This window comes from Catalinimonas alkaloidigena, from assembly GCF_900100765.1.
Classification (GTDB): domain Bacteria; phylum Bacteroidota; class Bacteroidia; order Cytophagales; family Flexibacteraceae; genus Mooreia; species Mooreia alkaloidigena.
Genome location: NZ_FNFO01000017.1, coordinates 1 through 56,688, shown reverse-complemented (window position 1 = coordinate 56,688; position 56,688 = coordinate 1). Strand labels below are relative to the sequence as shown.

General features: G+C 57.5%; 54 protein-coding genes (1 of these 54 only partly in view). 28 read left to right on the top strand and 26 right to left on the bottom strand.

Annotated features, from left to right (window positions below; genetic code table 11):
• Both purB and BLR44_RS27150 read right to left on the bottom strand, forming a co-directional pair.
• Window positions 1–917, bottom strand: partial view of an adenylosuccinate lyase gene (gene purB, locus BLR44_RS27155; protein ID WP_089688427.1) — the 5' portion only. The gene continues 442 nt to the left of window position 1, outside the view; 917 of the gene's 1,359 nt are visible here — the first part of the coding sequence; it begins with the start codon at window positions 915–917; the stop codon falls past the left edge of the window.
• 65 nt (window positions 918–982) lie between these two features.
• Window positions 983–1,462 carry a DinB family protein gene (locus tag BLR44_RS27150; RefSeq protein ID WP_176956238.1) on the bottom strand — a complete coding sequence of 160 codons (480 nt, stop codon included), beginning with the start codon at window positions 1,460–1,462 and terminating at the stop codon, window positions 983–985.
• A gap of 170 nt (window positions 1,463–1,632) precedes the next feature.
• Here BLR44_RS27150 and xylA point away from each other — a divergent pair, with 170 nt between their 5' ends.
• Complete coding sequence (xylA, locus tag BLR44_RS27145) at window positions 1,633–2,961, top strand: xylose isomerase (RefSeq protein ID WP_089688423.1); 1,329 nt, start codon at window positions 1,633–1,635, stop codon at window positions 2,959–2,961.
• A gap of 51 nt (window positions 2,962–3,012) precedes the next feature.
• Here xylA and BLR44_RS27140 read toward each other — a convergent pair whose 3' ends face one another.
• On the bottom strand, window positions 3,013–3,393 hold the full coding sequence (locus BLR44_RS27140; protein WP_089688421.1) for a DUF779 domain-containing protein: 381 nt from the start codon (window positions 3,391–3,393) through the stop codon (window positions 3,013–3,015).
• Window positions 3,394–3,411: 18 nt separating this feature from the next.
• Between BLR44_RS27140 and BLR44_RS27135 the strand changes: the two genes are divergently transcribed.
• Window positions 3,412–3,594 (top strand): hypothetical protein, encoded by a 183-nt coding sequence (locus BLR44_RS27135; RefSeq protein WP_089688419.1) that lies wholly within the window; start codon window positions 3,412–3,414, stop codon window positions 3,592–3,594.
• Between the two features lie 66 nt (window positions 3,595–3,660).
• Here BLR44_RS27135 and BLR44_RS27130 read toward each other — a convergent pair whose 3' ends face one another.
• Complete coding sequence (locus BLR44_RS27130) at window positions 3,661–5,196, bottom strand: aldehyde dehydrogenase family protein (RefSeq protein WP_245706188.1); 1,536 nt, start codon at window positions 5,194–5,196, stop codon at window positions 3,661–3,663.
• A 135-nt stretch (window positions 5,197–5,331) separates the two neighbouring features.
• On the opposite strand from BLR44_RS27130, the gene BLR44_RS27125 reads away from it, so the two are divergent.
• Entirely contained in the window at window positions 5,332–6,240 is a 909-nt protein-coding gene (locus BLR44_RS27125) for an AraC family transcriptional regulator (protein ID WP_176956237.1), read from the top strand.
• A 552-nt stretch (window positions 6,241–6,792) separates the two neighbouring features.
• Here BLR44_RS27125 and pafA read toward each other — a convergent pair.
• Entirely contained in the window at window positions 6,793–8,439 is a 1,647-nt protein-coding gene (gene pafA / locus BLR44_RS27115) for an alkaline phosphatase PafA (protein WP_176956236.1), read from the bottom strand.
• Between the two features lie 126 nt (window positions 8,440–8,565).
• Here pafA and kdsA point away from each other — a divergent pair, with 126 nt between their 5' ends.
• Window positions 8,566–9,390 carry a 3-deoxy-8-phosphooctulonate synthase gene (kdsA, locus tag BLR44_RS27110; protein ID WP_089688412.1) on the top strand — a complete coding sequence of 275 codons (825 nt, stop codon included), beginning with the start codon at window positions 8,566–8,568 and terminating at the stop codon, window positions 9,388–9,390.
• Between the two features lie 66 nt (window positions 9,391–9,456).
• Here the strand turns inward: kdsA and BLR44_RS27105 are convergent, their stop codons facing one another.
• The 11 genes from BLR44_RS27105 to BLR44_RS27055 all read right to left on the bottom strand — a co-directional run bounded on the left by BLR44_RS27105 (window position 9,457) and on the right by BLR44_RS27055 (window position 19,012).
• Complete coding sequence (locus BLR44_RS27105) at window positions 9,457–9,975, bottom strand: HNH endonuclease (RefSeq protein ID WP_089688410.1); 519 nt, start codon at window positions 9,973–9,975, stop codon at window positions 9,457–9,459.
• A gap of 65 nt (window positions 9,976–10,040) precedes the next feature.
• Window positions 10,041–10,829, bottom strand: a complete 789-nt coding sequence (locus tag BLR44_RS27100) for a C40 family peptidase (RefSeq protein ID WP_089688408.1) — start codon at window positions 10,827–10,829, stop codon at window positions 10,041–10,043.
• A 137-nt stretch (window positions 10,830–10,966) separates the two neighbouring features.
• Window positions 10,967–11,428 (bottom strand): SsrA-binding protein SmpB, encoded by a 462-nt coding sequence (gene smpB / locus BLR44_RS27095; RefSeq protein ID WP_089688406.1) that lies wholly within the window; start codon window positions 11,426–11,428, stop codon window positions 10,967–10,969.
• 116 nt (window positions 11,429–11,544) lie between these two features.
• Complete coding sequence (locus BLR44_RS27090) at window positions 11,545–12,501, bottom strand: ComEA family DNA-binding protein (protein WP_089688404.1); 957 nt, start codon at window positions 12,499–12,501, stop codon at window positions 11,545–11,547.
• A gap of 59 nt (window positions 12,502–12,560) precedes the next feature.
• Window positions 12,561–13,478: an SDR family oxidoreductase gene (locus BLR44_RS27085; protein WP_089688402.1), complete on the bottom strand. Its 918-nt coding sequence runs from the start codon at window positions 13,476–13,478 to the stop codon at window positions 12,561–12,563.
• A 149-nt stretch (window positions 13,479–13,627) separates the two neighbouring features.
• Window positions 13,628–14,263, bottom strand: coding sequence for a peptidylprolyl isomerase (locus tag BLR44_RS27080; protein WP_089688400.1), 636 nt, complete (start codon window positions 14,261–14,263; stop codon window positions 13,628–13,630).
• A 47-nt stretch (window positions 14,264–14,310) separates the two neighbouring features.
• A complete protein-coding gene (gene hemC / locus BLR44_RS27075; RefSeq protein ID WP_089688399.1) occupies window positions 14,311–15,243 on the bottom strand; it encodes a hydroxymethylbilane synthase in 933 nt (310 codons plus the stop codon).
• 8 nt (window positions 15,244–15,251) lie between these two features.
• On the bottom strand, window positions 15,252–15,728 hold the full coding sequence (locus BLR44_RS27070; RefSeq protein WP_089688397.1) for an ATP-dependent zinc protease family protein: 477 nt from the start codon (window positions 15,726–15,728) through the stop codon (window positions 15,252–15,254).
• A 178-nt stretch (window positions 15,729–15,906) separates the two neighbouring features.
• Window positions 15,907–18,015, bottom strand: coding sequence for a ComEC/Rec2 family competence protein (locus BLR44_RS27065; protein ID WP_089688395.1), 2,109 nt, complete (start codon window positions 18,013–18,015; stop codon window positions 15,907–15,909).
• A gap of 80 nt (window positions 18,016–18,095) precedes the next feature.
• Entirely contained in the window at window positions 18,096–18,608 is a 513-nt protein-coding gene (locus BLR44_RS27060) for a phosphoribosyltransferase family protein (protein ID WP_089688393.1), read from the bottom strand.
• On the bottom strand, window positions 18,608–19,012 hold the full coding sequence (locus BLR44_RS27055; RefSeq protein ID WP_089688391.1) for a hypothetical protein: 405 nt from the start codon (window positions 19,010–19,012) through the stop codon (window positions 18,608–18,610). Before BLR44_RS27055 ends, BLR44_RS27060 begins: the two co-directional genes overlap by 1 nt.
• 229 nt (window positions 19,013–19,241) lie before the next feature.
• On the opposite strand from BLR44_RS27055, the gene BLR44_RS27050 reads away from it, so the two are divergent.
• From BLR44_RS27050 to BLR44_RS27020, 7 genes are all read left to right on the top strand, one after another.
• Window positions 19,242–19,487, top strand: a complete 246-nt coding sequence (locus tag BLR44_RS27050; RefSeq protein ID WP_089688389.1) for a type B 50S ribosomal protein L31 — start codon at window positions 19,242–19,244, stop codon at window positions 19,485–19,487.
• Window positions 19,488–19,553: 66 nt separating this feature from the next.
• Window positions 19,554–20,771 (top strand): GlmU family protein, encoded by a 1,218-nt coding sequence (locus BLR44_RS27045; protein WP_089688387.1) that lies wholly within the window; start codon window positions 19,554–19,556, stop codon window positions 20,769–20,771.
• A gap of 134 nt (window positions 20,772–20,905) precedes the next feature.
• The gene (locus BLR44_RS27040) at window positions 20,906–22,540 is read left to right on the top strand and encodes a hypothetical protein (protein WP_143017505.1); all 1,635 of its coding nucleotides are present in this window, start codon (window positions 20,906–20,908) and stop codon (window positions 22,538–22,540) included.
• Between the two features lie 122 nt (window positions 22,541–22,662).
• Window positions 22,663–23,076, top strand: coding sequence for a hypothetical protein (locus BLR44_RS27035; protein ID WP_089688383.1), 414 nt, complete (start codon window positions 22,663–22,665; stop codon window positions 23,074–23,076).
• A 23-nt stretch (window positions 23,077–23,099) separates the two neighbouring features.
• Complete coding sequence (locus tag BLR44_RS27030) at window positions 23,100–23,876, top strand: hypothetical protein (RefSeq protein WP_143017504.1); 777 nt, start codon at window positions 23,100–23,102, stop codon at window positions 23,874–23,876.
• Between the two features lie 301 nt (window positions 23,877–24,177).
• Entirely contained in the window at window positions 24,178–24,663 is a 486-nt protein-coding gene (locus BLR44_RS27025; protein WP_089688379.1) for an Imm42 family immunity protein, read from the top strand.
• Window positions 24,664–24,734: 71 nt separating this feature from the next.
• Complete coding sequence (locus BLR44_RS27020) at window positions 24,735–26,285, top strand: AAA family ATPase (RefSeq protein ID WP_089688377.1); 1,551 nt, start codon at window positions 24,735–24,737, stop codon at window positions 26,283–26,285.
• 150 nt (window positions 26,286–26,435) lie between these two features.
• On the opposite strand, the gene BLR44_RS27015 is transcribed toward BLR44_RS27020, so the two are convergent.
• Both BLR44_RS27015 and BLR44_RS27010 read right to left on the bottom strand, forming a co-directional pair.
• Window positions 26,436–26,948 carry an anti-sigma factor family protein gene (locus tag BLR44_RS27015; RefSeq protein WP_089688375.1) on the bottom strand — a complete coding sequence of 171 codons (513 nt, stop codon included), beginning with the start codon at window positions 26,946–26,948 and terminating at the stop codon, window positions 26,436–26,438.
• Window positions 26,945–27,511: an RNA polymerase sigma factor gene (locus BLR44_RS27010; protein ID WP_089688372.1), complete on the bottom strand. Its 567-nt coding sequence runs from the start codon at window positions 27,509–27,511 to the stop codon at window positions 26,945–26,947. Before BLR44_RS27010 ends, BLR44_RS27015 begins: the two co-directional genes overlap by 4 nt.
• A gap of 129 nt (window positions 27,512–27,640) precedes the next feature.
• Between BLR44_RS27010 and BLR44_RS27005 the strand changes: the two genes are divergently transcribed.
• On the top strand, window positions 27,641–28,006 hold the full coding sequence (locus tag BLR44_RS27005) for a DUF6249 domain-containing protein (protein ID WP_089688370.1): 366 nt from the start codon (window positions 27,641–27,643) through the stop codon (window positions 28,004–28,006).
• Window positions 28,007–28,080: 74 nt separating this feature from the next.
• Here the strand turns inward: BLR44_RS27005 and BLR44_RS27000 are convergent, their stop codons facing one another.
• From BLR44_RS27000 to BLR44_RS26990, 3 genes are all read right to left on the bottom strand, one after another.
• Window positions 28,081–29,796, bottom strand: a complete 1,716-nt coding sequence (locus BLR44_RS27000) for a tetratricopeptide repeat protein (RefSeq protein ID WP_089688369.1) — start codon at window positions 29,794–29,796, stop codon at window positions 28,081–28,083.
• 260 nt (window positions 29,797–30,056) lie between these two features.
• On the bottom strand, window positions 30,057–30,986 hold the full coding sequence (locus BLR44_RS26995; RefSeq protein ID WP_089688366.1) for a nucleoside hydrolase: 930 nt from the start codon (window positions 30,984–30,986) through the stop codon (window positions 30,057–30,059).
• Between the two features lie 33 nt (window positions 30,987–31,019).
• Window positions 31,020–32,237, bottom strand: a complete 1,218-nt coding sequence (locus BLR44_RS26990; protein ID WP_176956235.1) for an MFS transporter — start codon at window positions 32,235–32,237, stop codon at window positions 31,020–31,022.
• A 251-nt stretch (window positions 32,238–32,488) separates the two neighbouring features.
• On the opposite strand from BLR44_RS26990, the gene BLR44_RS29005 reads away from it, so the two are divergent.
• On the top strand, window positions 32,489–32,638 hold the full coding sequence (locus BLR44_RS29005; protein ID WP_176956234.1) for a hypothetical protein: 150 nt from the start codon (window positions 32,489–32,491) through the stop codon (window positions 32,636–32,638).
• 17 nt (window positions 32,639–32,655) lie between these two features.
• Here BLR44_RS29005 and BLR44_RS26985 read toward each other — a convergent pair whose 3' ends face one another.
• Together BLR44_RS26985 and BLR44_RS26980 are read right to left on the bottom strand one after the other, a co-directional pair.
• Complete coding sequence (locus BLR44_RS26985) at window positions 32,656–33,750, bottom strand: AI-2E family transporter (protein WP_089688362.1); 1,095 nt, start codon at window positions 33,748–33,750, stop codon at window positions 32,656–32,658.
• 89 nt (window positions 33,751–33,839) lie between these two features.
• Window positions 33,840–34,604, bottom strand: coding sequence for a hypothetical protein (locus BLR44_RS26980; RefSeq protein WP_089688360.1), 765 nt, complete (start codon window positions 34,602–34,604; stop codon window positions 33,840–33,842).
• A 242-nt stretch (window positions 34,605–34,846) separates the two neighbouring features.
• On the opposite strand from BLR44_RS26980, the gene uvrA reads away from it, so the two are divergent.
• On the top strand, window positions 34,847–37,750 hold the full coding sequence (gene uvrA, locus BLR44_RS26975) for an excinuclease ABC subunit UvrA (protein ID WP_089688358.1): 2,904 nt from the start codon (window positions 34,847–34,849) through the stop codon (window positions 37,748–37,750).
• A gap of 99 nt (window positions 37,751–37,849) precedes the next feature.
• On the opposite strand, the gene BLR44_RS26970 is transcribed toward uvrA, so the two are convergent.
• Window positions 37,850–38,914, bottom strand: coding sequence for a fatty acid desaturase family protein (locus BLR44_RS26970; RefSeq protein ID WP_089688357.1), 1,065 nt, complete (start codon window positions 38,912–38,914; stop codon window positions 37,850–37,852).
• A 388-nt stretch (window positions 38,915–39,302) separates the two neighbouring features.
• On the opposite strand from BLR44_RS26970, the gene BLR44_RS26965 reads away from it, so the two are divergent.
• A complete protein-coding gene (locus BLR44_RS26965) occupies window positions 39,303–40,028 on the top strand; it encodes a hypothetical protein (protein WP_089688355.1) in 726 nt (241 codons plus the stop codon).
• A 48-nt stretch (window positions 40,029–40,076) separates the two neighbouring features.
• A complete protein-coding gene (locus BLR44_RS26960) occupies window positions 40,077–41,087 on the top strand; it encodes a GNAT family N-acetyltransferase (RefSeq protein ID WP_089688354.1) in 1,011 nt (336 codons plus the stop codon).
• Here the strand turns inward: BLR44_RS26960 and BLR44_RS26955 are convergent.
• Entirely contained in the window at window positions 41,079–41,750 is a 672-nt protein-coding gene (locus tag BLR44_RS26955) for a YiiX/YebB-like N1pC/P60 family cysteine hydrolase (RefSeq protein ID WP_089688352.1), read from the bottom strand. The two genes, BLR44_RS26960 and BLR44_RS26955, sit on opposite strands and share 9 nt — an antisense overlap.
• A gap of 109 nt (window positions 41,751–41,859) precedes the next feature.
• Between BLR44_RS26955 and BLR44_RS26950 the strand changes: the two genes are divergently transcribed.
• The 7 genes from BLR44_RS26950 (at window position 41,860) to BLR44_RS26920 (ending at window position 48,635) form a co-directional block, all read left to right on the top strand.
• Window positions 41,860–42,135 (top strand): hypothetical protein, encoded by a 276-nt coding sequence (locus BLR44_RS26950; RefSeq protein WP_089688350.1) that lies wholly within the window; start codon window positions 41,860–41,862, stop codon window positions 42,133–42,135.
• A 35-nt stretch (window positions 42,136–42,170) separates the two neighbouring features.
• Window positions 42,171–43,487: a DUF92 domain-containing protein gene (locus BLR44_RS26945; RefSeq protein WP_089688348.1), complete on the top strand. Its 1,317-nt coding sequence runs from the start codon at window positions 42,171–42,173 to the stop codon at window positions 43,485–43,487.
• Between the two features lie 164 nt (window positions 43,488–43,651).
• A complete protein-coding gene (gene otsB / locus BLR44_RS26940) occupies window positions 43,652–44,458 on the top strand; it encodes a trehalose-phosphatase (RefSeq protein WP_089688345.1) in 807 nt (268 codons plus the stop codon).
• A gap of 184 nt (window positions 44,459–44,642) precedes the next feature.
• On the top strand, window positions 44,643–45,968 hold the full coding sequence (locus BLR44_RS26935) for an LVIVD repeat-containing protein (RefSeq protein ID WP_089688343.1): 1,326 nt from the start codon (window positions 44,643–44,645) through the stop codon (window positions 45,966–45,968).
• An 11-nt stretch (window positions 45,969–45,979) separates the two neighbouring features.
• A complete protein-coding gene (locus tag BLR44_RS26930; protein ID WP_089688341.1) occupies window positions 45,980–46,420 on the top strand; it encodes a hypothetical protein in 441 nt (146 codons plus the stop codon).
• Between the two features lie 71 nt (window positions 46,421–46,491).
• A complete protein-coding gene (locus BLR44_RS26925) occupies window positions 46,492–47,238 on the top strand; it encodes a hypothetical protein (protein WP_143017501.1) in 747 nt (248 codons plus the stop codon).
• Between the two features lie 89 nt (window positions 47,239–47,327).
• The gene (locus tag BLR44_RS26920; protein ID WP_143017500.1) at window positions 47,328–48,635 is read left to right on the top strand and encodes an LVIVD repeat-containing protein; all 1,308 of its coding nucleotides are present in this window, start codon (window positions 47,328–47,330) and stop codon (window positions 48,633–48,635) included.
• 147 nt (window positions 48,636–48,782) lie between these two features.
• On the opposite strand, the gene treF is transcribed toward BLR44_RS26920, so the two are convergent.
• Window positions 48,783–50,378, bottom strand: coding sequence for an alpha,alpha-trehalase TreF (gene treF, locus BLR44_RS26915; protein WP_089688335.1), 1,596 nt, complete (start codon window positions 50,376–50,378; stop codon window positions 48,783–48,785).
• 195 nt (window positions 50,379–50,573) lie between these two features.
• On the opposite strand from treF, the gene BLR44_RS26910 reads away from it, so the two are divergent.
• From BLR44_RS26910 to BLR44_RS26890, 5 genes are all read left to right on the top strand, one after another.
• Complete coding sequence (locus BLR44_RS26910) at window positions 50,574–51,071, top strand: DinB family protein (RefSeq protein WP_089688334.1); 498 nt, start codon at window positions 50,574–50,576, stop codon at window positions 51,069–51,071.
• 222 nt (window positions 51,072–51,293) lie between these two features.
• Entirely contained in the window at window positions 51,294–53,609 is a 2,316-nt protein-coding gene (locus BLR44_RS26905) for a TonB-dependent receptor (protein WP_089688445.1), read from the top strand.
• On the top strand, window positions 53,594–54,070 hold the full coding sequence (locus tag BLR44_RS26900) for a thioredoxin family protein (RefSeq protein ID WP_089688332.1): 477 nt from the start codon (window positions 53,594–53,596) through the stop codon (window positions 54,068–54,070). The genes BLR44_RS26905 and BLR44_RS26900 overlap by 16 nt, the downstream gene beginning before the upstream one ends.
• Before the next feature lie 112 nt (window positions 54,071–54,182).
• Entirely contained in the window at window positions 54,183–55,136 is a 954-nt protein-coding gene (locus BLR44_RS26895; protein ID WP_089688330.1) for an RraA family protein, read from the top strand.
• An 81-nt stretch (window positions 55,137–55,217) separates the two neighbouring features.
• On the top strand, window positions 55,218–56,507 hold the full coding sequence (locus tag BLR44_RS26890; RefSeq protein ID WP_089688328.1) for a mandelate racemase/muconate lactonizing enzyme family protein: 1,290 nt from the start codon (window positions 55,218–55,220) through the stop codon (window positions 56,505–56,507).
• The last annotated feature ends 181 nt before the right edge of the window (window positions 56,508–56,688 follow it).

Here is a 56,688-nt window from a genome sequence, read left to right as displayed (position 1 = left end):
AAATCGATGGGGTTCACTTTGTGGGGCATGGCCGACGAACCTACCTCACCGGCTCTCAGCTTCTGTTTGAAATACCCGAGTGAAATGTACTGCCAGACGTCCCGATCCAGGTCGATCAGAATGGTATCGATCCGCCGCCAGGCATCGCAATACGCCGCCAGGTGGTCGTAATGCTCGATTTGTGTGGTAGGGAAACTGCGCTGTAGGCCCAATGCTCCCACAAATTGGTTGGCAAACGCGGGCCAGTTGACCTGCGGATAAGCCACCGCGTGGGCGTTGAAGTTGCCGGTGGCACCGCCGAACTTAGCCGCGAAGGGCACGGCCTCCAGCGTAGCAAGTTGGTGTCGCAGTCGCGCAGTGAAGACGCGGAGCTCTTTCCCCAGCCGGGTGGGCGAAGCAGGTTGGCCGTGTGTACGGGCCAGCATGGGCACATCGCGCCACTGATCGGCCAGTGCCTCCAGCAGATCGATCGTCGCTTGTAGGGCAGGTTGCAACACTTCCGCGTGCGCATCGCGCAACGACAGCGGAATCGCCGTGTTGTTGATGTCCTGCGACGTCAGGCCGAAGTGAATAAATTCCTGGTAGGCGCTTAACCCCAGGGCTTCCCACCGCTCACGCAAAAAATACTCTACGGCTTTTACGTCGTGGTTCGTGGTGCGCTCCAGTTCCTTGATGCGCCGGGCGTCGTCCGTTGAAAATGCCGTATAAATTTCTTGTAGAGCGTCGTACTTCTCGGTCGGAAAATCCTGGAGTTGCGGCAACGGCAGGCGGCACAGGGCCAGGAAGTACTCTACTTCGACCCGAACCCGGTAATGGATCAGGCCAAACTCTGAAAAATAAGCGGCCAGGGACTCGGTTTGCGACCGGTATCGGCCATCCACCGGCGCGATAGCGGTGAGCGCATCAAGTTGTTTCATGGGGGCACAAAAATAGTAAACCCATCGGAGAGGTGAGCACCGAATTGCGGGAATGATGCCCGGCATCAGCCATCCCCTTCATGTACTGCGGCTTTGCGCAACAGCGCCACTTGGCCCGCGTGGTAGAGGGCGTGCTGAAGGGCACCGTGCAGCAGCACGTAGTTCGCGTAGGGCTTGCCGGGCGTAGTGGCCTCAAGGTGCCCAGACGGAAGTTGCAACACGGCCCGATGGAGCCTCCGGTAACTTTGCAGAAGGTGTTCTTTCGTCTGCTGCCAAGCCGTCTCCTGCGGCTCCGGGACCGGCGGCCAGTCTTCTTGCGGTGTCGGATCGCAGGCTTCGCCTTGCAGGCGGCGAACAATCACATCATTCCAGGTAATCAGGTGCAGGACAATCTCCCAGATGCTGTGGGTCTGCGGCAGAGGATGCGTGGTGGCTTGTGTAGCGTGCACCTCGTGCAACAGGGCGAAGACCGAAGGGCCGTGCCAGGCGTCGCCTTCGTAGGCCCGGTACAGCTGGTCGGCAATGCGTTGGGGTTCTTCCATCATATATGAAAAAGAAAACAGTTTTAGAGAAAGTGCGATTTCAACCGATACAGGAGCCTTTTTTAGGAAAAACTCTATATTTGATGCACCAAAGAAAGAAGGGTTGTACCTTGCTTTCCACTTTTCGAGCATACTATCTCTCACATCCCTGTACAAAATAGCAAACACCACGTATGAAGCCAATCATTGGAGACAAAGAGTACTTCCCGGGCATTGGAACCATCGGTTACGAAGGACCTGACTCGGACAATCCGCTAGCCTACAAATTTTACGACGCCGACAAGCAAATCGCCGGCAAAACCATGCGCGACCATTTCCGTTTCGCCGTGGCCTACTGGCACAGCTTCTGCAATACAGGGGGCGACCCCTTCGGTCCGGGCACCAAGCATTTCCCGTGGCTGCAGGCCACCGATGCCGTGCAACAGGCCAAAGACAAAATGGACGCCGCGTTTGAATTCTTCACCAAGCTGGGCGCGCCTTTCTACTGTTTTCACGACTACGACCTGGTCGACGAAGCCGATACCCTGGCCGAGTCGGAAAAGCGCTTCCGCAAGATTGTCGACTACGCCAAGGAAAAGCAGCAGGCTTCGGGCGTGAAATTGTTGTGGGGAACGGCCAACTTGTTCTCGCATCCGCGCTACATGAACGGTGCGGCGACTAACCCCGATTTCGGTGTGGTGGCGCACGCCGCGACGCAAGTCAAGCAGGCCATCGACGCGACCATCGAGCTGGGCGGCGCTGGCTATACGTTCTGGGGCGGCCGCGAAGGGTACATGTCACTGCTCAACACGAACATGAAACGTGAGGTCGATCACCTGGGACGTTTCCTGAGCCTGGCGCGCGATTACGCCCGCAAACAGGGCTTCCAGGGGACATTCTACATCGAGCCGAAACCGATGGAGCCGACCAAGCACCAGTACGACTTCGATTCGGCCACGGTGATCGGTTTCCTGCGTCAGTACGGCCTGGAGAAAGACTTTAAAATCAACGTCGAAGCGAACCACGCCACGCTGGCCAGTCACACGTTCCAGCACGAACTGCAGGTCGCGGCCGATGCGGGCATGCTCGGTAGCATCGACGCCAACCGGGGCGATTACCAGAACGGCTGGGATACCGACCAGTTTCCGGTCGATCTGTTTGAACTGACCGAGGTGATGCTGGTGATTTTGGGTGCAGGTGGTTTCCAGACCGGCGGTGTGAACTTCGACGCCAAACTGCGCCGCAATTCGACCGACCTGGAAGATCTGTTCATCGCGCACATCGGCGGCATGGATGCCTTCGCCCGGGGCCTGTTGATTGCCGATAAGCTCATGACCAAAACCAACTTCATGAAGATGCGCCAGGAACGCTATGCTTCGTTCGACGGCGGCGACGGCGCGAAATTCGAGAAGGGTGAACTGACGTTCGAAGCGCTGGGTGAGCTGGGCCGCCAGAACGGCGAGCCGAAGCAGATCAGCGGCAAGCAGGAGCTCTACGAAAATTTGATCCTACAGTGTATTTAAGATCGTCTTCCGATCGTTTAAAGGCTGTCAATAAACATTGACAGCCTTTTTTTAGTTATGTTCACCCTGGTGAACCGGCGTGAGGTGCTTTGTTTCCTCGTCCGTAAACAACCGGGAGCGGATCAAGAAACGTACTCCCAACGGAATTTCCAGGGAAAAACTGGCTCCCCGCCCCGGCGTAACGTCGATTGTCAGGTGGGTGTGTTTCCAGTATTCGAACTGGTCTTCCGACATGTAAAAATCGCATCCATGCACCGCACCGAGCCAAACGTCGCTTTCGCCGATGCGAAAATCGCCCTTCTCGAAGCACATGGGTGAAGAGCCGTCGCAACAGCCACCACTCTGGTGGAACATCAGCGCTCCGTGTTTTTCACGAAGTTGATCTACTACCTGGGTTGCTTTGGGCGTGATGTCGATCCGTGCTGCTTCCATTACCGTATTTCGTTTTATATGGTCAAAAATAAACTAGGAATTGCCTGTCTGCTGGTCGCACTCTATGCCTTTGCGGGCATGTGGGTCAACTCAGAAGGCAACCTGCCTTTCCCGCCACACCGGCTCAAAGAATGGCTCATCTGGGGAGTCATTCTGGTCACGACGGTCCTGGGACTCGCGTTGCTTCTCCTGCGCCGTTGAGCCGATGCAACAAAAAAACCGTCAGGAAACCCATAGCCTCCTGACGGTCGTTGTTCAGACATACCACTAGAATAAACCAGCCTGATTCTTATTGTAAGAAATCAGCATGTTCTTGTTTTGCCGGTAATGATCCAGCATCATCAGGTGGGTTTCCCGCCCGAAACCTGATTTTTTGTACCCACCGAACGGCGCATGGGCCGGATAGAGGTGGTAGCAGTTGACCCAGACGCGCCCGGCCTGAATGGCACGCGGCACGGTATAGCCTTCGTGCATGTCGCGGGTCCAGACGCCAGCGCCGAGGCCGTAGAGTGTGTCATTGGCCAGGGCAAGCGCCTCTTCCGTGTTTTTAAACGTGGTGACCGAGGCCACCGGTCCAAAAATCTCTTCCTGGAAAACGCGCATTTTGTTGTGGCCCTTCAGCAGCGTAGGTTCGACGTAATACCCGTTTTCCAGTCCGCTGTTGATGCGTTTGGCCTGCCCGCCAGTCAGCACTTCGGCCCCTTCTTTCCGGCCAATGTCGAAATACGAAAGAATTTTTTCGAACTGATCGTTCGAGGCCTGCGCGCCCATCGTGGTTTCCATGTCGAGCGGGTTGCCGATCTTCACTTTGGTTTTCACGCGGTCGATGACCCGTTCCATAAACTTGTCGTAAATCTTTTCGTGCACCAGAATCCGCGACGGACAGGTGCAGACCTCGCCCTGATTAAAGGCGAACATGGTGGCACCTTCCAGCGTTTTCTCGAAGAACTCGTCGTCGGCGTCCATCACGCTGGGGAAAAAGAGGTTCGGCGACTTGCCGCCCAACTCCATCGTGATCGGAATCAGGTTCTCCGACGCGTACTGCATGATCAGTCGCCCGGTGGTCGTCTCTCCGGTAAAAGCCACTTTCGCGATCCGTTTCGACGAGGCCAGGGGTTTACCCGCTTCGGGGCCAAAGCCGGTGACAACGTTCATGACCCCATCGGGCAGAATGCCCTGAATCAACTCCATCAGCACCAGAATGCTCACCGGCGTTTGCTCGGCGGGCTTCAGCACTACGCAGTTGCCGGCGGCCAGGGCGGGGGCCATTTTCCAGGAAGCCATCAGCAGCGGGAAGTTCCACGGGATGATCTGCCCGACCACGCCCAGCGGTTCCTTCACGTTGATGGAAATGGTGTTCATGTCCAGTTCGCTGATGGAACCCTCTTCGGCACGGATCACACCCGCGTAATAACGAAAGTGGTCGATGCAGAGCGGAATGTCCGCCCCCGAGGTTTCGCGGATGGGCTTACCGTTGTCGACCGTTTCGATGCGGGCCAGCAGATCCAGGTTCTGCTCCATGACGTCGGCGATCTTCAGCAGCATGTTCGACCGCTCCGTGGCCGAGGTGCGGCTCCACTGCGGAAACGCCTTGTGGGCGGCATCCAGCGCCAGTTCAATGTCTTCCTTCTGCGAGCGGGCGATTTTGGTAAAGGCTTTCCCGTCGATGGGAGAGGGGTTGTCGAAATATTCGCCGTTGACCGGGGCTACAAATTTTCCACCGATGTAGTTATCGTACTTTTCTTTGAAACTAGGGCGTTCCTTGAGCGTTTTGCTGGGCGCCTCCATGGTGTCGTGTGCCATTGGTAGTAGGTGTTTTTGGTGAAACAATGCATGCATTATCGAGATTATTTCGTTAGATTGGTTGACACATCCTATCCTCCTTTGGCAGGATTCTATCATTCTGTTTGGAGCCACCTACCTAACTCTCTCCAGCACATGAGCAGCCTTAAAACCCTTACCGATCTGCGGCATCCTGCCCTCGATACGCTCGTGGAAAATCGCCGTTGTTTCGCCACCAGCCAGGCCGAGCTTAACATCTACGATACGCAGCAGTATGCCGAGTGGGTCTCGCTTCGGTTCGATGCTCCGGTGCTGACCAGCATGGTCACGGGCAAAAAAGTGATGCATCTGGAGGGCGAACCCGCCTTTGAATTTTTTCCGGGGCAGTCGCTCGTGATGCCGGCGGGCGGTCCCATGTACATCGACTTTCCGGAGGCCACGGCCGAAAATCCGACGCGTTGCCTGGCCTTGGCGCTGTCGGGCGATCTGATCCGCGAGACGCTGGTGCTGCTCAACGAATTTTACCCCCGCGCCGAGACGGGCGAGACCTGGGAGATGGATCACCCCAATTTCCACTTTTCGAACGACGAAGGCTTGTACCAGACGCTGCTGCGGTTGGTGTCGCTGTTTCGGGAAGAGCACCCCGCCCGCGAGCTGTTTACACGGCAGATGCTGCGCGAGCTGATCGTGCGTCTGCTCCAGACGCAGGCACGGGAAATGCTGGTAGAACGGGCTGCGCAAAAAGCCACCTCGCACCGGCTGGCCTGGGCGGTCGAGTACGTCCGGAGCCACCTGCACGAAACCCTGTCGGTAGAGCAGATCAGCGAACAGGCCTGCATGAGCGCCCCGCACTTCTACCGCAGCTTCAAAAACGAACTGGGCCTGACGCCCATGGAATTTGTCACGCAGGAGCGACTTCGCAAAGCCAAGCAGCTGCTCTGCGACCCCGACCGTTCCGTCAGCGAAATCGGGATGGAAGTGGGTTATAGCAACGTGAGCTACTTCAGCCGGGTCTTTAAACAACAAGAAGGCGTCTCACCCACCGAATTTCGGAGTAAGAAGTAGAGGATGTGAGGGGGGGAAGTCACAGGCACGGACCTGTCATGCGTTGTTGCACGAAATTTACCGTCGGTTTTACTTCTTTCTGCGAGATACCGCTTGGTCATAGTGAGGCTACTTTTCATCGCATTTTACCTCTCTAAATAATCTTTTACAGCTTTATCAAATAGCTCTTCGTTCGTGTGAACTTTAGTCGATTCCTTGACTGAATTTTTCAGGAACAATGCAATGAGCTGAAGTGCTGTCAACACATACGCCCGTTGCTGGCTAGCGAATTTCTGGTTCCACCACGCCTTGCATGAAGCGGTTGTGTTCAGGCGGCCTCCACCTTCTTTCACCAATCCGAGCACAATCAATTTTTCAGCCCTTGTTCAACTTCATAGAAAGTCATGATAGCATGATTTACATAATCGACGTATGCTATCAAGTCAATCAATTTTAACCCTTGGCCTTTGCTCTCCGTGTGAAAGCTTGCTTGAAGCAACCAAGCATCTGAAGGTTCAATAGTCATTTTACACGAAGCCTTATTGCCACCAAACGCGGTGATTGGCTCCCGACTTACTTTCTAAACAACTCTTCCAGCGGTAGGCCGATGGCGGCCGACGGCGGCTTGGTGCCCAGGCGTAGCGAAAGTGTCGGGGCAATGTCGTAGATGGTGCAATGCCGCACGGTGGCGCCCGACGGTACACCGGCCCCGTACCAGAGCAGCGGCACGTGGGTATCGTAGGTGTAGCCGGAGCCGTGGGTCGTTGCAATGTTGAGCTTGCCGAGCCAGCCGGGTTGGAGCAGCACCAGCAGATCGCCCGAGCGCTTGTAGAAGTAGCCGTTCTGTAGCATGGCGGGCTGGCCTTCGGTATATTCCTGATACAACATTTGCGGCCCGGTGAAAACGGCACGAACGCCCTCCCAACCGGAGAGGTAGTCGACCAGAGCGGCTTGCACTTCGGCCAGCGACGTTTCCTGTTGGTTCCAGAAAGCACGGTCCAGGTAAATCTGGTCGTTGCTGATCGAAAGTAAGGCTTCGGCCGCGTCGAAACGGGCACGGAGGAAGTTCTGGAGGCTGTCGGTCATGGCGTCGTAGTCGACAAAGCCACTGGGGAAGTGGCGCTCCTGCAAGTAGCGCGGATTGTCGATGGCGGCATGGTCGGCGGTCAGGAACAACGTGTAGTGATCTTCGCCTACGGTTTCGTCCAGGTAGTGCAGTAAGTCGGCCAGGTCGCGGTCGAGGCGCGCGTAGGTATCTTCCAGTTCCAGCGACTGCGGTCCGTAGTAATGCCCCACGTAGTCGGTCGACGAGAAGCTCACCGCCAGGAAATCGGGCACGTCGTCTTGCCCCAACTGTTCTCCGGCTACGGCGGCTTTCGCCATTTCTGCCACAATCGTGTTGCCGAACGGAGTGACGTACAGGCCCGCCAGGTTGCCGTTGTCTTTGCGGAGCTTTTTGAGGTTATAGGGCATCACGGACTTTTTTGCGCCTTTGTACAGCATCTCGTACGGGGCGTCGTCGTCGTTGCCGGCCAGGTAGTGTTCCTGGGCGGCCAGCAAGCCCCACGTTTGGTTCATGTACTGGTCGGCCAGTTTCCGTTGGTTGAAGGCGTCGACCCAGGCGGGTAATTTTGGGGTGTAGTACGTGCTGGTGATGAAGTTGCCGGTCGTGCCGTCGTACCAGTACGCACCGTTGGGAGCGTGACCGGCCGGCAGCACCGCACCCCGGTTTTTCAGGGAAACGCCCACGACTTTTCCCCGGTAATTAGTGGCGAGGCGCAGCTCGTCGGTGATGGTGGTGGCCAGCAGATTGGCCGGTGAGACCTGACCTTCGCTCGGATCTCCTCCCACGGCCGTCACCGTGGTGTCTTCTACGCAGTTGAGCGTACGCCCGATTTCGCGCTGGTACCAGTCGTTGGCGACGATGCCGTGCTGGGCGGGCGGTGCGCCGGCATAGACGGACGCGTGGCCCGGGCCGGTGTAGGTCGGAATGTGGTTGTAGTGCGTATTGCGAAATTCGTAGCCGTCGCGCATCAGCCGCTTGAATCCGTCTTCTCCAAACAGGGGGGCAAACCGGCGGAGGTAATCGGCGCGCATCTGATCGACTACGACGCCTACCACGAGCCGAGGCGGTTGTGCGGGTTGAGCCGAGGCCACAGCGGTTACCAGAAGAAAAAACAGCAGAAGAAGGGGGCGGGGGGCCTTGCTGAAAAAGTTCATAAGACTGTGAAATGGTAAAATGGGGCTAAAAGTACCCATTTGTGCACGAATAAAGAACGTTCTCCGAGGCTTTCCGGGCCCACGGGTTCGCTTACCTTTGCCGCGGTTGAATCAAACTTCTCCCTTATGCTACACCTCTCTAACCTGAAACATACCGATTCGGGCAATTTTTTCCTGATGGCGGGCCCCTGTGTGGTCGAAAGTCGTGACCTGGTGTTTGAAGTGGCCGAACGGCTCAAAACCATCACCGACCGGCTGGCAATTCCGTGGATTCTGAAGGCGTCGTACCGCAAGGCCAACCGGACGCGCCTCGACTCGTTTACAGGCATTGGCGACGAGACGGCACTGGAAATTCTGCGCGAGGCGGGGCAGTATTTTGAGGTGCCGGTGGTGACCGACATCCACGAAGCGAGCGAAGCTGCCCTGGCCGCTCCCTATGTCGACGTGTTGCAAATTCCGGCGTTTTTGTGTCGGCAGACCGAACTTCTGCTGGCAGCCGGGGCCACGGGCAAAGTCGTCAACGTCAAAAAAGGGCAGTTTGTCTCGGGAGCGTCCATGCGCTTCGCCGTCGACAAAATCCGGCAGACGAGCGAGGCTACGGTGATCCTGACGGAGCGTGGCAATTCGTTTGGCTACTCTGATCTGGTCGTCGACTTCCGCAACATCGTCGACATGAAAGAGATCGGCGTGCCGGTTGTAATGGATTGCACCCACTCGCTGCAACGTCCGAACCAGACGTCCGGTGTCACGGGCGGGCAACCCGACCTGATCGGAACCATTGCCAAAGCCGCGATTGCCGTTGGGGCCGATGGGCTGTTCATCGAAACACATCCCCGCCCCGGCGAAGCGCTTTCGGACGGGGCAAACATGCTCCACCTCGACCGCCTCGAAGGCCTGTTGCTGCAGCTGATCCGCATCCGGGGAGCCATTTCCCACGAGGTCGCACACTAAGCCGAGTTAACCCGGTTCGGGAACCGTAGACACAAAAAAAGTCCTCAGTATCGCTTGCTGAGGACTTTAGGCCCGGTATTTCCGACGCTGACCCAGGTAGAGCAACCAACTGTCGTCGATTCTGCCGGAAAAGTCGCGGAGAAATACGACGAACGACGGTTTGAACGGTACCTGGCGCAGGGGCATCATGGCCTCTTCCGGCGTGCTGTCGCCTTTGCGGGAGTTACATTGTTTACAGGCCGTCACCAGGTTGTCCCACGACGATTTCCCCTGGCGCGAACGCGGAATCACGTGATCGATCGTCAGATCTTTGTGAGAGCCGCAGTACTGACAGGTGTAGTTGTCGCGTTTGAATACGTTCTGGCGGCTGAGCATCACGCTGCCCCTGTAAGGAATGTTGACGTACTGGTTCAGCCGGATGATAGAAGGCATCGGATACGCACGGTTGACGGTCCGCAGCACCGCATCTTTCGCCTCCGAAATCAGTTCGGCTTTCTCCATGTACACCAGCAAAAATGCCTTCGGTACGTTGCAGATACTCAGGGCCGTGTAGTCCTGGTTAAGCACTAGCACTTTTCTACCCATAGAGTTCGGATTTTACAAGAAAACGTTTGCGTTTCTAGTAAAATTACGTACGTAATTTTGTTTCTTCAAACGCGCAAGATTCTTTTTACCGAATTTAACTTGTGCGTAACGCGGCGGCGTTCCAGGTGGTAGAGCCCCGTCTCTTCCAGCCGATCGAAACGAACTTCGCCGTGGGCGTGCAGTATCATCCCTTCGGTCCAGACCACCCCTACGTGCGTAACGCGGCCGGCGTCGTTGTGAAAAAAGGCCAGATCGCCGGGCTGGGCCAGGGCGCACGTCTCGACGAGCGTCCCGCAGGCAGTCTGTTGCCAGGCGTCGCGTGGCAGGGTATAGCCACACCGCCGAAAAATCTGTTGTGTGAAACCTGAGCAGTCGATGCCGAAGTGGGAGCGTCCACCCCAGAGGTAAGGCGCTTTCAGATAAGAGAGGGCCGTTTGCGAAAGCACGTCCCACGTCCCCGGCGCTTCGGCCCGTTGCACCTGCCCCGCATAATAAAACGTTTGGTCGCCCACTTTGGCTTTGCCCGCATCGTAGAACGGCAGGATGCTTCCGGCCACCACGGGAAAGCAACGATCGCCCGAACGCAGGCAAGCCACAGGATCGGCTACAAACGTAGGCGTATGGGTGGTCAGAAACTTGTATTCACGGGCCGGATACGGTGCATGTTGCTGTGTATGGACCCACCCTTCGTACCCCTCGAAGGCGGTGCGCACACGCAGCCAGTCGCCTCCCAGATCGGCCGAAATTACTTCGTAACACTCCCCGAACAAGAGCTGGGTGACCAGCTCACTTTGGTGTGAAGGCTCTGCTTTGACAGCCGCCAAGCTATGCTGACAAATTCCGGTAATGGACATGCGGGAAGGGGGACAATGTGGGCTGTTAACTTACAGACGGGGCGTGTATTGCCCAATCGTACGCGCTGGCAGAAAGTGTAATAAATAGAGGGAGAAAGAAAAAACAGCCGCAGAATTGTGGTACTTAAGGTGCTGGTTTAGAAGCGCATCCGGTCCAGCTCGCGTTGCGTATCGCGTTCTTTGATCGATTCCCGCTTGTCGTACAGCTTCTTACCACGCGCCAGCGCAATGTTGAGTTTGGCCAGCCCTCGGTCGTTGATGAACAGGCGCGTCGGCACAATGGTCAGCCCTTTTTCTTCCACCCGCTCGTGCAGGCGGCGCAGTTCCGTACGTTTGAGCAGTAGCTTGCGCTGCCGCCTGGGCTCGTGGTTGTAGTGCGTGCCTTCGGTGTAGGGAGAGATGTGCAGATTGACCACAAACAATTCGTCGCCGTTGAACACGCAGTGCGCGTCCTGCATGTTGACCTTCGATTGCCGGATCGACTTGATTTCCGTTCCCTTGAGTTGGATACCCGCGGTGTAAGTATCCAGAAATTCGTATTCGAAAGAGGCTTTCCGGTTCTTGATGCTGACCTGAGCTTCTATTTTATCTTTTGCCATAACTGAAACAGAATGAGCGCAGACCGGGCTTTGCACCTGATCTACACGTACGGATTTGCAAAATACTTCTTTTTGAAAGATTTCCTGCGACGGGGAGGTACGCGGCGTGCGTGCAATTATTCCTCTACGGACACGTAGGGAACAAGTTTCAGGTACTCTTCTTCTTTCAGAATGCGGATATTGCGCAGGTCTTCCACATGCCGGTAAGGGCCGTGCTGTTCGCGGTAGCTGACAATGACGCGCGCCAGCCCCTTGTGAATGTACGGGTGACGGGCCAGCGAGTCGGCCGGTGCCCGGTTGATCAGAAGGGGACGGGGCCGGAAATCGGGCGCGATGCGCGCGTAGCGAAGCAGTTCTGCGCGTGCCTCATCCGATAACCCCCAGACTTCGTTCATCTGATCCAGACTGACAAACCCACCCATCACGGTGCGGAACCGCACAATCCGGTTCGAGAGGACGTGCCCGATGCCGCGCACTTTCTGGAGTTGCGTGGTGTCGGCCGTATTCAGGTCGAACGCCGTCAGCGGTTCGGACAACGGTTGCGTCGACCGCTCAAAATCGCGTGTCGGTCGGGCCTCGTATTTCGTTTCGGTCGAGGCTGTCGGCTGGTCGCGTCTTTCGGGCAGGTCGATGTAAGCGTACAGCCGCGTGTAGAGCGTATCGGGAAAATCGTAGAGGCGTTTCAGGTCGCTTTTGATGCGAAACTGCCCACCTTTCGAGCGGTAATTGATTGTGCGCCGGGCCAGCCATCCCGGAAATCCCAGCAGTTGCAGCGAGTCGGCCGAAAGGGTATTGGGATTGAAGGGAAACAGCGCCAACGGACGCCGGACGGATCGTTGGCGTGTCGTCGGGGCGGTTGCTTCTTTCGGTCGGTTCAGCACGGCCACCAGGCTATCGAGCTGGTGTCGGTCGGCTTCCGAAATTACTTCGTCGGGCACGGACCAGAAGTGATTGCTCCAGGCCATGATTCCTACGCATACGACCATGATGAGCAACAGCGCCAGCGTGCCGCGCGCTTGTCGTTGGGTGAAGCCTCCCCACTGTCGGATCGATCGTAAAAGTGAACGGAGCAAAGCGGGCTTTTGACCGAAAGGTACACGTTTCCCTACGACGAAACGCGAAAATTGTTCTATCAGATCACCGCTTTCCCGGTGAGTTGCTGTTCGAGCAGGTGCAGTCCCGCTTCAAACGAATGCGGGCGATACGCAAGCTGCGACTTGGCTTTGTCCAGAATGAATCCGGTGCGGGGCGGCCGTTTGGCAGGTTGTGTAAAACGGGAACCGTCGGTCTGGTGAATGAGCGCTTCGTTGAGACCGAACGCCCGTGCCGTGCGGAGTGCCAGCTCGTAGGGCGTCATCAGTTCGTCGCCCGACAGGTGAAAAATGCCGGTTGCGTCGTGGCGCAGAATCAGTTCACAGCCCTGAGCCAAGTCTTCGGCCAGCGTCGGCGTGCGCCATTGGTCGTCCACCACGTGAATGTCTTTGCCGTCTTCCAGGCTTTTCTTCACCCACAGCACAATGTTGGACCGGCTCATCTGCGGCACTAAGCCATACACCAGCACGGTTCGGCCAATGGCCCAGCGCAACCCGCTGGCTTCTACCAACTTCTCCGCATCCCACTTGCTTTGGCCGTAGAAACTGAGCGGATTAGGCGTGGCGGTTTCGTCGTACGGACCCGCTTCGCCATCAAAGATAAAATCGGTCGACAGGTGCAGCAGAAACGCGTTGTGCTTCTGGCAGCCTTCAATCAGGTACGCAACCGCGTCCACGTTGAGCGCGATGCACCCTTCCCGGTCACTTTCACACTGATCGACGTTGGTCATGGCGGCGGTATTGACCACATAATCGGGCTGTTGCTCGTCGAACAGGGCCAGCACGGCCGTCCGGTCGGTGATGTCGAGCGCCTGATACGTCACGCGGGGCAAGGCTTCCGAAAGGCGGCTTTCGCCGCGCGACGTAGCGATGGTGTGGTAATTACCGGTTTCAGAAAGCAACCGCACCAGTTTTTGGCCCAGCAGACCGTTGGCTCCGGTGATCAGTACTTTTTTCATGGGAGGGAGTTATCAATTACTTATAAAAAAGCCTTTGCTTACAAGCGCGGCTTTGATGTCCATTGCGTACGGCGAAAGCGCTTCCCGTGGTGCTGGCGATGGCTTCCCGTGGCGTCAACGAAAACAGAATCTAAAACGAACCGGATGAACTACTTCTTCTCGTCTTCCGGAAAGATGTAGCCGAACTTTTTCTCCATGGCCTTGTGGCTCATTTTGTTCACTTCCAATTCCATCTTCACGTCTTCGGTGGGGCGGTCGCGTCGGTCTTTGGGAACTTCGGCGATCTTTTCCACCACCTCCATACCGCCGATCACCTGTCCGAAGACGGTGTACTTGTTGTCGAGAAAGGGCGTGCCGTCGATTTTCTCGACGATGTAGAACTGTGAACCGCTCGACATGCGATCTGGGTTGACGTTGTCGCCCTGGCGTGCGGCCGCTATGGCTCCCTGGATGTGCCTGTGGTTCGAACGAATTTCGGCGTTGAGTTTGTAATCCGGTCCGCCCGTTCCGTCGTTGTCAGGATTGGCGTCTTTGGTATTGGGATCACCGCCCTGGATCATGAAATCGTCGATCACCCGGTGAAAGGTCGTGCCGTCGTAAAAGCCTGTGCGCGCCAGTTTCAGAAAGTTGTCTTTGTGCTGCGGCGTGTCGTCAAACAGAATGAGGTGGATGTCGCCCAAACGTGTTTTGATGGTGACCACCTCCTCTTTCTTTTGCCGGGAGAAGAGACTGCTGCAGGAAGTACAAAGCGCGAAAAGCGCCACGATTACGAGAATTCGTCGCATAGAAGGTTGTTAATCAGGATGCTAAAGTAACGGATTGCCCGAAAACATCAGGAAAGCGAATGGCGAATCTGGCGTAAGATCCGGTCCGCTCCGCGCGCCAAAAGCCGTTCTGCCACGCGAATGCCCAGGGCTTCGGCGGCTTGTGGCGCCTCCTGTGCCTCTTCCCGCAAAAACTCGTCGCCCTCCAGGCTGACGATGCCGCCAGAAAGCACAATCTGGTTTTCGTCCCACCGCGCCATCCCGAATACGGGAATGCTGCAACCGCCCTGCAATCGCCGCAGAAAGGCACGCTCGGCGCGCAGGCACGTTTCGGTAGCCGGATGGTTAACGGCCTGCCGGATTTGTTCCCGCACGGTAGCGTCCAGCGTGGTGGCCGCTTCGATTGTTACGCTGCCTTGCCCCACGGCGGGCGTAAACGGGTCGAGGGGCAGCATCTCGGCGATGTGGTCGTCGTAACCCATGCGGTGGACGCCAGCATAGGCCAGCAACAGGGCCTCGCATTGGCCTTCAGCCATTTTGCGCATGCGCGTTTGTAAATTCCCCCGCATGTCGACGAGCGTTACGTGAGGGTAAAAGCGACGCAGAATGGCGCGGCGGCGCGTAGACGAGGTGCCCACCACCAGCCGACGGCTTGGGTCGTCCAGCCGCACGTCGGGCAGGGCGCTGACCAGCACGTCGCCAGCCAGCTCGCGTTCCGTAAACGCGATCAGTTCCAGATCGTCGGGAAGTTGCGAGGGCATGTCTTTGGCGCTGTGGACGGCAATGTCGATGGAACCGTCGCGCAGTCCGTCTTCCAGTTCTTGCGTAAACACGCCTTTGCTGCCGATTTTAGCGAGCGACACGTCCAGAATTTTATCACCCTTGGTTTCGATGGTCACAATCTCGGGCGCGAGTCCCGCGTCGCGCAGGAGGTCGGCGACGTGATGCGCCTGCCAGAGGGCCAGTTGGCTGCCACGGGTGCCGATACGAATGGTTTGCATAAGAGAAATCAGCGGTTAGCTTTCGCACGGCTGCGTTCCGCCGCTTTGAGTTTGCGTTTGTAAGAGACGTTTTTTCGGGCAGTGTCGACCACAAATTGCTTATTCAGAAACTTGCGCCCCAGCAAAATGGGGTAGCGCATGTCGGCCCGGTTCGAGAGTGAGAACGCCGTCTCGAACTCCCGGTCGAAAATGCGCACCACCGTGGTGATGATGTAGCGCTCTTCCGATTGACCGAACGAATTTTTGATGACTTTCTGTTCAAACTTTTCGGTTTGAAACTCGCGTGTTTCCAGGTCGGTGTGCCGCTCGTCGAGGATGTGAAAACAGAGAAGCGGGCGGCCGTCACGTTCCGAAAGGTGGATCTCCGAACAGTGGATCGAGGAAGTGTAGGCACCGGTATCGACTTTCGCCAGCACGTTTTCGACGTTCATTTCCGGCAAGTCGATGCAGTCCACACGTCCGATCACCAGTTTTTCTTGTTTCATGCGTTGTAGGTTACTGAAAAGCCTGGGGCCAGTTCTTCGTAAAGTACGGGAATCGCGCGGGCGCAGTGACCGATGTGTGACGGATCTTTCCGGCGCACCGGGAAGCGTCGCCCCGGGTGTGGGCTCAAAAGCGCGGATTTCCGTCTGTAAAAGTACGGGATCGGCCGGAAAAGCGGCATCATTCGCGCGGCTCGTGCAGCCAGGCCCCCTGCCGGGAGAGGTCGTGGGCCTGCAAGGCAGGCTCGTACAGCGGCGTCTGACGCGGAAATGTGTAGGTGCCGCTCAGGAGAAGATGGCGAAAGCGAAGTTGTGTGGAAAACCGCTCCCACTGCCAGGCCACCCTCCGGGTCACGACCAGGTAATCTACTGCCGCCGAGTCGGCCAGCGTGGCGTAGGGATTTTGGGCCAGCAGAAACGTTTCGCCTTGCCAGACGAGCAACGGCCCCGCTTCGGTCGGGCGCAGAAGCCCCCGGTCAGTTGCCTCCTGCCACGTCAGCGTGTCGGTGCGCCGGATGCCGCAGTTGTAAAAATGGTCGTCGAGTTGGTAGTGGAGGGTGCCGGGGCGTTGCAGCAACGTCGAGTCGGCGATCAGCAACGCGTGTTGCCCGCGCATCACTCCCAGGGCCGTATGGTACGGGAAGCTGTACCACTCCACGCGCGACTGGTGGGCTCGTTCCCAGGCGCGGTACACCCACAGGCCGCACAGGAGCAGCAACATCGCCATGGCGCTGGTCAACCAGCGCATTTCGCGGCGCGCGATGAAGGCCAGGAGCAATACAATGAGGGCATACAGCAGCACCAGCATGGCGGGCGACAGGAAAATTCCTTCTTGCACCGCCCCGGGAAGTAAGTTGAGCCAGTCCAGCAGGTGATTCATACCTACAATAAGATAGCTGAGAACCCAGCCTCCTGCCGGTGCCAGCAGCGGCACCCACGCGATGAACAGGAAAACCAACAGGCCCGGCACCACCAGAATGCTCACCAGCGGGAGCACAACCAGGTTGGCCAGCAGAAAATAGGGTGGAAACTGGTGGAAGTAGTACAGCGACAGCGGAAAGGTGGCCAGCTGGGCGGCCGTGGTCACCGACACCATTTTCCAGAGGTACTGCGTGGTTCGGAAGCGCGGCGCGACCAGCGCATTAATGTCGTCGTACAGATAAAGAATGCCCAGCACCGCTAGAAACGAAAGCTGGAACCCCACGTCGACCAGCCACCAGGGGTTGAAAAACAGCAGCAGAAAGGCCGAAAAAGCCCATTTGTTGTACGAAAGTGCCTTGCGACCGAGCAACGAACCGATCCCAAATACCGAGAACATCACCGTCGCCCGCAGCACCGACGGCGTCAGTCCGGTCAGAAACGCGTAAAGCCAGAGCAGCAAAAGTGCAAAAGCGACCGAAAGTTTTTCGAACCGTTTGGTCTCCCGCCAGGGCCGGAACAGCAAACCCAGCGCCAGCAGGAGCGCTTCGTAGATGATGCCGACGTGCAGGCCGGAGACCGCCAGTACGTGCATGACCCCGGCGGCGGCATAGCGCGCGCGCAACGAAGAACTGAGCTCGTCGCGCACGCCCAGAATCAGGGCCTGGGCGATGATGGCCGACTCGCGATGGGGGAAGTAACGCAAAATTTGTTGTGCCGCACTGCGCCGGGCGTGGTCGGCCCAGGCCAGAAGCCGATGAGGGGGCGCATAGCCCATCCGCAGCCACTCGCTTTCGCGTGCCCGCCCTTCGAGCAGAATCTGTTTCTGATGCAGCCACGCCCGGAAGTCGAACGCATCGGGGTTCATCGGGGGGCGCAAGGTATCGGGAGTGCCGTTTACCAGCAGCACGTCGCCGTACACCAGACTGCGCGCGGCCGAGTCGGCCGGCAGGTACAACAGCAGTTTGCCTTCCGTCGCCTGCCATTGCCCTTCCGTACGCACGCGGGGCACCTGTACTTCTGCACGTGTATACGTCGGGAAGTGGCGGGGCGGTGCATTAAGGACGACTTCGTAAGCTTCTACCTGCGCGTAGCGATGGAAAAGGTGCTGCGGGGTGTTGAGGGCGGTGGTCTGATGGAGACGGATCATCCCCACGCCGGCAACGGCGACCAATCCTGCCAGGCCCAACCCACCGCGGTAGTCGAGTCGCTGGGTTTTGTTAAGGCCAAAGAGAAGTGCGCAATAGGTGATTAAGGCAATTGCCGTGACGGCGGCCCCTACGTACCAGGGCGCGTCCAGGTACATACCCAGCAGGATGCCGAGCGCAAAAAAAATGGCAATCCGTACGAACGAATAAGGTGCCCATCCCATAGCTGAAGCTAAAGGTCGATAAATTTTCGGTCACCGAACCGTTTTGTGGAATTTCTTTTCGGATTGGTCGAGGCCGATGCCTATTTCAGGTAAACACCGAAATCGTTCTCTTCCAGGCGAACGTCGATGTGTTCCTGCAGGGTAGTCGAGAGCGTATAGCCGACAAAATCGGGTGCCACGGGAAATTTCTTATGCCCCCGGTCTACCAACACCGCTACCTGAATCTTTTTCAGCGGATGGAAATCTAGGAACGGATGGAGGCTGTACGCCAGCGTACGGCCTGTGTTCAGCACGTCGTCGACCAGCACAATGCAACACCCTTCGATCTCCTTCGGGTTGATGTCGAGCGTAATGTCACTTTCCAGCGGTGCGTCTTTGTCGAGCGACAATTGGGCCACTATCGGCTGAAGGGGCGAAATTTCCAGCAGATTTTGCGCCAGCATCTGGGCCAGCGGATAGCCGTTGCCGCGGATGCCCGCCAGCACAATGCGTTCTTCCGTATAATTATGCTCGTAAATCTCGTAGGCGATGCGGCGAATTTTGTCGAGCGTCTGACGGTGGCCCAGCAGGCGGTGTACGGTAGAAGGCGTCATTAACGAAACATGGATTTAATGCTGTCCCACGACCGTTCAAAAGCCGTCGGAGCACTGGAAATGGTAGTATAGTAAAAAACCTGACTGGAATCGTGAATGGCCGTGAGGCGGTATTCCAGTTCGTTCAGAAAAAGCTCGTCTTCGTACAAGCCCTTGTCCAGGTAATGGTATTGCCCCGAAAGGTTGGGCGACACGTTGGTCACCTTAGAATAGGTCTGATCGTCGTCATCTTTCCGGTGCAGTTCAAATTGACTGACATCGTTTTCGGCAAGACTCCAGTCCAGACGAACGCCTTCGTTGTAGTAAGATGCGGTAAATTGGTTGACCCGAGCTGGCGACCTCCAAGCGGCAAGGAGCGTAATGAGCAGGCAAAAAAACAGGCCGGACTTGTATATGTTCTTCATAACCAAGCTGCGCGGTGGCAAAGGTAGAAGGATTATCTGATTACTATTGAGGCGCTTACCCACCGGAGTGTACTTTTTGCGCCTCAATAGTAACGACGGAAAAGCAAGGAAATGTGCTGCTTAGGGTTATGGATTTATTAAAAAAGTATTTATCCGAGGGGCACGTTGGAAGACTAATCGGGATTTGCTAACTTTGCCGCCCGTTCAGTGAATCTTATCCGGCAGACTTATGAAAAAAGATATTCACCCCAACTACCGTCCTGTGGTTTTTTGGGATATGCAGAGCGATTTCAAATTTATGACGCGCTCCACCATTCAAACTGACGAAACCGTCGAGTGGGAAGACGGACAAACCTATCCGCTTGTCAAAGTGGAGGTTTCTTCGGCATCGCATCCTTTCTACACGGGTAAAAAACTATTCGTGGATACGGCCGGACGGGTGGAAAAATTCAACCGTCGGTACAGAAAAGGATAATTCTACAAGAATATGTAGCAAAAGTCTCCCGATGCGCATCGTGGAGGCTTTTTTTGTTTCTCCCCTATGCAGTATGTAATCTTTGACGATCCGGTGATCCGCCCGTCGCTGCTGCCGCTGACCTACACGCGGCCGGTGAGTGGCGTCAGGGTGGGCATTCTGACCCTGCACGAAAAGTGGGAGCGGCACTTGGGCGAGGCCTGTGGGCACTTGACTCAGCCTTACCTGCAAAAACTGTATCCTTTCACGCTGGCGGCCGAGGCCCTGGCCTGTTTTCTGAACGGAGCGGTTTGCGCGCATCCGTCGCTGCTACAGGCGCTCGGCTCGCTTGCCCCGCACGAAGCGCTGGTGCAAGAGGGCGTGGTGCTGGCTGCCCACGGCACCCGGGCGCAGGTCGAAGCCCTTTTGCGTGGCGACCGGCAAGGCTGGACCGTGCGTACCCACGTTCCGCCCGTCACGGTGATCCGTAAGGTTTGGCACATTTTTCAACGAAATGGCGACGAGATCGCCGCCGATTTTGCCTTGCTGACCGCCGGGCGCCGCTCTGCACCCATTGCCGACCCGCATACCATCGTCTACCATCCCGATCAGGTGTTTCTGGAGCCGGGTGTGCAGATCAAAGCCGCAATTCTCAATGCCGAGCCAGGGCCGATCTACCTGGGCCGCGATGCGCAGATCCACGAAGGAGCCATCATCCGCGGGCCGTTTGCCATGGGCGAGGGCGCAGCCGTGAGTTTTGCGGCAAAAATTCGGGGCGGCACCACCGTGGGGCCGTATTGCAAAGCGGGAGGGGAGATCAACAACTCGGTACTCTTTGCCAACAGCAACAAATCGCACGACGGTTTCATCGGCAACACCGTGCTGGGCGAGTGGTGCAACCTGGGGGCCGATACCAACACCTCGAACCTGAAGAATAATTACGGCAACGTCAAAGTCTGGAGCTACCCCGACGAGCGCTTCGAGGACGCCGGCCTGCAGTTTTGTGGCCTGATCATGGGCGATCACTCCAAAGCCGGGATCAACACCATGTTCAACACCGGAACAGTGGTCGGCATCGGAGCCAATATTTTTGGTGCGGGATATCCTGGTAAATTTGTCCCTTCGTTCTCGTGGGCGAATCCGGAAGGACCGGGCACCGGCTTTTCGCTTTACCGGCTCGACAAGTTTCTGGACATGGTGGAGCACGTGATGGGCCGCCGCCACCAGCCACTCGACGATCCCACGCGCGCGATGCTCAAAAACGTTTACTCGCAAACCACGCGCTATCGACAGTATTTCGACTGATTCTTTTCTTACTTGCTGAAGCTTCGGTTTCCGGACGGCTTGGGTTGCACGGGTAAAATGCCGCTGTATCTTTGTCGTTGGCGGTAACGGAGCTTTGCCAGGAAGTGTCTGTATCGCAGAGTCAACGAAATACGATGAGAAAATGGATTCTTAGCCTGATCCTCGGGGGGATGCTGCCCGCCTGTGGGCTTTGGGCGCAAACGCAGGAACCCGAAATCCTCCCGGATACCCTTTCCGCCAGTACACCCCCCCCCGCCGACTCGGCTCACGACACCCCGCCCACGCCGGAGCTGGATCTTCTGTTACCCGAGCTGGAACCCGTGGCCGAAGGCGAAACGCTTTCGTTCGACGTGAAAGCCCAAGGGCAGGCACCTTACACGTTCCGGCTGGTCGAAGGCACGCAACCTGGCGTTCAACTCGACTCGGCGGGCCATTTCACCTGGACGCCCGGCTACGATCTGGTGGGGCGGCTGGAAGAAGAAAAGGCGTTTCCGCTGCTGTTCGAAGTCCGGAACGCCAACGACGAAAAGGTGGTGAAAAAAGCCGAAATCGTCGTAAAACATACCAATCGTTCCCCCGTGGCGGGCGAGCTGAAGCCGTTCTACGTACAGTACAATACTCAGAATACCTACCAGATTGAGGCCGGTACAGTCTACGACGAAGACGAAGACCCCATTGTGTTCGTGCCGATTCCGACGAAAATGCCCGAAGGCATGAAGCTCTCGGCCCAGGGAGAGGTGAGCTGGAGGCCGTCCATCACGCAGTTCAACGCGCTGAAACGCGAACCCATCGAAATGGAATTCTACGTGGAAGACCAGCCCGCCAAGGCCCGGACCCAAGGCACGCTGAAGCTGGCCGCTACGCAAATGGACCTGCCGCCTTCCATCTCGGTGGCACCGAAATCCACCCGCGTCAGTTCAAAAGAAGACGTCACGATCAACCTCAAATTTTACCTCTCGGACCCGAACGGCGACGACGACATCCAGGCGTTCGACTTCGTGACCAACCAGCCGAACTTTCCGAAAGATGCGCTGGTGCGCAATACCGACAACCAGTACGAGTTCATCTGGACCCCCAACTACGATTTTGTGCAGGACCCGCTCGACTCGCTGACCTTTGAGGCTACGTTCTTTGCGCTCGACAAATCGCGGAAGCGAGAAGAACTTACCATCGAGTTTACGATCCAGAATGCGGTGAACGAAGAGGCCCTCGACCGGAAACTTTACACCGACTACCGTACCATGCTGGTCCGCACCTGGGAGATGCTGGAGCAATTGCAGGAGGTGGAAGAACGCCTCAAAAAAGACTTCCGCACCGCCAAGCGCGGCAAAAAGAACCGCTCGATTGCCAACGCGTCGCTGGGTGCCGTAACGGGCGTTACGCCGGTCATCGAATCCATTCCCGACCCGACCAAAAAAGTCGTCTCGACCATCGGCGGCACAACCGTCATGACCATGGGCACACTGGAGGCCACCGAAGTGATCGGTAAATCCACGAAAGACCTGCTCGACCGCCTGAACTACGTGATCGAAAAGCGGAACGATCTGCAGGCCCGCGGCGACGCCTTCGCCCGGAAATACGCGCTGCGCTCCAGTCGCCGCTGGGCCGATTTCGCCAAAGACCGTGACGATCTGCGCAGTGCCCTCAGCCTGAAAGGCGTCGTGGCGCTGGAACTGGATGCGGGCTGGACAACCAAGAAAAAAGCAACCGACAAACAACTCAGCCAGACCTTTAAAGACTTCGCGCCGGAAGAGTGGGAGTCGCGGTAGACGTATGGTGAGGTAGCGGGAAGGGTAATGAAGAGCAGAAGAGGCTTTTCCGGTCAAGGGCGTCTACGTAGCCACCCGTCACGGTCAGACATCAGCACTGCACAAATGGGCCAGAGTAAAGGATGAAAAAAGAAACCATAAGTATTCTTTTGACGATAGCGGCATTGCTCCCCTCCACACTTTTTCTGCTGATGAGTGTGCATGGAATCCTCAACATCGTGTTCGATTTCTATTTTGATGACTTAATCCCCTTGGTAGCCATGCTTTTTGGGATATGTGGTTATGTCGGACTGGTCATGAACCTGAGCCAAAATAAAGAAGCAAAAAGCGAAGCAGTGAACCTTGCCTTTTTATTCCTGGGAGTCTTGGGTGTTGTGATATTCATTACAGGAGAAGGCGGATCACAAGCCTGGAACTGGATCATAACCATGAAGGAGCCGGGGGAATGGTTGCTTGCGGTTGGGCCAATCGTGATTTCAATAATGTTGATACTCATCAAAGGGAAACGCCTTGTCACACTATACCGGAAATCGTAACCTTCTCTCCGGCGATGTACTTCATGAACGAAACGTGGGTTAGTAATTTGAAAATGAGACGCATAACAACGACCCTGGTATTGACCTTACTCAGTGTGACTGGATTTTGTCAGAGTCTTGAAACGATCACGAGCAAGATTGCCGACAGGATTTGCGACTGCATCAAAGATGACGTAAGCTCTTATTCAGAAATAAAACCTGAATTTGATAGGTGTTACGATCAAGAATTTTATCAAATTTTTAGCCTGGTCGATTCAACAGAACACAAGCTGTTGACGCAGCAAGGCGCTTTAGAGAAAGTGAAAAATGGAATAATCCCTGCTCTGAATAGCAATTGCGCAAAAATCAGAGCCGTACTGCAAGCTGAGGTCGAAACCTCTGTGGCTGACGCATCTAAGGGGAATAGCACTCCTTGCCCGACAAATTTTGAAGGGAAAGACGTAAGAAAAATCAAAAAACTAAAAGGCGAAATCGTTGCCTTTAATGGACTCGTATCCAAAGTCCATGCGGTGCATGGAAATAAACCCTATTATCAGGTAAGACTCGAAGGGGGGAACACCCTCTGGGTCGCCTCTCTCGTGAATAGCGAATATGAAAAAGAAGGAAACGTAGTGAGGCTTTTAGGATATGTGTCTGAGATGGAAGAGGGCGATACAGCCAATGAGTACAATAAGACTGGTTTCCATATTCTAGCGTTTTGTGTCATTGATATGGATAGCAAGCAAATGGCAATGATGCCGGGCGCAGAACTTCAGGTAAAAGAATGGATGAGCGGAACAGTACCTGTGGGGAAGAAATAAACTACAGAGCACCGCGCATCCTGGCGAAGTGAGAGAGAGAATATAAGATAAACAGCGATGTGGCGGAAACTGACCGACCGGCAAAAGCGAAATCTTTTCCTGATTTCACTGGGAATCAACGTACTAGCCTGGTATGAAGCGGTGCAAGGCTTGGGAGGCATCGGTATTCATACATCGGTGATTCCGGGGTGGCATGTCTCGAGTTCTTTACCTTTCTTATCCTTGGTCAGTCCGGCCATCCTGTTGCTATCGGCCGGGTTGGCCTTGTATGTACTGTACAGAGCGCTACGCGGACCCAAATATGATCGTAGGCGATAAGGCGAAATTTGCCATAGAATTTGAGTTTTCTGATGACCTCGTTGAGCGAAAAAGGAAGATGGGGTTCGGGAAGCTATGGATTGAGAATCAGTACTATGGTACAAAGGAAGACCTTATTTTTCTAGAAGGATATCTGCTGCGCCTTGTCGAAGAACTTCTTCAGGCTCCAGCACTTTCCTTCGCTTATTTCCCAAGGGCTAAACCTGAACTCTACGAACGACTCACGCGAGAACGGGAAGCGAACGCGCATTACAAACTAAGTGATTCAACGTTTACCGATGATTTTGATGGATACAAATTCGCGCGTGATGGCAGAATTTTCATGGTATGGCGTCTGATCAATCGAACGTTCTTCAAAGAATTACAACGCTACCCAACCGATATACAAGTCTGTTCAGCGTTGGAATCAGACATAAACGAAGTGTACCTGGAGGCAAAGCGAGAAATCGACCGACCCACTATAGGGTAGGTCCTGACACCCTCCGAACGAAAGAGGCGGGTAAACAATCCTTTGCGTTCCTGGTTACGTAAGCGAGATCTGTGAACATTCAAGCCAAAATACGACGCATTCTGGAACGCCTCAGCACGGGCGTGTACGAAAAAGAAGAGGCCATCCGGCTGTCGTTGCTGACGGCGGTGGCGGGCGAAAGCCTGTTTCTGCTCGGCCCCCCGGGTGTGGCCAAAAGTCTGATCGCGCGGAAACTCAAATTTGCCTTCCTCGGTGGCACCTCGTTCGAGTACCTGATGAACCGCTTCTCGACCCCCGACGAGGTGTTCGGGCCGGTGTCGATCAAAAAACTCAAGGACGAAGACAAGTACGAGCGTCTTACGGAAAAATACCTGCCCGGCGCCAGCATTGTATTCCTGGACGAACTCTGGAAAGCGGGGCCTTCCATTCAGAATGCGCTGTTGACCGTCCTGAACGAGAAAATATACCGCAACGGCGAGCAGGAAGTGCGGGTGAACGTGAAAGGCATTATTGCCGCCTCGAACGAGCTGCCCGCCTACGGACAAGGACTGGAAGCGCTCTGGGACCGGTTCCTGGTGCGGTACCTGATCCGGGAGATCCAGACGGCGGGGAATTTCGTGCAGATGATTACCGACACCACCGACCTCTACGCCGATTCCATTGCCGACGAAGACAAAATCAACGAAGAGGAACTGGTGCAGTGGAACCAGGCCATCGACCGGATCGACGTACCCGCCGAAGTGGTCAATACGCTGCAACTCATCAAGTTAAAGACGGAACAGTACGACCAGAGCGGCGAAGCTCAGTTTCGCTTCGAGGTTTACGACCGGCGCTGGAAGAAAATGGTGCGGCTGCTGCGCACGTCCGCGTTTCTGAACGGCCGCCCGAACGTGGACCTGATGGACTGTTTTCTGGTGGCGCATTGCCTCTGGAACCATCCCGACCAACGGGAGACGGCGCAGGAAATCGTGGCGGAAGTGATTCGCAAGCACGGCTACACGCTGGCCCTGAACCTGACGCCCCTTCGGCAGGAAGTCCGCGACCTGGAGACGGAAGTACGGGACGAAACCCGCATCCGGAACGTGAAGTTGGTGGACAAACTCCAACCCGTCGACCGTGAGTACTACGAAGTCCTGAACATGGAACAGTACTTTGACGGCAACCGGATGAAACGCTCCGAGTTCGATCGCCTCGGTGTGGATGAAGAGAGTACCGTGAATTTGTACGACGCCGGCGCTAACTTGACGAATCGGGTGCGCGCCCGCAAAGGCCAGGACCCGCATACGCTGATTGTTTTTTACAACTCGCGCAGTTACGATTTTCGCCTCCGTACGACGAAAGAAGAGAAGGTCGAGATCATCTACAAAAAGCCGCATCCGCTGCTGCAATCCTACTGGCAGGAGCGCATCGAGAAGCTGCAGGCGTACATCGATACCCAGAAAGAAAAAGTCCGGCACGAAGCCCCGGGGGAACTAAACGGCCTTCGCGACAACCTGTTTGTCGATGCCGAACTGGCCGACGTAGTTGAAGCCAACCTCCGCGACGTGCACGACGGGCTGGACCAACTGGCCCTGCAACTCGAAAAAATCAAGTTCAGTTACGAACAAATCGGCGAGCAGTAGTCTGGCCACCTGCCTTCTTGGTATTTCGACCTTAGGGAAAATCTTATTCTCTTCTGAAACAATCTTTGAGGAATTTCAAGAAGAGGGACGTTGATGCCAAAAGATACCTCGCTTGAGACGAAAAATCCACTGTCATGCTGAACGCCTTTATCAGGCGGGCGGTTGATGCCGTTGCCGAAACCACGGTTGCAAAACCCCCCGGTCGAACAGCAGAAGCGTGAGCAGGCCGTTGACGAACAGAAGCGGCTGGAGGTAAGGCCCCAGGGCCACCTGCGCCTGGCGATCGCCCACGGCAGGCAGCCACGACCCATCGAGGATCAGCACCGGATTCTGCCCACTGCTGAGCAGGAGAAGTACCGACGGCAACACCAGCAGAAAAATGGCGATCCCACTGATGTGCAGCAAGCGTTTGCGGAGCGAAATCGGCGACACGGCTTTGTGCGGCTCTGCCTTGAGCTGGTTGAGTACACGGAAATTGAATCCGGTCGAAGGCTCCAGCAGCGGTAAGGCGGCCAGCGCCTCGTCGGCCTGTCGCACTTCGTTGTAGGCCCTGCGGTAGGCGGGATCGTGGGCGAGCTGCGCGCGAATGGCCGTGGCCTCTTCGTCGGTGCATTCGCCGTCTACGTAGCGCATCAGCGCCATCAGTTCTTCGTCCGAAATCATAGCAACTCCTTCGTTTCTTCTTTCAACAATAGATTGAGTTCTTTGGCAAACCGCTTGCGTGCGCGGAACAGTTTGATCTTCAGCGTGTTTTCGACGATGCCCGTCGTCTCGGCCATCTCTTCCAGTGAACGTTCCTGAAAATAAAACAGCGTCAGTACCATCACGTCGTCGGGCGGAAGCTGCTGCAACGCCTGCTGCACGAACTTACGTCGTTCGGCCTGCTGCCACTCGGCGGGGCCGCCTTCGTCGGGCAGGTGGTAGAACTGCGGATCGTCGATCGACTGCGTCGTCAGTCGTTTTTTCCGGCGTCGGGCCAGGGCAGCATTGCAGGTAATCCGGTACAGCCACGTCGAAAACTTGGCGTCCCGGTTGAAGGTTTCCAGCGCGCTCAGCGCCTTGACGAACGCATCCTGTGCCGCCTCTTCGGCCTCTTCGCGCTGGTTCAGAATGCGGAAGGCCACCGTAAAGACGTACCGCTTGTGGCGATCCATCAGCTCGTGAAAGGCCGAAGTGTCGCCCGCCAGAATCCGGTCAACAAGCGCTAGATCAGGATCAGAATGCATGTACGGGCTTGGATGCGTGCGGGGGCGATCAGGTTACGGGCTGAACAAAATAAAATTTTTTTTGCCTGCCCCGTAACCCGCCTGCGCTTTCTGCCATCAAAGCTTGCAGAAACCCAACTACACAAACTCATGAACGAGAAAATACTTGCCCTCCTGATTCCGATCTCTGCCGTCATCGGAACGTTCATCGTCATTATCAACGTACGCAGATTCGAAAACAGCGAGCGCCTGGCGATGATCGAACGGGGCATGGAGCCGAACCTGCATCGCCCTGCGAACAACAGCAATACGCTACGCTTCGCCCTTCTGGCGATTGGCATCGGGGTGGGCCTAATTCTGGCCGACCTGTTCGAAAGCCTCCTGAACCTGGACGGCGACGTGATCTACCCGGCGATGCTGTTCCTGGGCGGTGGTGTCGGCCTGTTGCTGGCCTACCGGATTCTGGAGCGGAAAGAAAAAGAAAGAGAAGCCGAATTGCAAAAGACGCATCCCTGACGCAACCGAAACTTCACAGAACGTGGCCCGTCCCTGCACAGGAACGGGCCACATTGGTTTTGAGACGCTCATGGTTAGCGCCACGGCTGGCACATCACCGAATCGAGACGGGCATCGGCCAGGAGCCTCGGCACCGGCTCAAGCAGCCGTGAGTCTACCAAGGTCACATCAGCCCACTGCCAGGCTTGCTGCAACTGCACCTTTACGGTTTGGGCCTCTGCCTGTTTTTCCTGTTGTTGTAAACTGCGTAACAGCCCGTTCAGGGCCCAGCCATTTTTGGGATAGGTGCGCAGGTCTTCCCGGTAGACCTGTTCGGCTTCGGCGTATCGTCCGCTTTTCAACAGAACCGGCCCCAGGTGATGGCGCACCGAGAAAAACCAGTCGGGCGGTTCGTTGTAGGCCAGGGCGTCTTCCAGCGCGACGGCTTCGCGCAGCAGCGCAATGGCCTGGACATCGTGGCCTTGCCGTTGTAGCACGTCCGCTTCCAGTACACGCTCCGCAATGCCGGTCAGGTCAGCCACACGGTTGATGTCCCAGATGGTCATTTTCTGCATCGTGCTGTCGTGTGCCAGTTGCCGCACCTTGGCTAATTCTGCGCGCGCTTCGTCGAGGCGCTGTTTACCGGCCAGGGCCATGCCCCGGGCATAGTGCCAGATCAGGTTCGGGTACACCAGATTGCGACCCGGTGCAGTGAGGTGCAGAATGGCGTCCCACTGCGCGAACTTCACCAGCGTGTAGTAGGGAATGGCGTAATAATGTTGCAACGTGGCCCAGCCCGGGTCGGTCATCAGTTCCAGGTCGGCGTGCTCGGCGACGTGCAGGGCCGCTTCCAGGGCAGTCCGCCCACGTCCTTCCAGCGTGGCCGTCGCCACAAGAAAGTGGTAATTGTGCGGGTAGTAAGCCAGCGGGTAAATCCCCTGGGCATTGCAGGCGGCCAGATAAGCGCTGTCGACTTGAGCAGCAGCTTCGTTGGTAACCGACCCCAGGTGGTAGTCGCCGGTGCGAATGTAGGTGTGCGAAGGCATGTGGACCAGATGCCCCGAGCTCGGCACCAGCGTTGCCAGCCGCTGGGCAGAGGCCATCGCCCGCTCGGGATGCGGCGAGGCTTCTGTGGCGTGGATGTAGAGGTGGTTGGCCTGCGGATGGTCGGGCGCTTGTGCCAGTACGTGTTCCAGCACCTCCAGGAGGTGAGGCGTCCAGGGTTGGGGCGTACCGTCCGCATGCCAGAAGTCCCACGGATGCAAGTCCATCAACGATTCTGCGTAGACGGAAGCCACGTCGGCGTGGTCGGAAAACTGGCGGTAGGCCGTGGCCATAGCGTCGGCGTAGGCGCGATCGAGTGCCGCGCGGTCGGCCTGTGGTTCCGGCGCATACCGCTGGGCCAAAGCCCGAATCATGGCGCGTTCCCAGGGCTGTACGTGGGCTTGGTAGCGCTGCGCCTGTTGTACGGCCGCATACGCTTCGGCGACGTCGGCATCGTCCATCGCGGCGTTGATGTTCGGCCCCAGCGCGTACCCAATGCCCCAGTAGGCCATGGCACAGGTCGAGTCGTGTTTGAGCGCTTCCCGGTACGAGCGGATCGCTTCCCGATGATTAAAGCCGTACGTCAGCACCAGCCCCTGGTCGAAGAAGCGTTGTGCCGCTTTCGAGGTGGTGGTGATGGGCGTCTGGTGTGTGCCGATGTCGAGACGCGGTGCGCTGGACAGAGGAGTTTCAGGAGTCTTGGGAAGGGACAGCGCTAGCAGCGCAAGGCCCAGCGAACAGAGGAAAAGAAAGGTTTTGACGGACATGGGACAGGAGGTTGGGCGGAAAGAAAGAAGAGAGGATCACGCACGCGATTCGCGTCTTCGGAGCGAAGAGGCTGTGAAAAGGCAACCAGCGAAGGCGAAAGTCGGGGAGGGGTGTCCCTCACCGGCGTGAGTTGGGTGGACCTGAGCACGACTTGCTCAGGCGGAGTGCAGCTTCTTACGGACGCGAAGCCGGGAATAGAACAACAAGTAACGCTTTAATTAGCAGATTATCAAGCAAGTAGCGACGGAGCTGTGAGAAATTATGCCCGGAACTGTTGCAAGAGATAGTCGTAGAAAAGGGCCTTGTCTACGTCGGTGACCAGCGTTGCCGGAACGCCGTTCGGATCGAGCCGCGTCTGACCGGCGTTGGGTGGGCGGGTACTGATGGTGGCGCGGATGGCCTCGGTGGTGAAGGCCTGCGGCAGGGCGAGGTAGCTGGTCGCCAGCATGTCCCACATAAAATACGTGTAGTGATAGCTCGGGATCGTGTCGATCGTCAGGGCCCACAGTTGCCCTGCCAGGTTGGAAAGCCGGTGGTCCGCCTGCCGGGCCAGTTGTTGCAGAAACGTTTTGTGGACGGGCACGTGGTTGGTGGCATCCAGCGCAACGAATACCAGAGGCAGTCCGTAGGTCAGGAGTTTCTGAGCCGAGACGGGGTCCCAGTACACGTTCCATTCGGCGGTGCCGTTGTGCTGAAACGCCAGCACGTTCCCCTGCGTGCGAAACGCGCCCGCCATCCAAATCACCTCGTCGATCTTTTCCACCAGATCGGGGGCGCGTTCCAGCGCAAGCGTCAGGTTAGAACAGGGGCCGGTCATCAGCACCGTGACCGGGGTATCGGACGCGCGCAGGGTATCGATCATCAGGTCAGGGGCCGACGGGTACTGATACGGATCGGGGGGCGAGGGCAGGTTGATCAGCATCGGCAGGGCGTTGACGCACTCGGGGCGGGCACGCCAGGCGTCGGGGAAGGCATTGACTCCATAGGATTCGCCGCGACCCATGGGCACCTCTGTCCGGTCCATCAGGTGCAGCAGTTTGTAGGCCGATTCCAGCGCGGGTTCCAGAAAACAATCGGCCGGGGTAATCGAGAGGCCAATCAGGTCCACATCGGGCATGGTCAGCACCAGGAGTTGCGACAGCAGGTCGTCGATGGCCCCGTCGTGGTCCATCCAAAGCTTTTTCTTCATCGCGGGTGAAGGTAGGAAATTCTTTTTGGCAGCCTACAACTTCAGGCGCGGGGCCAGCAGCAGAAGCAGCACGAAACTGATGCCGATGGCCAGCGCCAAGATCATCCACAAGAACGAAAAGCCGAGGGCGTCGGCCAGCGTAAGGCCCACGAGGGGCGTCGCGATGTTGGCGACCGACCAGGCCATGTAGTACCACGCCATGTAGTCGCCCCGTCGGGTTTTGGGACTCAGGGTCAGCGGCAGCGCGTTGTTGAAGGGGAGGTACAGAATCTCGCCCAGCGTCAGGAGCGTCACGGCGACATACCCGAGCGCCAGCGCCGGAGGAAGCAGATAGACGAGGTAGGCCGCCGCGATCAGCACCATGCCCGACAACAGCGCTCCCTTCCGGACTCCGGCTTTTTCCAGGACGTGAATGAGCGGCATTTCGATCACCACCACGAGGGCGCTACTGACGGCCAGCAGCAGCCCGATGGAACGTTCGTTCAGTCCCCACGCATTTTTGAGGAACACCGGCACCGTATGGAACCACTGCAGAAAGCCGAACGCCACCAGAAATGTCCCCAGCACAAAAAGAAGATACGCCCCGTTGCGGTACGGCGGACGACCCGTGGCCTCAGGATCGGACGTGTCCGATGGGTCCGGCAGCGGCCTGGTCCAGCGGCGCGACGTAAACCACAGGAAAACAGAGGCGGTCAGGCACGTCAGTCCGTCGATCCAGAACAGGCCGTCGTATCCGATGGTGGTCGCCACCAATCCCCCGATGGCCGGGGCGGCGCTCATGCCCAGATTGATGGCGAGCCGCAAAAACGCCATGGAACGCCCGGTTTCCGACGAAGGGACGTAATTGCCCACAGCGGCGCTCATGGCCGGGCGGTACGCCTCTCCGAACAGCGACGCCAGGAAAATCAGGAGAAACAGCGTCGGGAACCGCGTGGCAAACTGCAGGGCGATCAGCAGACCGCCACCGACCGAGAGGCTCAGCATAATCACCGTCAGCGGCCCCCAGCGGTCGCTCAGCCGCCCACCGAAGAAAGCGCCGCCCAGCGAACCCAGCCCGAACGCCGACGCCAGCAGACCGGCCTCCCGCAGCGAAAAGCCCAGCACGGTGGTGAGGTAGACGCTGAGAAACGGCAGCACCATCGTGCCCACCCGGTTCAGGAACGTCAGGACGGCCAGCGCCCAGATTTCTTTGGGATGACCCACGTAGGCATCGCGATAGAGACGGAACGAACGGGCAAGGGTAGGCTGCATAGACATCTGAAGATAACCAGGAAGGTAATACGATGAACGGCGGCGGGAAGAAATGCGCAAGGTTGTGTGTCGAACGCCCGGAGGTGGCGGAATTGCACGACCGCGTCAGGCGGTTTCTGTCCAACCGTGGGAATGAACCTGAGTTGTCGGGAGAGTCCGCAGACGGCCGTATTCTCGCTCAAAGCCGACCGGGGCACTTCCTACGAAGCATATCAGACCACACTGGACCAGATCCAAGCCGCTTCCACGAGTTGCGCGCGGCAGAACTGGGCCTTTCGGTGGAACAGTACCTGGCCCTGGAGCCGGAAACGTCCTGGCACGACCGACAGCTGGTTGAGCGGGCGCGGGACGCGTTTCCCATGCAAATTTCCGAGGCCGAGCCGAGTCACGCCGCCGATTAAATACGATTGGCAAAAGATCAGGCAGAGGGTTCTTCCGGAAGCAGCGCGTGGCTGCGCCGGGCAGCTTCTTCCTCGAATGCCACGTCCAGGTGTTGGTCGCCCAGCGTTCCTTTCACGTACAACATCTTGACCAAAATCATCACCGTGGCGAGAATGGGTGTGGAGAGCAGCAACCCTAGTGCCCCCAGTAGTTTGGCGAAAAAGACCTGCACGGCCAGCAGCAGTACCGGGGGCATCTGGATGGCGTGCTTCTGGATATTCGGGGTAATCAGGTAGCTCTCGAAGGCCTGGATGCCCAGGTAGAGCAGAGCGACGTACAACGCCATGGAGGGGCTCTGCACAAACGCGAGCAGCACCGGCGGCACGGCCGACAGCAGCGGCCCGAGGTTGGGCACGAACGAGAAGAAGAAGGCAATCAGCGAAAGCGTGAGCACCAGCGGCATGCCGAGTGCCCACAACCCGATGGCCGTCATGATGCCGACGCTCGTCATGTCGAGAATCTTGCCGATAAACCACCGGAACAGCGTGATGTTCAGCGTAATCAACACCTGCGCCGCGCGGGGCCGTTGTTCCGTCGGGATGAGCCGCAGGAAGCCCCGGACGTACAGCAGCGGATCGATGGCCAGAAAAGTCGCGAGTACGACGATGATCACCACGTCGAACACAGCCCCCAGTGTGAGGGTAAAGAAACTGAATACACGCTGCGTGATCTGCTGCGAATCGCCCCCCAGCCATTCAGAACTATCGGGCAGTTGTTTCCAGAGCATTTGGCCGACCGACGACGACTGGGCGGCGCTTTTCACTTCGTCGACGATCTGCGGTAGCCGGTCCGACAACTGGCTGACCTGTTCGGCCACGTTCGGGGCCAGCAGCGCGATCAACCCGGCGATCACACCAAACTGCACCAGAATGGTCAGCGCCAGCGCCCACCCGACCGGCACTCGGGTTTTGGCGTGCAGCCACCGGGCCGTACCGCGCCAGAGAATCGCGAGCATGATGGCCGCAAACAGCAGCAACAGTTCGTGGGTCAGAAACTGAATCGCCAGGAGGGCGACGGCAATCAAGAACAGTAAACCGAGCTTCCGCCCGAAGTTGCGGAGAGAGGCGTCCATAGACCAACAAAAAGTAAGAAAGTATACCGAAGCTTGGTGTAAGCAACGGGCAGAAAGCAGATTGGGTTGGTAAAGAAGGGTTTATCGCGTCACTCAGGACGTTTTACAGTCAGTTCAGAAATAGGCGTTCTTCCGTCACTGGTGTGCAAAATGTACACGTGATCAAATAACGTGGGTATCACCATGTCTCTGATTTCTGAAAAATCATCAAACCACGAATAGGGAACCATGCCTTCTACAATGAGAAGACATTTACGATGGTACTGAACCTTGTAATTGGCAATCTTTCGCTCTTTCGACCTAATGATGTCTAGAATTTGGTCAGGCTTGGGGTCTGGAACAGCCTTACTCATACTGTTATACCAAACAGACTCTGTAATGCTTGGTATAAAGTACCCTCGAATATCATACAAATAAGCTGGCAAGGGATGCTCGACTGAAAAGAGGAAAGATTCATTGAGGTTATGGCCAAGAATACCTTTAAGAACAATCTTTGCTATCTCGCTTCCTACGGCATCCCATTCTCGTTTGGGGAAGTTTGCACTTCGTCTAAAGCTGACAGTTACATTCATAGGGAGATTCATGTTATCCAGAAACAGCTTCTCCGCACGTCGTACGATTTCCTCCTCCATTTCATGACGTTGCTTCTGCGAGAATTTGTCGTGGCCATAGGGTTCGTTGTGGAGTTGTGTAAGTTCAATTCCCCAACGTCGCTGTGTCTCACTCACAAGAAATTGAAAATCGGGAGGCTCTTCCGTAGGAGCCAGCTTACGCAGTTCGCCTTTCGGAAAGGCGGGGCATAAATCGAGAAACCGCTCCATGAACCAGAACTCTTCCTTTGCTTTCTTGTCCATCGTGTCGAACGAACATAACGTCTTTTCTTCACTTCACTCAAAATAGCTTAACCCCATCACAACCAGGAGATTTTCGGAAAAGCGACTTCAATCGGGTGAAAATCCGGTTCAGTCTTTTCGGGTTGCCCTTCGTCAGCAAATCTTGGTTTTTCCCGAACCTGTGCCTTACTTTTTCTGTTTATACTTGTCTCTTTCCGGGACTTTTTCCGTACCTAGTTAGTCTCCCACTGTTTGTATCCTGAATGCTGCTGAAAAACGACGTTTCCGCACCTGACCACACCACCACCACGCTGCCCCAAAACGGCACGACTTCTTCTGTTTCTGATGCCACCGGCCACGAGTCGATCGAGATTTATGGCGCGCGCGAACACAACCTGAAAAACATCGACCTGACCATTCCGCGGAACCGCCTCGTGGTGATTACGGGGATCAGCGGCAGCGGCAAGTCGTCGCTGGCCTTCGACACTGTCTACGCCGAGGGACAGCGCCGCTACATGGAGAGTTTTTCGGCCTACGCGCGGTCGTTCATCGGCGACATGGAACGGCCCGACGTCGACAAGATCAACGGCCTGAGTCCGGTCATCTCCATCGAACAGAAAACCACGTCGCGTAACCCCCGCTCGACGGTCGGCACCACGACGGAGATTTACGATTTTATGCGTCTGCTGTTTGCGCGGGCGGGCGAAGCGTTTTCGTACCTGACGGGCGAGCGCATGGTGAAGCGGTCGGAAGACCAGATCATCAACCACATTATGGAGACGCTCGACGGACAGAAGCTGACGCTTCTGGCCCCGGTGGTTAAGGGCCGAAAGGGCCACTACCGCGAACTGTTTCAGCAGTTGCGCAAGAGCGGCTTCACGAAGGTGCGCGTCGACGGCGAGGTGCAGGAGCTGGTCCCGAAAATGCAGGTGGACCGCTACAAGGTGCACGACATTGAGATCGTGATCGACCGGGTGGTGGTGCGTGAGGCAGATCGCTTCCGCATTGCGCAGTCGGTCAACACGGCGCTGAACCACGGCAAGGGCATCATCATGACGCTCGATGGCGACGACAATGTGCAGACGCTGTCCAAGTTCCTGACCGACCCGAAATCGGGCCTGTCGTACGACGAGCCCGCGCCGAACCTGTTCTCGTTCAACTCCCCCTACGGGGCCTGCCCGACCTGCAACGGCCTGGGGCAGATCGAAGAAATTACGGAAGATTCCATCATTCCCGATCCCACGCTCAGCATCAGCCGGGGGGGCATTGCGCCGCTGGGCGAATACCGCGACATCTGGATCTTCAAACAATTGCAGACGCTGTTGAAGCGCTACAAACTGAGCCTGTCGACGCCCATCGAGCAGTTTCCGAAGGAGCTGATGAAGGCGATTCTGCACGGGACCGACGAGGCTATTCCGGTGCCCTCCAAGAAATATCCCGGCACGTCGTGGCACATTCAGTTCGACGGCATCATCTCCTTTCTGCAAAAGCAGCAGGACTCGGAATCGGACAAGATTCGCGACTGGGTGCGCGATTTTACGAGCATCAAGACGTGCCCCGACTGCCAGGGCGCGCGCCTGAAGAAAGAGTCGCTCCATTTTCTGATCGACGGAAAAAACATCGCCGAACTGGCGCAACTCGACATTTCCGACTTGGCCGCGTGGTTCGTAGGGCTGGAAGATCGCCTCGACGACCGCCAGCGCCGCATCGCTTCGGAAGTGCTGAAAGAAATCAGGAAGCGCATCGGCTTCCTGATCGACGTGGGCCTGGAGTACCTTGATCTGGACCGTCCGCTCCGTACCTTGTCGGGCGGAGAGGCGCAACGCATTCGTCTGGCGACGCAGATCGGCACCCAATTGGTCGGCGTGTTGTACATCCTCGACGAACCGAGCATCGGGCTGCACCAGCGCGACAACGTGAAGCTGATCAAAGCCTTGCAGGACCTGCGCGATCTGGGCAATACGGTGATCGTGGTAGAGCACGACAAAGACATGATGCTGGCCTGCGACTACCTGGTCGACATCGGGCCGGGTGCCGGGCGGCACGGGGGGCACGTCGTGGCACAGGGCACGCCCCAGGAGTTTCTCCAGCAGCAGAGCCTCACGGCGCGCTACCTGAACGGCCAGCGCGAAATCGCCGTGCCGGCCGAACGTCGCAAAGGCAATGGCAAAAAGCTGGTGATCAAAGGTGCGAAGGGCCACAACCTGAAGAACGTCACGTTTACGCTGCCCTTAGGTAAGATGACCGCCGTCACGGGCGTCTCCGGTTCGGGCAAATCGTCGCTCGTGCACGATACGCTCTACCCCATCCTGAACCAGCACTTCTTCCACGCGAAGCGCGACCCACTGCCGTACAAGTCGGTGAAGGGCCTGGAGCATCTGGACAAAGTTATCGAAGTGGACCAGTCGCCCATTGGGCGGACGCCGCGTTCCAACCCGGCGACCTACACCGGCGTGTTTACCGACATCCGGGCGCTGTTTTCTTCCTTGCCCGAGGCCAAGATCCGGGGCTACAAACCGGGCCGTTTCTCGTTCAACGTGAAGGGCGGTCGCTGCGAAACCTGCGAAGGGGCGGGCATGAAACTCATTGAAATGGACTTTCTGCCGAACGTCCACGTGCCGTGCGAAACCTGCAAAGGCAAGCGCTACAACCGCGAAACGCTGGAAGTGCGGTTCAAAGGCAAGTCCATCGCCGACGTGCTCGACATGACGGTAGAACAGGCCGTGGAATTCTTCGAAAACCAGCCGAAAATCCTCCGGAAAATCCAGACCCTGCACGAAGTGGGCCTCGGCTACATCACCCTCGGGCAACACGCCACGACCCTGTCGGGCGGGGAAGCGCAGCGCGTGAAACTGGCGACCGAACTCTCGCGACGCGATACCGGGCAGACGCTCTACATCCTCGACGAACCGACCACGGGCCTTCATTTTTCGGACATCCAGCACCTGCTCGACGTGCTGAACAAGCTCGCCGACCGGGGCAATACGGTACTGATCATCGAACACAACCTGGACGTGATTAAGGTCTGCGACCACGTAATCGACTTGGGGCCGGAAGGCGGTGCGGGCGGTGGCACCATCGTGGTCGAAGGCGCGCCCGAAAAAATTGCCAACGCTGCCGAAAGCTATACCGGCAAGTTCCTGAAACTGGAGCTGGGCCAGGCGTAACAGCGGTTCCCACGCATGTGCCTGGTGCTGGCGCGGAGGCCAGAAAGCAAAAGCCGACCTTACGACGTAGGGCCGGCTTTTGCTTTGAAGGCGGGTAGGTTAATGTACCAGTTCGCGCGCTTCGGGGCGGGGGATGCGCTGGCAGCGCCGTTTCATCAGTGCGATCACTTCTTCGTCGTTCTCGAAGGCGTCGTGCACGTTGACAAGGTGGCTGGCCAGCGTGTCGTAGCGTTTGCGCATCAGCAAAATAAAAATGCGTCCGAAGTCCAGCCCTTCGAAGACCAGCGCCTGGTTTTCGGCATATTCGTCCAGATGTTTCAGGAAGAAATCCGGATGTTGCGTCCAGTGCAGAGCGGGGCGAATGTGGTGCCCGATGTGGTAGCCGTCGTTCCAGCATTTGTGGTTGTAGCGGACGTTGATGCAGGTAACGCTGTTTTTGTAGGCATTGCCCGGATCGCGGGCGTCGACAAAAGCGTGCTGCGCCCAGTTGCCCAGCATGGCGATAAACCGGAAGATGAAAAACGGCAGCAAAAACACCACGATCGTGGCTTTGAGGCTCACAAACGCCAGACCGATGCACAACAGAAAAAAGCTTAGTTCGCCAGCCAGCGCTTTGTAGGCCAACCGGCTGCGGTTCTTGGCTTTCAGGTAGCTAAACAGATCGACGAAGCCAACGGCCATAAAGAGCCCGAAGTACTTCAAAAAGCCCCGGAAACTATCGCGCTGGTAATACATCGTCGTGCTTTTGTCCTCGTCCAGGTTGTTTTCCGGGTGGTGCATGCCGATGTGGTGTCCAAAGTACGTTTCGGGCGTCTGGCCGAAAAACGGACTCACGATCCACGGCAAAAAGTAATTCAGCCAATCGTATTCTTTCTTGAACCAGGGGCGGTGGCTGGTGCAGTGCAGCATCAGTCCGAACGGCCCTTTAAACACCAGATTATTCAGGTAAAAGTAGAGCAGTGCCACGCCCCACCAGGCGAGGCCGGTCAGCCACGGCATAAACAGGAGAATGCCCAGCGGCACGATGGTGAGGCAGATTTTCAGAGTCAGATGAACAAACGGCAGATCGCGCGGGTCGCGCATGAGGGACAGAAAAAAGAAATCCAGCCGGGTGGCGGGTGGTGTCGCTTCCCTCGGATCAGTAATTCCCTGGAAAGATCTCATGTTCGGGTAACTAGGTTTATGAATGGTAGAGTAAATAGGAACTTTATTCAGTACGATCCAAATAAAACAGGGCGTAACATTTTAAACCCGGATGGCCTCAAAAGCCGGGCAGTTGCCGGGAAGCGGGGCCTCCCGTACGGCGCCCTGATGCGCCCCCCTGCGCTGGCACTATGAAAAGATAAAACAAGAGTCTTCGGATAACTTGACGGAGCCGCGCACGAATTTCGCTATTTAGTTGTAACAGAATGGAAATCACCGCGTTAGGAGCTTTTGGAAAAGACCCTCTGCCCACCACTGCCCGATCTTCTCCCTACTCGATTTACCAGCTAGTGTTTCCATGAAAGCAGTCGTTCTGACATACGATAAGTATCGGCATTTAACGGATCACATGATCCACAAATACAATTTTCTCTGGCCCGACCATCCGTTTCAGTTCCGTATTCCTTACCAGCAACTGGCGGGAGAGAACGACGCCCGGCACGACTACATCGAGGCTCCGAAAGACATTCGAGGTACGGTTACGGCCTTGTTGCAGGACCTTCCTGACGACGAGTGGATTTACTGGTGCATCGACGACAAGTACCCGGTCTGGCTGGACGTGCCCGCCATTCGGCAGCTCATGAACGACATGATTTTGCCCACCGTCAAAAGCGACGGGTTGTTGTTTTGCCGGTGCCGGAGCATGCTCGACGGCGTCGGCCTGCGGCGGGAGCGGTTGAAGGCCGTGTCGGGGCAGGTGTACCTGCGGCGGAAGAATTACGAGCAGATCTGGATTCATCAGTTTGTCCGGGTGAAGGTGATTCGCCACCTGTTCGAGCAGTTTGCCGACGACATTCCCAATGCCAAGGTGATGGACGACATGAAAAAGAAAGTGCTCTTGCCAGAGTCTCATGCCCTCTACGTCACGCGCGCCAGCTACGCGGTTTTCGGCGAAAGCACAACGCGCGGCAAGCTGACGATGAATTGTTACCACAGCATTGTGGAAGCCGGCGACGCGTTGCCGGACATGCCCGTAGATAAAGAGTCCATCTTTATGGGAGGCGACGAAGTGCTTTCGCTGCGCGATAACATCAAGCTCAACCTGAAGCGCGTAAAAAACTACCTGGTGCAGTAACCGAGCCGCAGGCTTGCCCGGCGTGTTCCGCCTACGATTCTTGTTTGTATGATACGCCGTGCTACCCTGGCCGACCTTCCGGCCGTTACCACCCTCTTCGCCCATACGGTGCGAAACGTCAGCATCCGCCATTACGACGCGGCGCAGGTAGCGGCCTGGGCGGCCGGCAGTGAAAACGTGGACCGGTGGCAGGAGCGACTTACCCAACACCATTTTCTGGTTACGGAACAGGGGGGACAACTCACCGGGATGGCTTCGTTGACGGCGGAAGGCTATCTGGATGTTTTGTTTGTCCATGCCGACCATCAGGGGAACGGAATCGCCAGTCGGCTCCTTGGCCGGTTGTTGCACCACGCCGCTGCGCAACGCCTCGCGCGCGTGACGACCGAAGCCAGCATTACGGCGCGTCCGGTATTCGAGTCGATGGGTTTTCGGGTGGTGCAGGCGCAACAGGTAGAAGTCCGCGGCCAGTGGTTCCGCAATTACCGGATGGAGGTTTCGGTACCCCCACCCATGCTGGAGACCCGCCGCTTGTTGCTTTTTCCCTTCACGCTGGCCGATGCCACCGACTTTTACGCCTTGAATCAGGACCCGGACGTGATGCGTTACACCGGCGACACCGCATTCAGCAGCTTTCGGGAAGCGCGTGCCTTCCTGGAGCATTATTCTGAAACGACGTATCGGCCCTACGGGTACGGCCGCTGGACGGTGCTCCGCCGCGAAACCGGCGAATACCTGGGCTGGTGTGGGCTGAAATACCTGCCGGAGTTGGGCGAGACCGACCTGGGGTACCGGTTTTACCGCCACGCCTGGGGGCAAGGCTACGCCACCGAAGCGGCCCGGGCCTGCCTGACCTATGGCTTCGAAATGCTGGGACTGACGCGCGTGGTGGGCAGAGCCCTGCGGGCGAACGATGCTTCGATTCGGGTGCTGGAGAAAGTCGGTATGCACTTCGAAAAGCTATTCCCTTCGGCGAAACCACGGGCGTTCGCTACGCGCTGGACGTCTACACCTACGCGCAGACGCCGCCCACCTGACTTTATTCCGACCTTATTTTAGCGGTTGCCAGCCGCTGGGGCGTCCGTAGGCGTGCACAATTTCAAGCGCCTCGGCACGGGAAACGCTGCCGGGGTTGAGGCCCGGTTCGCCTTCCGGAATGGGCAACCCGAGTTGCTGGTAATAGTCGACCCAGGCCGGGAAAGGCTGCCCGGTGGCCGGATCGTTGAACGTCATGGGTTGCACGGAAAACAGCGGCTGTGGACTCTCCGGTAAGAAAATGGCGTACACCAACTCAGAGCAGTAGTACGTACTGTCGTCCATGCGATACACGCCGTCATACGGCTTACCCTCGTACCGGGGCAACTGCGCCAGAGCGGCGGGGATCAGCGCTTGATACGCCGGTTTCAACCGACCGACCAGCACCTTGGGATGGCCTTCGGCGTCGTGGCTGCGCGCCAGAAAATCGGCCAGTCGGGTCCGTTTTACTCCCGCCGAAACCGCTTCTGTTACCCAGACATCTTCGCCCTCTACCGACGAAACAATGCCGACGTGCGAGAAGTTGGCGCCCGCCACGCCTTCCGTAACGGTTTCGATGGCGTCGCACAGCGGACCGCAGTCCAGGTCCTGGAACAACAAATCGCCGGGCCGGGGTTGGAAGGCGGCCTGCGCCCACACACCCGTGGTCCACAAAAGAAGGCCGCAGAGGAAGCAGAAACGGTACATGCGGCAAAAGTAGGCCTTTTTGCACAACGGGAATGGACGACACCCGTTTATATACCTAACTGGAGGTCAGTTGTTTACCTCTATTTTTTTGACTTAAACTTTTAGAATCATGACACTTCTTTGGATCACAGGCGGCTTTTTGATCGGACTGATCGTTTTTCTGGCCCTGGGAATTTATATCGGCTTTCGGGCCATGAAGCGTAAAACCGAATCGCCGGCCGAACGGCGCGCCGACGACGCCTGGGGGCAGGCAAACGTGCGCGATGCCACACCGGCCACCGACCGGAACGAGAATCTGCGCAACCGCGAGGCCGTGGCCCGCGAAGAGCGGCGCGAAGCGCAAACGCGCGAACGGCAGCAAACCAACCACGATACCCAGTTTTAGGAAATGCATCGGGGGGGAGTTTGTAGCTTTACCCCATGCACCCGGAAACCTGGCGGAAAGTCGTCCACATCGGCATGGTAGGATTTGCGTGCCTGATCGGGCGGCTTTCCCCTCTTGGGATCAGCGCGGCGTGTCTGCTGGCGCTGGCGTTTAACCTTATTGCGCTACCTCGGCTTACGCAGCGGGCGCTAGAGCGACCCGCCGACCGTCAACGGGGCTTTTCTATTGGCCTGTTGGCCTATCCGGCCATTCTGCTACTGCTCTCTCTGATTTTTTTCCGACAACAGGTGTTCCTGGCCGTCGGGTGGGGGGCCATGGCGTTTGGCGATGGGTGTGCTACGCTGATCGGTCGTCGGTTCGGGCGGCATCCGCTTCCCTGGAATCGTCACAAAACCTGGGAAGGATCGCTCGCGTTTTGCCTGGCCGGAGGGCTGGGAACGGCTGGACTTTTGCATCTGCTGCCCGCCGAAACGTTATCTCCCCTGACTGAACATGCCTGGGCCATTGTCCTGCTGTGGGCCATCGGTAGCGCCGCCCTAGCCGAATCGGTAGCCGACAGTCTAAACGATAACCTTGTGGTGCCGCTGGTGGCCGCGACGGTGGCCTACTTGGTCGTAGAGTTGCCTCCGGCGGAACAATGGGCTGCGCCGGTCGGCGTAGGCTGGGCCCTCGGGGCTGTAGGGCTGGCGGCGGCGAGCGCCGTGGTGTCCAAACGAATGGACCTGGTGGGTGGCTTGACCGGGTGGGGAGTGGCCGTAGCCATTTTTATGGGTGGCGGCTGGACGGGGCTGTTCCTGTTGCTGCTCTTTTTCGTGCTGGGGTCGGGTGCCTCGCGCTGGCGACTGGCGCAGAAAGAACGACTGGGCGTGGCGGAAGCCAACCGGGGGCAGCGCTCGGTGCGCAATGCTGTCGCGAACGGCGGGGTAGCAGCCGTATGCGGACTGATGGCCTGGTGGTTTCCGGCGCAGGCTACCCTCTGGCAGGCCATGCAGGCGGGGAGTCTGGCTTCTGCCACGGCCGATACGTTGGCCTCGGAGCTGGGCAATGTGTACGGAAGGCATTACGTGAACATCCTCACGTTTCGACCCGATCTGCGCGGGCGCGACGGCGCCATCAGCCTGGAAGGTACGCTGCTGGGCGCTGCAGGAAGTCTGCTGCTGGCGGTGGCGTTTGGCCTTACGCACGCGTGGCCAGTGGCGGCGGGAGTGGGGCTGGCCGGGGTACTGGGCAACGCCGTCGACTCCGTATTGGGGGCCACACTGCAGCGGCACGGCTACCTGAGCAACCATACGGTCAATCTGATGAATACGCTGTTTGCTGCCGGGTTGATGTATCTCATTGTAAGTCAGTGAAATAGCTAAGATTTAAAATTTGTCCGCCCGGACGAAGCCCCACCCGACTGGCGATTGTCCGCCCTATTTCTCATTTTTACCTGTACGTACGTCCAATCTTTTCCGGCTGTCGCCCGTAAAAATGGGTAGAGGCTACTCTCATTCGATCTAAATTCTGTTCCCTGATGCCACAACTTCCTTCCGCGCTTGACCATTTCGACGAGATTAAAGCGCAATTCGGAAATCGTCAAATTGCCCTCTTTCTCGACTACGACGGAACGCTGACGCCCATCGTGCCCGACCCGGAAAAAGCCCTGTTGTCGGAGACCATGCGTCGTTTGCTGGACCGCATTGCCTCGCAGCGCATGCTGATCATTGTCAGTGGACGCGACCGGGCCAACGTGGCCGATAAGGTGGATTTACCCGAACTGATTTACGTAGGAAGCCACGGGTTCGACATCAAAGGCCCTGAGTTGGAAGAACAGCACCACGCCGGCATCGATGCGCTGCCCGCCCTCGACGCTGCCGAGCAAGAACTGCGCGATGCGCTGGCCGACGTGCCGGGCGCGCAGGTGGAACGGAAAAAATACGCCATTGCGGTCCATTACCGGCAGGTAGCGCCTGAGCAACAGGAACGGGTAAAGCAGGAAGCCGAGCAGGCGGCCCAGCGCCACGAAACCCTGAAACCTGCGGGTGGCAAAGGCATTGTGGAGCTGAAACCCAACTACGACTGGCACAAAGGAAAGTCGATTCGCTGGCTGGTCGATACGCTGGAACTTTCGCCGGAAGAGATGCTACCGGTGTACCTGGGCGATGACCTGACCGACGAAGACGCCTTCCGCGAGATGCGCGACTGGGGCATCACCGTACTGGTCGGCGACCACGGCCACGAAACGGCGGCCCAGTATGGCTTGCACGACGTCGACGAAGTAGGCAGATTCCTGCAATTGGTGCTGGAAGAAGTCGAACAGACGGCTACTTCACATTCGTAAAGAGCATTGTCATCATAACGCATTCATACTAAAGCGGCTGTATCGTCAACGAGCGGCCGCTTTTTCGTAGAGCTGCCCGCCAACACCGACGAATATTACTTTACGGAGAAAGAATATTCGGAAGGCCAAGCCGCATTTTTGTGCCTTGCTCCGTCTTGTCTGTAACCAGCTAACAAGACGCTCCATGAAAAAACTTTATTCCCTCTCCGGACGCATCGGGCTCCTGGCCTTGGCGCTACCGTTGCTGCAAGCCTGCACCGATACGTGCGAGCGTACGAATACCTACACGACCTACGAGGCCGTCTACACCCAGCGCGAAGAGTTTAAAAATAGCATCGGCTACGAGGCACCGCATAAAATCGAAACGCCGGGCAAAATCTTCCGTTACGGTGATTACCTCTTGGTGAACGAGCCCAACGAGGGCATTCACATTCTGGACAATAAAGATCCGCGCCGTCCGGTCAACCTCCGGTTTCTGAAAATTCCGGGGAATGTGGACATATTGGTGCGCGACGACGTGCTGTATGCCGACAACTACATCGATCTGGTGGCCTTCGACATTTCCGATCCGTTAAACGCCCGCGAAGTGGGCCGCATCGAGAGCGCCTTTGTGGAACAGTACCAGGTCTTTGCGGCTGTGGATGCGCAAGGCAATGCGGTCCAGCAGGTCCTGACCGAATGGGTCGAGACCGAAAAAGTAGAAAAAGGTGACTGCCAGTCCCAGCCGGTCATCTGGTACGGAGGCTGGTGCGGCACCATCAACTACGCCGCCGACGGCCGGATGATGAGCGCCACTGCCAACTCGGCCCTAGGCAGCAGTGCTGCACCGCCTGTCGGCATTGGCGGGTCGATGTCGCGTTTTGCCCAGTACGATCATTACCTCTACGCCATCAACAGCAGCAACCTCGCCTTGTTCGACATCAGCACCCCCGCGTCGCCTCAGGCCACGGGCGAAATTTACGTAGGGTGGGGCATCGAAACGCTGTTCCCGTACGGCAACAAGCTCTTTATTGGTTCGCAGAACGGCCTGTACATCTACGACAACGCCGACCCGGCTTCGCCACAACAACTTTCCCGATTTGCGCATGTGCAGAGCTGCGATCCGGTGGTGGTGCAGGGGGATTTTGCCTACGTGACCCTGCGGAACGGCACCGAATGCAACGGATACGCCAACCAGCTCGACGTGCTGGACATCCGCGACCTGACTAATCCGACACTCCTGAAAACGTACCCGATGACCAATCCGCACGGCCTGGGCATCGACGGGTGCGGCCTGTTCATCTGCGATGGTGCGGACGGCCTGAAGGCCTTTAATGCGGAAAATCCGCTCGACATCACGCCCGTGGCCGAATTTCCAGGAATAGATGCCTACGATGTGATCGCTTACGATGACTTGCTGATCATGATCGGCCAGGACGGCATTTACCAGTACCGTTACAACAACATGTGCGACGCCGAAGCACAAGTGGAGCTGCTGAGCACGACGCCCATCTACCGTCCTACCATTTAACTTGTACCAAGATGACCCTCTTTTCTAAATCCATTCTTTTGCTTTCGTTGGGGCTGTTGTGTGCGGCCTGTCAACCTTCTGAACCCGAGGTGCAGCGCGAAAGCGGCCCGCCCTCGCTGGTCGGGCAATGGACGTGGGTGGAATCGGTCGGGGGCATGATGCCCAACCCGACTCCCGTGACTCCTGCTACTGCCGGCTTTACAGAGACGCTGGTGTTTGAAGCCGGAGGAACGTTCCAGCGCCTGCGGGACGGTGCCGTAGAAGAAACAAAAGGCTATGCGCTGCGGACCGATACCTTGGCGGGGCAGGTGGAATACACCTTGGTTTTTGCCGATGAGTCCACCCGGACCCTCCGCTTCCCGGCCGCCGATACCCTGGTCATTGACGAGCGCGCCTACGACGGACCGGCCAGCACTTACGTACGCCGCTCTGCCGACGGCCGCACGAACTGAATACCTGTTTGATTCCTTTGTCTGGAAAAGCTCCGCTTCGGCGGAGTTTTTCGTTCAACCCCCTACTTTCCATGAAGCACGTCTGCTCGTTTCGAATGCTCACCCGCATTGGGTTCCTGGCCCTGTTCTTTCTTTCGCTTCCCCTCGTGGGGCAGCAGATCGTCATGCTGAAGAACGGCTCGGTGCTGCACGGCAAAGTGCTTTCTACCCACGACGAAGGGCAATTGCGCCTCCGCACCCAGGACGGAAGTTTATGGATTTTTCCTAACGACGACGTAGCGAGCGTCGATGCGGATCGGTTGCGACCTTACGCCAGCCTGCGGGGGTTTTACCACGAAACCTGGATCGGTGTGCAGGCCAACCGCCGCCATGTGGCTTGGCCCGCTACGGGGTACGAAGCCGACGTGCAGTTTTCGATCCGCACCTTCAACGGCTATCGACTGCATCCCCGGTTTGTGCCCGGTGTGGGCATCGGGATCGACGCGTACCCGCTGGAGGCGTTGCTGCCCCTCACCGTCGGGGCGAAGGGCAACCTCTGGCCCGGCCGTCATATGCTGGCCTACAGCGTGGAAGTGGGCTATGGCGCGGCGGCGTTTAGCAACAACACCGAGACCGATGGCTTCAGCCGAGATTACCAGGGCGGCGTTTTGTTCAATCCCGCCGTGTCGTACAAAGTGTACCTGGGAAAAGCGGCACTGCTGACCCGCGTGGGCTTTCAGTGGCAGGAAGCCAGCCTGATCGAGTCGGGATGGAGATATCGCAGTGAGCAGCGCATGACCTTCCGTCGGCTTCAGTTCGGCATTGGCTTCAGCCTGTAGCAACCGTCCCTGAATTATTTGTTCGGCACGATGCTGCCTTTCGGCTCCGAGTTGCGTCTTTCTGATGCATACCGCTTTTCCTTACCGCCATGAAACACTCCTCTACTTCTGCGCTTTTGAGCGGACTTGTTGTGCTGCTGCCGCTCCTGCAAGCCTGCACCGACGTGTGCGAATCCACCACGACCTACACGGTATACGAACCCGTTTTCACGATGGCGGCCGACCTGAAAACCAGCATCGGCTACGAAGCCCCGCGCGACCTGCATGAGCCCGGCAAAATCTACCGGTATGGCGATTACCTGCTGGTGAACGAGCTGCACGAAGGGCTGCACATTTTCGATAACAAAGATCCGCAGCGGCCGGTGAACCTGAAGTTTCTGGCCATTCCCGGGAATGTCGACATGGCGCTGCGCGACGGCATCCTCTACGCCGACAACTACGTGGACCTGGTGGCCATCGACCTGACCGATCCGCTGGCGGCCCGCGTCACCGAACGCATTCCTAACGTGTTTGCACATAATTACAACTGGGCCGGTACCGACTCCACGCTTTTCATCTCGGACTGGCAGGAAACCGAACAGGTCAAGCTGAGCGACTGCCAGGAGGCGCCGTGGAACAACGGGCAGGGCTGGCGGGAAGGCGATGGAATTATCGTGCTGTTCGGCGGCTTTGCCAATACTAAAGCTTATTCGAGCAGCGGCGCGGCGCCTCAGGTCGGGGTGGCGGGCTCGATGGCGCGCTTTGCTCAATACGACCGGTACCTCTACACGGTGGGCCCCTCCGACATGCGTCTGTACGACGTTTCTACTCCCACCACGCCGGTGCCGGGTCCGGTCCTCAACGTGGGGTTTGGCGTGGAGACGATTTTTGCTTATAAGGACATGCTGTACCTCGGTTCCTCGTTCGGGATGTACATCTACGACAACAGCGATCCCCGCCAGCCTGTCCAGCTCGGTCAGTACCCGCACGTCCTGAGTTGCGACCCCGTGGTGGTCCAGGACGACTATGCGTATGTGACGCTCCGCTCCGGTTCACTGTGCGGGGTAGGGGCCTGGACGGATCAGCTCATGGTGATCGACGTGCGGAAGCCCAGCAACCCGACGCTTCTGAAAACCTACCCGATGACCAACCCGCACGGCCTGAGCATCGACGGGTGCAACTTGTTCATTTGTGAAGGGACCGACGGGTTGAAGACGTTCAAAACGACCGATCCGGAGCAACTGGAGCTGGTTCAACACCTCACCGGCATGGATGCCTATGACGTGATCGCCTACGACGATCTGCTGATCATGATCGGGAAAGACGGGCTGTATCAATACACGTACACGGATTTCTGCCAGCAAACGGCGGCGCTCCAGCCCCTCAGCGTCATTCCCGTCAAGCGTCCGGCAAGCTAACGGTTGAGGACGCCAGCGGCTTGCGCGGTGCAAAGGTGAATGAGTGCCGATGGTCAGCGTAGTAGCGAATGCGCTTTCGGCGCGATGGCGCAACGGAGTTGCTACCTGAAGTTGCTCCTATACGTCCATGCCAGGTTTATCTGCGTTCTACCGCTTTTCCTGATCCTCCAACAAGCGCAGCAGCACCCCGTTTGTCCAACCGAACCCGTCCTGCAACGGGTACTCGCCGCCGCCCGCTTCCAGGCCGGTGTCGAGCAGGTTGTATTTTTCGACCAGCTTGCCCGTCTGTTCATACACCTTCACGTTCAGGCTGGTCCAGCCTGTGCGGATGCGATCGGCCAGGGCCTGTTCGCCGTAGTGCTCCAGCCCTCGGATGGCAATCCACTGCAGGGGAGCCCAGCCGTTGGGTGCATCCCACTGCTGCCCCGTTCGGTTGACGGTCGTCAGCACGCCCCCCGGTTGCAGCAGCGAACGGCGCACAATTTTCGCCACGGCGCGCGCCTGACGCGACGTAACCATGCCGAAAAAAAGCGGGTAGAGCGTGGCGGCCGAGATTACACCTGTGGGTTGCCCGGCCACAAAATCGTAGTCCAGAAAGACGCCCTGGTCTTCGTGCCAGAAATATTGGCGCACCGCTTCGGAGCGAAGCTGGGCCTGCTTAAGGTAGAACTCGCGCTCTTCCGCATGGCCGGCCAGTTGGTGGGCACGGGCCAGCGTCATTTCCAGGTTGTACAGGAGGGCATTCAGGTCAACCGGCAAAATCTCGGTCGTATGAATCGTCGCCAGGTGCTGGTGATCGCGAAACCAACGGCTGCTGAAGTCCCAGCCACTCTCGGCACCAGCCCGCAGGTCGCGCCAGAGTTGCAGCGAATCGCCACCCACTTCGCGCGCCAGCAGCACATCTTCCCGGTACGATTCGGGACGTGGAGCGGGGTAATCGTCCCAGTAACGATTCAGCACCTGCGTATCGTTGATCCGCACCACGCGGCGGTAGGCCGGGGCGGCGGCGGTGAGGCGGTCGCGTCCGTCCATCCAGAACTGGTACTCTGTTTCGAGCGGCGAAAGGTAGCGCAGCAGCACACTATCGCCCTCCGACGCGGCCAGCAGCCGGACCATCGCGGCAAAAAAAGGCGGCTGCGAACGCCCCCGGTAGTACGTGCGGTTGCCGTTGGGAATAAAGCCCACCGTTTTGATCAGGTATGCGAAGTTGTCAAGCATGGAGCGGATCAGGTCTTCGCGCCCCGACGCTTGCAGCCCTAGCATCGTAAAGTAGCTGTCCCAGTAATAAACTTCGCGGAAACGCCCGCCCGGCACCACGTACTCGTGCGGCAGCGGAATGAGCGAGCCCCCCTGTTGCCACGACCCCTGTTGCGAGTCCGGCTTGCGCGTCAGCACCGGCCAAAGGGCGTTGATGTGCGCCTGCACCGACCGAGACGTGTCGGTCGTAAAGTCGGAAGCACGCACCTCCGGGACGATGAAGTAGCGGTTAACAAACTGCAGCAGGCTGAAATCGGGCTGACGGCGCATGCGCTGGTACGCCAACCGAATCTGTTCGGGATCTTCTTTCGGAATGGCATCGGCAAAGGTTTTGGAGTCGGGAAAAATGCGCGACATCTGCACGGCATTGAACAAATCGCTGTACAGATCGGCCGAAGAGTTGATGCGGATTTCGGACGGCTGGGCGACGAGTAACGACAGGCTGAACAGCCAGAAAACGAGCGTTCGGAAGAGGTGGTGTTGCATAGGTTGATGTGGGTTCCCGGCAAAATATACGAGGATTTGACAAAAACGAGTTGGCGTAGCCCCATTGCGCTGTAACCGAAGCGGTGCCCCAGCCGAGAAGGAAAGCGAAATTTTTCGCAACGGCTGTAGCGCCTACTGACATAGGGCTGTCAGGCCGGCGCGCGTTCTTTGTAGCACATCAAAATCTTTTATCCCATGTCTATTATCCCGATGCTTCTTGACGAAATGGACCGAGAGGCCCAAACCACCCGGAAAATGCTGGATCGCGTGCCGGACGACAAATACGATTGGCAGCCCCACCCGAAAAGCATGACCGTGCGGCAATTGGCAACGCACATTGCCGAGTTGCCGGGGTGGGTTTCTCTGGTGCTCAACACCCCCGAACTCGACTTTGCGGCCAGTCCCTACACACCGATGCCGATACGCAACCACCGCGAACTGCTCGACTATTTCGAGCGATCGCTCGCCGAGGGGCGGGAGCAGCTGGCCGAAGCGAACGAAGCCCGGCTGTCCGAAAACTGGATACTCCGGGAGGGTGATCAGGTCTACAGCAGTTCGTCGAAAAGCGACTTTATTCGCACCACGTACAGCCAGATTGTGCACCACCGGGCGCAGTTGGGCGTCTACCTGCGGTTGCTCGACATTCCCATTCCGGGAAGCTACGGCCCTAGTGCCGACGATCCTTCTTTCTAACAAGCGTTCGCGTAACAAGGCACAGGATCCGCTGTTCGGCTTTCGGGTCGGGCAGCGGATTTTTTCATGCACACGAGCGAGAAATGGACGAGCGTTTTTTGCGAATCGAGATAAAACTTTTTGAGGGATAGTTTCGTTAATTTGATCGACTAGTTTTAATTTTTAGATTAATCTAAAAATATTGTTTAGCTTGCAGTGTTATTGAACTTGATCTTGCATACGATGCCCTCATTCTATACGATTTTACTCACCTTACTGGCGACCTGCGCGGCCGTAGCCCAAACGGGCCAGCTCCGGGGTCGCATCACGTCGGCGGGCCAGCCCCTTGAGTTTGTCAACGTCGGGCTGGAAGGCACCACCTACGGCAACAGTACCGATGCCGACGGCCGTTTTCTCATCAACAACATCCCCTTCGGCACGTACACGGTGCGGATGTCGGCCATTGGCTACGAAACGGTGCTGCGCCGTGTGCAGGTGCAGGACACAAACGCTCTTTGGCTGGACGCAACGATGAACGAAACGCAGTCGACGCTGAACGAAGTGGTAGTGACGGGCACGATGAAAGAAGTCTCCAAGATGGAAAGTCCCGTTCCGGTCGAAGTGTACACCCCGCAATTTTTCCGGAAAAATCCCACGCCCAACCTCTTCGATGCGTTGCAGAACGTGAACGGGGTGCGGCCCCAGCTCAACTGCAACATCTGCAACACGGGCGATATTCACATCAACGGGCTGGAAGGGCCTTACACCATGGTGATGATCGACGGCATGCCCATCGTCAGTAGCTTGTCATCCGTCTATGGGCTGTCGGGCATTCCGAACAGTCTGGTCGAACGCATCGAAGTTGTGAAAGGTCCGGCCTCGTCACTCTACGGTTCCGAAGCTGTAGGGGGGCTAATCAACATCATCACCAAAAAACCTGCGAACGCGCCCCTGTTCACCGCCGACGTGTTCGGGACGTCCTGGGCAGAAGTTAACGCCGACCTGGGCTATCGCTATCAGCTGGGCAACAAGGTGGATGCGCTGGCGGGGATAAACTACTACAACTACCAGGTACCGATGGACCGGAACGGCGACAATTTTACGGACGTGACGCTGCAACACCGCATTTCCTTGTTCAACAAGTGGAGCCTGCAGCGGAAAGAGCACCGACTGGCGAGTCTGGCGGCGCGCTACTTCTACGAAGACCGCTGGGGCGGCGAAATGCAGTGGACGCCCGCCTACCGGGGGGGCGATACCTACTACGGCGAAAGCATTTACACCAGCCGCTGGGAGCTGATCGGGAATTACCAGTTGCCGGTGCGCGAAAAGCTGAACCTGTGGTTTTCGTACAACGACCACCAGCAAAATTCGTACTACGGCACCACGCCCTACCGAGCGAGCCAGCGCATTGCCTTCGGGCAGTTGTTGTGGGACAAAGAAATGGGGCACCATAGCCTGCTGACCGGCATGGCCTTTCGCTATACCTTCTACGACGACAACACGCCCGCTACGGCCACGTTTGCCGCCTGGGACGGCGATACGACCGTTCGGAACCAGCCGGATCGCATTGCCCTGCCCGGCGTTTTTGTGCAGGATGAACTGACGATCTCGCCCGAACAGAAACTCCTCCTGGGTGCACGCTACGATTACAATTCCGTGCACGGGCACATCGTTACGCCCCGCCTGGCGTACAAATGGACCTTTGCGCCCCAGAACGTCCTGCGCCTCAATGCCGGGACGGGCTACCGCGTGGTGAACCTCTTCACGGAAGATCATGCCGCGCTGACCGGGGCGCGGCAGGTCGTAATCGAGGGAGATCTGCGGCCGGAGCGCACCTACAACGTCAACCTGAACTATGTTAAACACCTCTACACCGCCAACGGGCACGCCATCGGGCTGGACCTGACGGGCTGGTATACCTACTTCAACAACAAGATTCTGCCCGACTACCTGACCGACCCAAACAAAATTGTGTACCGGAACCTGCGCGGCCATGCCGAATCGGTGGGGCTCTCGCTGAACGCCGACGTAGTGCTGAACAACGGACTGAAGTTACTGGCGGGCGGCACGCTGATGGACGTGTCGACCCTGACGACCAACGAACAGGGGGCGCTGGTGCGGCAGCGGCAACTCCTGACCGAACGGTGGATGGGCACCTGGACGGTGTCGTATACCCTTCGGCCCTGGAACCTAACGGTCGACTATACCGGTAACCTGTACGGTCCCATGCGGCTGCCGGTGTTGGGCGAACTGGACCCGCGGCCGGACAAATCGCCGGTCTGGAGCATTCAGAACATCCAACTGAGCAAACCGTTGGGCAAACGGGTGGAGCTGTACGGTGGGGTGAAAAACCTGCTGAACTGGACGCCGAACCGCAACAGCGCTTTCCTCATTGCCCGCGCCCACGACCCCTTCGACCGAGGGGTGCAGTTTGACAGCGAGGGACAGGTTAGGCCGACGGCCGAGAATCCGTACGCACTGACGTTTGATCCGTCGTACGTCTATGCGCCGAACCAGGGCATCCGTGGATTTCTGGGAGTACGATGGACACTGCGGTAATGCGATGGCTGGCCTTTGCCCTGGTCGGGCTGTGGGGGGCGGTGGGCAGTAGCCGGGCGCAGTCCCTGGAGCGGCTGGCGTTCGCGCAGCTCGACAGCGCCATGCAACAACCCCGGCCGGTGGTGGTGCTGGTCACCACGTCGTGGTGCCGGTACTGTGCCCTGATGCGTCAGACCACGCTGCGTGACCCAGAGGTGATCTGGCAGCTAAACCAACGCTTTTACTTCGTGGAACTCGACGCCGAGCAACGCGAACCTGTTCATTTCAAAGGCACTACCTACGCTTTTCGGCCCACGGGGCAGGACACCGGCCTCCACGACCTGGCCGCCACACTGGCCGAGGTTGACGGCACGGTAACGTATCCTACGGTGGTGATGCTCAATCCGCAGTACGAAATCGTGTTCCAGCATCCCGGCGCGCTGACGGCAGCCGAGCTACTTCGCGTGTTACGGCAACTGTGAGGGGAGTGGCGCACGTTCGCGGCTCGCGGAGGATAACTTTTTGTTTTCTCAGTATGCGGCAAGGGGGGAGGCTCTCTTTACAGTATTGCCAAAACCTACAACCCTGTACACCATGTTTTTCCCCTCCCGATTGTGGCTTTTGGGCCTGCTGCTCGTGGGCCTTGCGTTGCCCGTGGCCGGGCAGCAGATTTCCAAAGCAGAACTGATTTTCCTGACGCCCGAATGGAAAGGCGAGCGTTTCCCCGACGGCCGCCCCAAAGTGCCGGATGCGCTTCTGGAGCGGATGAAAGGCGTGACCCTGGAAGAAGCCTGGGCGGTGCTGAAAGGCGAAAATTACAAGCACCAGTACGACGACGGATGGATGTGCATCAACCCCGATAGTGTGCTGGTGGGGCGGGCCGTTACGGCGACGTTTATGCCCGGCCGCCCCGACGTGCACCGTGTGATCGACGACCGCGGACACAACCGCGACAAGCGTGTGAAGTCGCAGAACGCGTGGCCCATTGACATGCTCGTCAAAGGCGATGTGTACGTCGTGGATCAGTTCGGGGCGCATGTAGACGGCCCCACCATCGGCGACAACCTCGGCAACTCGATCTACGCCAAAACGGGCAACGGCATTGTATACGATGGCGCCGTGCGCGACATCAACGGGTTGAAAGAAATCGGCTCGTTTACTTCGTTCTTCCGCACCTACCACCCGTCGCACCACCTCAACAACCCGGACGGCGACCTGAACACCACGCTGGTGGGCATCAACACCCCGACGCGTATCGGGCAGGCCATGGTCATTCCCGGCGACGTCGTGCTGGGGCGCGACGGTGGCGTTATCTTCATTCCGCCACACTTGGCCGAAAAAGTGGTGACTACCTCCGAAATCGTCCGGCTGCGCGACATGTTCGGGCACCAACGGCTGCGCGAACAGAAATACACGCCCGGTGAGATCGACAACCGCTGGTCCGACGCCATCGAGAAGGATTTTTCGCAATGGTTGAGCAGCCACATCAACGAGCTGCCCGTGCCGCGCGAACAGATCCAGGAGTTCCTGAAAAATCGCACCTGGTAGTGCGTTCCTCTTTTTGCCGCTTGCTTAGTATGTCGGAGAGGCCGTACGCCTTTCTATTCAAAAAAAACACCTGCTCCCTCTATGACAACACATTCCCGCCGTTCGTTTCTGACCAAAAGTGCCCTGAGCGGCGCTGCCCTCGGCACGCTGGGCCTGAGCACCGCAAGCTTCGGCCAAGGCCTGGAGACCGCCGTGAACCACGCCCCCCAAGCTTCCGCCCCCTCCGACCTGAAAATCACCGAGACCAAGTGTGGCTACATCCGCAACGGACATAGCCTTTTCGTGAAGATTTACACCAACCAGGGCATCTGGGGATGTGGCGAAGGCGTCGACGCCACGCCCGGCACTTACCACCTGGTGAAGATGTTCGGCGAACGAATCAAAGGCAAAAGCCCCCTGAACGTCAACCGTTTGTTCGAAGACATCCGGCGGGCGGGCTTTTTCGAAGGGGCGCAGTCGGGCATGTTTGTGGCGGTGCTTTCGGCAGTGGAAACGGCGCTGTGGGATCTGGCCGGCAAGGCGCTGAACGTCCCGGTCTACCAACTATTGGGCGGGAAGTTCCGCGACAAAATCCGCGTCTACATGGATACAGCGCTCTATCAGTTCAAGCTGCCCAAGCCCGAGCAGTTCGCGCAGAGTGCATCGGAGGCGGTCAAGATGGGCTTCACGGCGGTAAAGTTCGACCTCGACCAGGCCAACGATCCCAACAAATACGACGCCTACAACTGGACGGCCAGCCCCGGGGAGTTGCAGCGCATGTACGACCAGATTGCCGCTGCCCGCAAAGCCGTCGGCCCGAACATCGACATTTGTGTGGACATGCACGGCCGCTACGACGCCATTACCGGTAAGCAGGTGGCCAAGATGCTGGAACCGCTGAAACTGATGTGGCTGGAAGAACCCATCCCGGCCGAAAATCCGGAGGCGTTCCGGGCCATTGCAGAAGAGACCAGCACGCCCATTTGCGCTGGCGAGAACCACTACCTCGCTTACGGGTTCCGGCGTTTGCTGGAGATTGGGGCGGTGGACATCATCATGCCCGACCTGCAAAAAGTGGGCGGCCTGGGCGAAGGGCAGCGCATTGCCAATTTGTCCAACCTCTACTACGTGCCGTTTGCGCCGCACATGGTGGCCTCGTACCTGGGCGCGATGGCGTCGTGCCACGTGTGTGCTTCCGTGCCCAACTTCCTGATCCTCGAATGGCAGACGTATTTCCATACGGACCCGATGTTCAAAGAAATCGTCACGTTCGACGGCAACATGGTTGACAACGGCTTCATCACGCTCTCCGAAAAGCCGGGCATCGGCGTGGAAATCAACGAAGAGGGCATGAGGAAATACGCGACTCCCGGCGTGCCGTTCTTTGCGTAATACTTGACAGTGCCTTGCAGGACTGGGGCAGCGCGCGGACAATTTACCGGTGCTGAAGAAGAGCTTGCCGAAGTAATAGGAGAATCGCCCGGGGCTGCTCTATATTTGCGGCTCCGGGAAGTCTCTTCCGATGAAGCAACTCTTCACCATATCCCTGCTCTTTTTCTACATCGTGGCGATG

What these genes read in the sequence shown, in the direction of transcription:
- BLR44_RS27150 (WP_176956238.1), bottom strand. Translation starts at nt 1,462, where the DNA reads ATGATGGAAGAACCCCAACGCATTGCCGACCAGCTGTACCGGGCCTAC.
- xylA (WP_089688423.1), top strand. Translation starts at nt 1,633, where the DNA reads ATGAAGCCAATCATTGGAGACAAAGAGTACTTCCCGGGCATTGGAACC.
- BLR44_RS27140 (WP_089688421.1), bottom strand. Translation starts at nt 3,393, where the DNA reads ATGGAAGCAGCACGGATCGACATCACGCCCAAAGCAACCCAGGTAGTA.
- BLR44_RS27135 (WP_089688419.1), top strand. Translation starts at nt 3,412, where the DNA reads ATGGTCAAAAATAAACTAGGAATTGCCTGTCTGCTGGTCGCACTCTAT.
- BLR44_RS27130 (WP_245706188.1), bottom strand. Translation starts at nt 5,196, where the DNA reads ATGGCACACGACACCATGGAGGCGCCCAGCAAAACGCTCAAGGAACGC.
- BLR44_RS27125 (WP_176956237.1), top strand. Translation starts at nt 5,332, where the DNA reads ATGAGCAGCCTTAAAACCCTTACCGATCTGCGGCATCCTGCCCTCGAT.
- pafA (WP_176956236.1), bottom strand. Translation starts at nt 8,439, where the DNA reads ATGAACTTTTTCAGCAAGGCCCCCCGCCCCCTTCTTCTGCTGTTTTTT.
- kdsA (WP_089688412.1), top strand. Translation starts at nt 8,566, where the DNA reads ATGCTACACCTCTCTAACCTGAAACATACCGATTCGGGCAATTTTTTC.
- BLR44_RS27105 (WP_089688410.1), bottom strand. Translation starts at nt 9,975, where the DNA reads ATGGGTAGAAAAGTGCTAGTGCTTAACCAGGACTACACGGCCCTGAGT.
- BLR44_RS27100 (WP_089688408.1), bottom strand. Translation starts at nt 10,829, where the DNA reads ATGTCCATTACCGGAATTTGTCAGCATAGCTTGGCGGCTGTCAAAGCA.
- smpB (WP_089688406.1), bottom strand. Translation starts at nt 11,428, where the DNA reads ATGGCAAAAGATAAAATAGAAGCTCAGGTCAGCATCAAGAACCGGAAA.
- BLR44_RS27085 (WP_089688402.1), bottom strand. Translation starts at nt 13,478, where the DNA reads ATGAAAAAAGTACTGATCACCGGAGCCAACGGTCTGCTGGGCCAAAAA.
- BLR44_RS27080 (WP_089688400.1), bottom strand. Translation starts at nt 14,263, where the DNA reads ATGCGACGAATTCTCGTAATCGTGGCGCTTTTCGCGCTTTGTACTTCC.
- hemC (WP_089688399.1), bottom strand. Translation starts at nt 15,243, where the DNA reads ATGCAAACCATTCGTATCGGCACCCGTGGCAGCCAACTGGCCCTCTGG.
- BLR44_RS27070 (WP_089688397.1), bottom strand. Translation starts at nt 15,728, where the DNA reads ATGAAACAAGAAAAACTGGTGATCGGACGTGTGGACTGCATCGACTTG.
- BLR44_RS27065 (WP_089688395.1), bottom strand. Translation starts at nt 18,015, where the DNA reads ATGGGATGGGCACCTTATTCGTTCGTACGGATTGCCATTTTTTTTGCG.
- BLR44_RS27060 (WP_089688393.1), bottom strand. Translation starts at nt 18,608, where the DNA reads ATGACGCCTTCTACCGTACACCGCCTGCTGGGCCACCGTCAGACGCTC.
- BLR44_RS27055 (WP_089688391.1), bottom strand. Translation starts at nt 19,012, where the DNA reads ATGAAGAACATATACAAGTCCGGCCTGTTTTTTTGCCTGCTCATTACG.
- BLR44_RS27050 (WP_089688389.1), top strand. Translation starts at nt 19,242, where the DNA reads ATGAAAAAAGATATTCACCCCAACTACCGTCCTGTGGTTTTTTGGGAT.
- BLR44_RS27045 (WP_089688387.1), top strand. Translation starts at nt 19,554, where the DNA reads ATGCAGTATGTAATCTTTGACGATCCGGTGATCCGCCCGTCGCTGCTG.
- BLR44_RS27040 (WP_143017505.1), top strand. Translation starts at nt 20,906, where the DNA reads ATGAGAAAATGGATTCTTAGCCTGATCCTCGGGGGGATGCTGCCCGCC.
- BLR44_RS27035 (WP_089688383.1), top strand. Translation starts at nt 22,663, where the DNA reads ATGAAAAAAGAAACCATAAGTATTCTTTTGACGATAGCGGCATTGCTC.
- BLR44_RS27030 (WP_143017504.1), top strand. Translation starts at nt 23,100, where the DNA reads ATGAACGAAACGTGGGTTAGTAATTTGAAAATGAGACGCATAACAACG.
- BLR44_RS27025 (WP_089688379.1), top strand. Translation starts at nt 24,178, where the DNA reads ATGATCGTAGGCGATAAGGCGAAATTTGCCATAGAATTTGAGTTTTCT.
- BLR44_RS27015 (WP_089688375.1), bottom strand. Translation starts at nt 26,948, where the DNA reads ATGATTTCGGACGAAGAACTGATGGCGCTGATGCGCTACGTAGACGGC.
- BLR44_RS27010 (WP_089688372.1), bottom strand. Translation starts at nt 27,511, where the DNA reads ATGCATTCTGATCCTGATCTAGCGCTTGTTGACCGGATTCTGGCGGGC.
- BLR44_RS27005 (WP_089688370.1), top strand. Translation starts at nt 27,641, where the DNA reads ATGAACGAGAAAATACTTGCCCTCCTGATTCCGATCTCTGCCGTCATC.
- BLR44_RS27000 (WP_089688369.1), bottom strand. Translation starts at nt 29,796, where the DNA reads ATGTCCGTCAAAACCTTTCTTTTCCTCTGTTCGCTGGGCCTTGCGCTG.
- BLR44_RS26995 (WP_089688366.1), bottom strand. Translation starts at nt 30,986, where the DNA reads ATGAAGAAAAAGCTTTGGATGGACCACGACGGGGCCATCGACGACCTG.
- BLR44_RS26990 (WP_176956235.1), bottom strand. Translation starts at nt 32,237, where the DNA reads ATGCAGCCTACCCTTGCCCGTTCGTTCCGTCTCTATCGCGATGCCTAC.
- BLR44_RS26985 (WP_089688362.1), bottom strand. Translation starts at nt 33,750, where the DNA reads ATGGACGCCTCTCTCCGCAACTTCGGGCGGAAGCTCGGTTTACTGTTC.
- BLR44_RS26980 (WP_089688360.1), bottom strand. Translation starts at nt 34,604, where the DNA reads ATGGACAAGAAAGCAAAGGAAGAGTTCTGGTTCATGGAGCGGTTTCTC.
- uvrA (WP_089688358.1), top strand. Translation starts at nt 34,847, where the DNA reads ATGCTGCTGAAAAACGACGTTTCCGCACCTGACCACACCACCACCACG.
- BLR44_RS26970 (WP_089688357.1), bottom strand. Translation starts at nt 38,914, where the DNA reads ATGAGATCTTTCCAGGGAATTACTGATCCGAGGGAAGCGACACCACCC.
- BLR44_RS26965 (WP_089688355.1), top strand. Translation starts at nt 39,303, where the DNA reads ATGATCCACAAATACAATTTTCTCTGGCCCGACCATCCGTTTCAGTTC.
- BLR44_RS26960 (WP_089688354.1), top strand. Translation starts at nt 40,077, where the DNA reads ATGATACGCCGTGCTACCCTGGCCGACCTTCCGGCCGTTACCACCCTC.
- BLR44_RS26955 (WP_089688352.1), bottom strand. Translation starts at nt 41,750, where the DNA reads ATGTACCGTTTCTGCTTCCTCTGCGGCCTTCTTTTGTGGACCACGGGT.
- BLR44_RS26950 (WP_089688350.1), top strand. Translation starts at nt 41,860, where the DNA reads ATGACACTTCTTTGGATCACAGGCGGCTTTTTGATCGGACTGATCGTT.
- BLR44_RS26945 (WP_089688348.1), top strand. Translation starts at nt 42,171, where the DNA reads ATGCACCCGGAAACCTGGCGGAAAGTCGTCCACATCGGCATGGTAGGA.
- otsB (WP_089688345.1), top strand. Translation starts at nt 43,652, where the DNA reads ATGCCACAACTTCCTTCCGCGCTTGACCATTTCGACGAGATTAAAGCG.
- BLR44_RS26935 (WP_089688343.1), top strand. Translation starts at nt 44,643, where the DNA reads ATGAAAAAACTTTATTCCCTCTCCGGACGCATCGGGCTCCTGGCCTTG.
- BLR44_RS26930 (WP_089688341.1), top strand. Translation starts at nt 45,980, where the DNA reads ATGACCCTCTTTTCTAAATCCATTCTTTTGCTTTCGTTGGGGCTGTTG.
- BLR44_RS26925 (WP_143017501.1), top strand. Translation starts at nt 46,492, where the DNA reads ATGAAGCACGTCTGCTCGTTTCGAATGCTCACCCGCATTGGGTTCCTG.
- BLR44_RS26920 (WP_143017500.1), top strand. Translation starts at nt 47,328, where the DNA reads ATGAAACACTCCTCTACTTCTGCGCTTTTGAGCGGACTTGTTGTGCTG.
- treF (WP_089688335.1), bottom strand. Translation starts at nt 50,378, where the DNA reads ATGCAACACCACCTCTTCCGAACGCTCGTTTTCTGGCTGTTCAGCCTG.
- BLR44_RS26910 (WP_089688334.1), top strand. Translation starts at nt 50,574, where the DNA reads ATGTCTATTATCCCGATGCTTCTTGACGAAATGGACCGAGAGGCCCAA.
- BLR44_RS26905 (WP_089688445.1), top strand. Translation starts at nt 51,294, where the DNA reads ATGCCCTCATTCTATACGATTTTACTCACCTTACTGGCGACCTGCGCG.
- BLR44_RS26900 (WP_089688332.1), top strand. Translation starts at nt 53,594, where the DNA reads ATGGACACTGCGGTAATGCGATGGCTGGCCTTTGCCCTGGTCGGGCTG.
- BLR44_RS26895 (WP_089688330.1), top strand. Translation starts at nt 54,183, where the DNA reads ATGTTTTTCCCCTCCCGATTGTGGCTTTTGGGCCTGCTGCTCGTGGGC.
- BLR44_RS26890 (WP_089688328.1), top strand. Translation starts at nt 55,218, where the DNA reads ATGACAACACATTCCCGCCGTTCGTTTCTGACCAAAAGTGCCCTGAGC.